Source organism: Thalassovita mediterranea (assembly GCA_019448215.1).
Taxonomy (GTDB): Bacteria; Pseudomonadota; Alphaproteobacteria; order Caulobacterales; family Hyphomonadaceae; genus Henriciella.
Genome location: CP080408.1, coordinates 849,437 through 906,666, shown reverse-complemented (window position 1 = coordinate 906,666; position 57,230 = coordinate 849,437). Strand labels below are relative to the sequence as shown.

At 61.4% G+C, this 57,230-nt stretch carries 53 protein-coding genes and 1 riboswitch (2 of these 54 running past the window's edge); of the genes, 31 read left to right on the top strand and 22 right to left on the bottom strand.

What is annotated here, in order from left to right:
- A protein-coding gene (locus KUV46_04340; protein ID QYJ01628.1) for an MATE family efflux transporter crosses the window boundary here: on the bottom strand, positions 1–1,157 show its 5' portion. The gene continues 172 nt to the left of window position 1, outside the view; 1,157 of the gene's 1,329 nt are visible here — the first part of the coding sequence; it begins with the start codon at positions 1,155–1,157; its stop codon lies off the left edge, out of view.
- On the opposite strand from KUV46_04340, the gene KUV46_04335 reads away from it, so the two are divergent.
- The 6 genes from KUV46_04335 (at position 1,156) to KUV46_04310 (ending at position 9,100) form a co-directional block, all read left to right on the top strand.
- Positions 1,156–2,151, top strand: a complete 996-nt coding sequence (locus KUV46_04335) for a histone deacetylase (protein ID QYJ01627.1) — start codon at positions 1,156–1,158, stop codon at positions 2,149–2,151. The genes KUV46_04340 and KUV46_04335 overlap by 2 nt on opposite strands.
- Positions 2,152–2,209: 58 nt before the next feature.
- Positions 2,210–3,598, top strand: a complete 1,389-nt coding sequence (locus KUV46_04330) for a hypothetical protein (protein ID QYJ01626.1) — start codon at positions 2,210–2,212, stop codon at positions 3,596–3,598.
- Positions 3,595–4,251, top strand: coding sequence for a hypothetical protein (locus KUV46_04325; GenBank protein ID QYJ01625.1), 657 nt, complete (start codon positions 3,595–3,597; stop codon positions 4,249–4,251). Before KUV46_04330 ends, KUV46_04325 begins: the two co-directional genes overlap by 4 nt.
- 69 nt (positions 4,252–4,320) lie before the next feature.
- Positions 4,321–6,162, top strand: coding sequence for a DNA helicase RecQ (gene recQ, locus KUV46_04320; GenBank protein ID QYJ01624.1), 1,842 nt, complete (start codon positions 4,321–4,323; stop codon positions 6,160–6,162).
- Between the two features lie 83 nt (positions 6,163–6,245).
- Positions 6,246–7,799 carry a GNAT family N-acetyltransferase gene (locus KUV46_04315; GenBank protein ID QYJ01623.1) on the top strand — a complete coding sequence of 518 codons (1,554 nt, stop codon included), beginning with the start codon at positions 6,246–6,248 and terminating at the stop codon, positions 7,797–7,799.
- Complete coding sequence (locus tag KUV46_04310; GenBank protein QYJ01622.1) at positions 7,796–9,100, top strand: MFS transporter; 1,305 nt, start codon at positions 7,796–7,798, stop codon at positions 9,098–9,100. Before KUV46_04315 ends, KUV46_04310 begins: the two co-directional genes overlap by 4 nt.
- On the opposite strand, the gene KUV46_04305 is transcribed toward KUV46_04310, so the two are convergent.
- Positions 9,065–9,484 carry a PaaI family thioesterase gene (locus KUV46_04305; protein ID QYJ01621.1) on the bottom strand — a complete coding sequence of 140 codons (420 nt, stop codon included), beginning with the start codon at positions 9,482–9,484 and terminating at the stop codon, positions 9,065–9,067. The genes KUV46_04310 and KUV46_04305 overlap by 36 nt on opposite strands.
- The gene (locus tag KUV46_04300) at positions 9,481–9,969 is read right to left on the bottom strand and encodes a PaaI family thioesterase (protein QYJ02345.1); all 489 of its coding nucleotides are present in this window, start codon (positions 9,967–9,969) and stop codon (positions 9,481–9,483) included. The genes KUV46_04305 and KUV46_04300 overlap by 4 nt, the downstream gene beginning before the upstream one ends.
- A 129-nt stretch (positions 9,970–10,098) precedes the next feature.
- Here KUV46_04300 and KUV46_04295 point away from each other — a divergent pair, with 129 nt between their 5' ends.
- From KUV46_04295 to KUV46_04275, 5 genes are read left to right on the top strand one after another with little or no spacing between them, the layout of a single operon-like run.
- Complete coding sequence (locus tag KUV46_04295) at positions 10,099–11,430, top strand: NAD(P)-binding domain-containing protein (GenBank protein ID QYJ01620.1); 1,332 nt, start codon at positions 10,099–10,101, stop codon at positions 11,428–11,430.
- A 30-nt stretch (positions 11,431–11,460) separates the two neighbouring features.
- Positions 11,461–12,147 carry a M23 family metallopeptidase gene (locus KUV46_04290; protein ID QYJ01619.1) on the top strand — a complete coding sequence of 229 codons (687 nt, stop codon included), beginning with the start codon at positions 11,461–11,463 and terminating at the stop codon, positions 12,145–12,147.
- A gap of 22 nt (positions 12,148–12,169) precedes the next feature.
- Positions 12,170–12,865 (top strand): hypothetical protein, encoded by a 696-nt coding sequence (locus KUV46_04285; protein QYJ01618.1) that lies wholly within the window; start codon positions 12,170–12,172, stop codon positions 12,863–12,865.
- 35 nt (positions 12,866–12,900) lie between these two features.
- Positions 12,901–13,533, top strand: a complete 633-nt coding sequence (locus tag KUV46_04280) for a TetR/AcrR family transcriptional regulator (GenBank protein ID QYJ01617.1) — start codon at positions 12,901–12,903, stop codon at positions 13,531–13,533.
- 12 nt (positions 13,534–13,545) lie between these two features.
- Entirely contained in the window at positions 13,546–14,595 is a 1,050-nt protein-coding gene (locus KUV46_04275; GenBank protein ID QYJ01616.1) for an alpha/beta hydrolase, read from the top strand.
- Positions 14,596–14,747: 152 nt separating this feature from the next.
- On the opposite strand, the gene KUV46_04270 is transcribed toward KUV46_04275, so the two are convergent.
- Positions 14,748–15,416 (bottom strand): SOS response-associated peptidase, encoded by a 669-nt coding sequence (locus tag KUV46_04270; GenBank protein ID QYJ01615.1) that lies wholly within the window; start codon positions 15,414–15,416, stop codon positions 14,748–14,750.
- A 129-nt stretch (positions 15,417–15,545) separates the two neighbouring features.
- Here KUV46_04270 and KUV46_04265 point away from each other — a divergent pair, with 129 nt between their 5' ends.
- A complete protein-coding gene (locus KUV46_04265; protein QYJ01614.1) occupies positions 15,546–16,190 on the top strand; it encodes an OmpA family protein in 645 nt (214 codons plus the stop codon).
- A 67-nt stretch (positions 16,191–16,257) separates the two neighbouring features.
- Here KUV46_04265 and KUV46_04260 read toward each other — a convergent pair whose 3' ends face one another.
- The 8 genes from KUV46_04260 to KUV46_04225 form a co-directional block, all read right to left on the bottom strand.
- Positions 16,258–16,893: a hypothetical protein gene (locus tag KUV46_04260; GenBank protein ID QYJ01613.1), complete on the bottom strand. Its 636-nt coding sequence runs from the start codon at positions 16,891–16,893 to the stop codon at positions 16,258–16,260.
- A gap of 175 nt (positions 16,894–17,068) precedes the next feature.
- The gene (locus KUV46_04255) at positions 17,069–19,300 is read right to left on the bottom strand and encodes an enoyl-CoA hydratase/isomerase family protein (GenBank protein ID QYJ01612.1); all 2,232 of its coding nucleotides are present in this window, start codon (positions 19,298–19,300) and stop codon (positions 17,069–17,071) included.
- Between the two features lie 20 nt (positions 19,301–19,320).
- Positions 19,321–19,530: a hypothetical protein gene (locus KUV46_04250; protein QYJ01611.1), complete on the bottom strand. Its 210-nt coding sequence runs from the start codon at positions 19,528–19,530 to the stop codon at positions 19,321–19,323.
- A complete protein-coding gene (locus KUV46_04245) occupies positions 19,531–20,736 on the bottom strand; it encodes an acetyl-CoA C-acetyltransferase (protein QYJ01610.1) in 1,206 nt (401 codons plus the stop codon).
- Between the two features lie 25 nt (positions 20,737–20,761).
- Positions 20,762–20,944: a hypothetical protein gene (locus tag KUV46_04240; GenBank protein ID QYJ01609.1), complete on the bottom strand. Its 183-nt coding sequence runs from the start codon at positions 20,942–20,944 to the stop codon at positions 20,762–20,764.
- A 5-nt stretch (positions 20,945–20,949) separates the two neighbouring features.
- Positions 20,950–22,113, bottom strand: coding sequence for an acyl-CoA dehydrogenase family protein (locus tag KUV46_04235; protein ID QYJ01608.1), 1,164 nt, complete (start codon positions 22,111–22,113; stop codon positions 20,950–20,952).
- 163 nt (positions 22,114–22,276) lie between these two features.
- A complete protein-coding gene (locus KUV46_04230) occupies positions 22,277–24,058 on the bottom strand; it encodes an acyl-CoA dehydrogenase C-terminal domain-containing protein (protein ID QYJ01607.1) in 1,782 nt (593 codons plus the stop codon).
- 95 nt (positions 24,059–24,153) lie between these two features.
- Positions 24,154–24,633, bottom strand: a complete 480-nt coding sequence (locus KUV46_04225) for a MerR family DNA-binding transcriptional regulator (protein ID QYJ01606.1) — start codon at positions 24,631–24,633, stop codon at positions 24,154–24,156.
- 226 nt (positions 24,634–24,859) lie between these two features.
- On the opposite strand from KUV46_04225, the gene KUV46_04220 reads away from it, so the two are divergent.
- Positions 24,860–28,621 (top strand): SEL1-like repeat protein, encoded by a 3,762-nt coding sequence (locus KUV46_04220; GenBank protein QYJ01605.1) that lies wholly within the window; start codon positions 24,860–24,862, stop codon positions 28,619–28,621.
- 3 nt (positions 28,622–28,624) lie between these two features.
- Here KUV46_04220 and KUV46_04215 read toward each other — a convergent pair whose 3' ends face one another.
- From KUV46_04215 to KUV46_04205, 3 genes are all read right to left on the bottom strand, one after another.
- Entirely contained in the window at positions 28,625–29,377 is a 753-nt protein-coding gene (locus KUV46_04215; protein QYJ01604.1) for a hypothetical protein, read from the bottom strand.
- A gap of 4 nt (positions 29,378–29,381) precedes the next feature.
- Positions 29,382–31,025, bottom strand: coding sequence for a cisplatin damage response ATP-dependent DNA ligase (locus tag KUV46_04210; GenBank protein ID QYJ01603.1), 1,644 nt, complete (start codon positions 31,023–31,025; stop codon positions 29,382–29,384).
- A gap of 182 nt (positions 31,026–31,207) precedes the next feature.
- On the bottom strand, positions 31,208–32,239 hold the full coding sequence (locus KUV46_04205) for a ligase-associated DNA damage response exonuclease (protein ID QYJ01602.1): 1,032 nt from the start codon (positions 32,237–32,239) through the stop codon (positions 31,208–31,210).
- Positions 32,240–32,351: 112 nt separating this feature from the next.
- Here KUV46_04205 and KUV46_04200 point away from each other — a divergent pair, with 112 nt between their 5' ends.
- Together KUV46_04200 and KUV46_04195 are read left to right on the top strand one after the other, a co-directional pair.
- A complete protein-coding gene (locus KUV46_04200) occupies positions 32,352–33,821 on the top strand; it encodes a beta-lactamase family protein (protein QYJ01601.1) in 1,470 nt (489 codons plus the stop codon).
- Between the two features lie 596 nt (positions 33,822–34,417).
- Positions 34,418–36,553: a DNA ligase-associated DEXH box helicase gene (locus KUV46_04195; protein QYJ02344.1), complete on the top strand. Its 2,136-nt coding sequence runs from the start codon at positions 34,418–34,420 to the stop codon at positions 36,551–36,553.
- 126 nt (positions 36,554–36,679) lie between these two features.
- Here the strand turns inward: KUV46_04195 and KUV46_04190 are convergent, their stop codons facing one another.
- Complete coding sequence (locus tag KUV46_04190) at positions 36,680–38,464, bottom strand: long-chain-acyl-CoA synthetase (protein QYJ01600.1); 1,785 nt, start codon at positions 38,462–38,464, stop codon at positions 36,680–36,682.
- 137 nt (positions 38,465–38,601) lie between these two features.
- Here KUV46_04190 and KUV46_04185 point away from each other — a divergent pair, with 137 nt between their 5' ends.
- From KUV46_04185 to KUV46_04170, 4 genes are all read left to right on the top strand, one after another.
- On the top strand, positions 38,602–39,483 hold the full coding sequence (locus KUV46_04185) for an acyl-CoA thioesterase II (protein ID QYJ01599.1): 882 nt from the start codon (positions 38,602–38,604) through the stop codon (positions 39,481–39,483).
- A gap of 32 nt (positions 39,484–39,515) precedes the next feature.
- Complete coding sequence (locus tag KUV46_04180; protein ID QYJ01598.1) at positions 39,516–41,396, top strand: ABC-F family ATP-binding cassette domain-containing protein; 1,881 nt, start codon at positions 39,516–39,518, stop codon at positions 41,394–41,396.
- 155 nt (positions 41,397–41,551) lie between these two features.
- Positions 41,552–42,298, top strand: coding sequence for a phosphodiester glycosidase family protein (locus tag KUV46_04175; GenBank protein ID QYJ01597.1), 747 nt, complete (start codon positions 41,552–41,554; stop codon positions 42,296–42,298).
- A complete protein-coding gene (locus KUV46_04170; protein QYJ01596.1) occupies positions 42,295–42,531 on the top strand; it encodes a DUF2164 domain-containing protein in 237 nt (78 codons plus the stop codon). Before KUV46_04175 ends, KUV46_04170 begins: the two co-directional genes overlap by 4 nt.
- Before the next feature lie 150 nt (positions 42,532–42,681).
- On the opposite strand, the gene KUV46_04165 is transcribed toward KUV46_04170, so the two are convergent.
- Positions 42,682–42,891 carry a hypothetical protein gene (locus KUV46_04165; GenBank protein ID QYJ01595.1) on the bottom strand — a complete coding sequence of 70 codons (210 nt, stop codon included), beginning with the start codon at positions 42,889–42,891 and terminating at the stop codon, positions 42,682–42,684.
- Between the two features lie 177 nt (positions 42,892–43,068).
- Here KUV46_04165 and KUV46_04160 point away from each other — a divergent pair, with 177 nt between their 5' ends.
- The gene (locus tag KUV46_04160; protein ID QYJ02343.1) at positions 43,069–43,404 is read left to right on the top strand and encodes an arsenate reductase; all 336 of its coding nucleotides are present in this window, start codon (positions 43,069–43,071) and stop codon (positions 43,402–43,404) included.
- A gap of 18 nt (positions 43,405–43,422) precedes the next feature.
- Here the strand turns inward: KUV46_04160 and KUV46_04155 are convergent, their stop codons facing one another.
- Positions 43,423–43,815 carry an MAPEG family protein gene (locus tag KUV46_04155; protein ID QYJ01594.1) on the bottom strand — a complete coding sequence of 131 codons (393 nt, stop codon included), beginning with the start codon at positions 43,813–43,815 and terminating at the stop codon, positions 43,423–43,425.
- Positions 43,816–43,994: 179 nt separating this feature from the next.
- Between KUV46_04155 and KUV46_04150 the strand changes: the two genes are divergently transcribed.
- The 3 genes from KUV46_04150 to KUV46_04140 all read left to right on the top strand — a co-directional run bounded on the left by KUV46_04150 (position 43,995) and on the right by KUV46_04140 (position 45,890).
- Positions 43,995–44,678: a hypothetical protein gene (locus KUV46_04150; GenBank protein QYJ01593.1), complete on the top strand. Its 684-nt coding sequence runs from the start codon at positions 43,995–43,997 to the stop codon at positions 44,676–44,678.
- Positions 44,679–44,777: 99 nt separating this feature from the next.
- Positions 44,778–45,326 (top strand): pseudouridine synthase, encoded by a 549-nt coding sequence (locus KUV46_04145; protein QYJ01592.1) that lies wholly within the window; start codon positions 44,778–44,780, stop codon positions 45,324–45,326.
- Positions 45,327–45,452: 126 nt separating this feature from the next.
- Positions 45,453–45,890: a hypothetical protein gene (locus KUV46_04140; GenBank protein ID QYJ01591.1), complete on the top strand. Its 438-nt coding sequence runs from the start codon at positions 45,453–45,455 to the stop codon at positions 45,888–45,890.
- Here KUV46_04140 and KUV46_04135 read toward each other — a convergent pair.
- A complete protein-coding gene (locus tag KUV46_04135; GenBank protein ID QYJ01590.1) occupies positions 45,887–47,611 on the bottom strand; it encodes an alpha/beta fold hydrolase in 1,725 nt (574 codons plus the stop codon). The two genes, KUV46_04140 and KUV46_04135, sit on opposite strands and share 4 nt — an antisense overlap.
- Before the next feature lie 147 nt (positions 47,612–47,758).
- Between KUV46_04135 and KUV46_04130 the strand changes: the two genes are divergently transcribed.
- Entirely contained in the window at positions 47,759–48,511 is a 753-nt protein-coding gene (locus KUV46_04130; protein ID QYJ01589.1) for a dienelactone hydrolase family protein, read from the top strand.
- 82 nt (positions 48,512–48,593) lie between these two features.
- Here KUV46_04130 and KUV46_04125 read toward each other — a convergent pair whose 3' ends face one another.
- Positions 48,594–49,355: an SDR family oxidoreductase gene (locus tag KUV46_04125; protein QYJ01588.1), complete on the bottom strand. Its 762-nt coding sequence runs from the start codon at positions 49,353–49,355 to the stop codon at positions 48,594–48,596.
- Positions 49,356–49,406: 51 nt separating this feature from the next.
- Here KUV46_04125 and KUV46_04120 point away from each other — a divergent pair, with 51 nt between their 5' ends.
- From KUV46_04120 to KUV46_04105, 4 genes are all read left to right on the top strand, one after another.
- Positions 49,407–49,829, top strand: coding sequence for a DUF1801 domain-containing protein (locus KUV46_04120; GenBank protein QYJ01587.1), 423 nt, complete (start codon positions 49,407–49,409; stop codon positions 49,827–49,829).
- 137 nt (positions 49,830–49,966) lie between these two features.
- Positions 49,967–50,998 carry a hypothetical protein gene (locus KUV46_04115; protein QYJ01586.1) on the top strand — a complete coding sequence of 344 codons (1,032 nt, stop codon included), beginning with the start codon at positions 49,967–49,969 and terminating at the stop codon, positions 50,996–50,998.
- Positions 50,999–51,047: 49 nt separating this feature from the next.
- On the top strand, positions 51,048–51,746 hold the full coding sequence (locus tag KUV46_04110) for an amino acid racemase (GenBank protein QYJ01585.1): 699 nt from the start codon (positions 51,048–51,050) through the stop codon (positions 51,744–51,746).
- A 99-nt stretch (positions 51,747–51,845) separates the two neighbouring features.
- The gene (locus KUV46_04105; protein QYJ01584.1) at positions 51,846–52,745 is read left to right on the top strand and encodes a hypothetical protein; all 900 of its coding nucleotides are present in this window, start codon (positions 51,846–51,848) and stop codon (positions 52,743–52,745) included.
- A 9-nt stretch (positions 52,746–52,754) separates the two neighbouring features.
- Here the strand turns inward: KUV46_04105 and KUV46_04100 are convergent, their stop codons facing one another.
- Positions 52,755–53,735, bottom strand: a complete 981-nt coding sequence (locus tag KUV46_04100) for a prolyl oligopeptidase family serine peptidase (GenBank protein QYJ01583.1) — start codon at positions 53,733–53,735, stop codon at positions 52,755–52,757.
- Positions 53,736–53,857: 122 nt separating this feature from the next.
- On the opposite strand from KUV46_04100, the gene KUV46_04095 reads away from it, so the two are divergent.
- Both KUV46_04095 and KUV46_04090 read left to right on the top strand, forming a co-directional pair.
- Complete coding sequence (locus tag KUV46_04095; GenBank protein ID QYJ01582.1) at positions 53,858–54,580, top strand: hypothetical protein; 723 nt, start codon at positions 53,858–53,860, stop codon at positions 54,578–54,580.
- Positions 54,581–54,664: 84 nt separating this feature from the next.
- The gene (locus KUV46_04090; protein QYJ01581.1) at positions 54,665–55,615 is read left to right on the top strand and encodes a hypothetical protein; all 951 of its coding nucleotides are present in this window, start codon (positions 54,665–54,667) and stop codon (positions 55,613–55,615) included.
- Between the two features lie 37 nt (positions 55,616–55,652).
- Here KUV46_04090 and KUV46_04085 read toward each other — a convergent pair whose 3' ends face one another.
- A complete protein-coding gene (locus KUV46_04085; GenBank protein QYJ01580.1) occupies positions 55,653–56,477 on the bottom strand; it encodes an arylamine N-acetyltransferase in 825 nt (274 codons plus the stop codon).
- A gap of 88 nt (positions 56,478–56,565) precedes the next feature.
- Positions 56,566–56,694, top strand: a riboswitch (TPP riboswitch).
- Positions 56,695–56,725: 31 nt separating this feature from the next.
- On the opposite strand from KUV46_04085, the gene thiC reads away from it, so the two are divergent.
- On the top strand, positions 56,726–57,230 hold the start of the coding sequence (gene thiC / locus KUV46_04080) for a phosphomethylpyrimidine synthase ThiC (GenBank protein QYJ01579.1). It continues 1,376 nt past the right edge of the window; only the first 505 of its 1,881 coding nucleotides appear in the window; the start codon lies at positions 56,726–56,728; its stop codon lies off the right edge, out of view.

Here is a 57,230-nt window from a genome sequence, read left to right as displayed (position 1 = left end):
ATGGCGGCGACGACGCCCGCGTTTCGCAGCGCCTTGCCCTGCGTCGCGCCAAGGAAGAAGCCATCGAGTTGCCAACAGGCCAGACCGATAAGCGGCACCGCAGCGCAATAGGGCAGGTAGGCCAGCGCCACGGCGCGGGCGTCTGCATCCGCCACGAAATTTTCGATGATCCAGCCGCCGCCAATGAAATAGGCGAGCGTGATGACGATGGCGCAGGCGAGCGCGATTTCGGTCGTCAGGCGCATGGCGCGCATCAGGCGCGCACGGCTTCTCGCGCCATAGGCTTCGCCAATCTCCTTCTCGGCGACGAAGGCAAAGCCATCCAGAACAAAGGCCGATACCGACACGAACTGGAGAAGAACTTCATTGCCAGCCAGCGTCGCGGTGCCAAGGCTCGCGCCTGAATTCACGAACCAGGCAAAGCAGAACAGCAGCGCCAGTGTCCGGATGAGGATGTCGCGGTTCGCATTGATGAGGGCGGCCAGCCGCTCACGGTCAAACAGTTTGCCGGAACGCGAGAAGCCCTTGCGCACGAGGACCAGCCCGAAGGCGAGCGCGACCCATTCAGCGATGGCTGTGCCTGCACCAATCCCGGCTGGTCCCCAGCCAAGGCCTGCGACGAACCAGATATCGAGGGCGGCATTCGTGCCGTTCATGACAATCTGGAAGGCCAGCAACTGCCCGGTCTTCCCCGTGCCCAGCAGCCAGCCGGTAATCGCATACCCCATCAGGACGGCAGGTGCGCCCCAGACACGCGCGTCGAAATAGTCCCGGGCGAGCGACTTCACCTCAGGGCTCGCCTCAAAGGGCTGAAAGACGGCGAGCTTCAGGAGCGGTGACAGGATGAGAATTGTGAGACCAAGCGCCCCGCCGAGCAGAAGCGCACGCTGCAGCACGGTCTGCGCTTCCAGCCGGTCACCGCCGCCCGCTGCCTGCGCGGTCAGGCCTGTCGTCGACATGCGCAGGAATCCGAACGCCCAATAGAGGAAGTTCATCACCACAGCGGCAACGCCAACAGCGCCGAGGTCGAATTTGGTGCCGTAGAGACCCATGACTGCCGTGTCGACAATGCCGGTCGATGCGGTCGCCGCCTGTGCCAGCATCACCGGCACGGCAAGCGCAACGACCTTTGAGCGGGTGAGGACGGCATCTGACATGGCAAGCGGCTTATGGCGCTGGACCCTGCTTGACAATCAGCCGCCTGCCGACATCTCACCCGTCATGGCGCTGCCGATCGTTCATCACCCTGACTATGACGCTGAGAGCGTGCCGGACAGCCATCGCTTCCCCATGCGCAAATACTCGCTGCTTGCCGACCTCTTGCGCGCGAGAGGAGAGACATTTGCCGTGCCCGCACATGCCCCCGAACGCTGGCTGCATCTTGCGCACGACCCGTCCTATGTGACGGCGGTGCTGACCTCTTCTGTGGACGCGAAAACGGCGCGAAAGATCGGCTTCGAGATGACGCCAGCCATTGCCGCGAGGACGCGCGCCTCTGTGGGCGGCACATGTCTTGCCGCCCGGCTCGCCGTCCAGCATGGCGCGGCGGTCAGTCTTGCGGGCGGCAGCCATCATGCAAGCTATGAAAGCGGGGCAGGCTTCTGCGTCTTCAACGATGTCGCCGTCGCCGCGCGGGTCGCTCTGGAGGAGGGACTTTGCCGCAAGGTCGCGGTCATCGATTGCGACGTGCACCATGGCGATGGCACGGCCAGCATCTTCGTCGAGGACAACCGCGTCTTCACCGCGTCCATGCATTGCGAGGACAACTGGCCGCGCATCAAGCCGCCATCCGATCTCGACCTTGGCCTCCCACGCGGGGCAGGGGACAGCGACTATCTCGACGCGCTGGATGGCTTTTTGACCACTATCTTCAGCCGCGCAAAGCCGGACCTCGTTTTCTACAATGCTGGCGTCGACCCTCATCAGAATGACCGTCTGGGACTACTTTCGCTGAGCGATGATGGCCTTCGAGAGCGTGACCGCAGAGTTGCGGAAGCCTGCGCCAGACGCGGCATTCCACTCGTCGGTGTGCTCGGCGGCGGCTATGAAAAAGACGCCGCTGCCGTCGCGCGCAGGCACAGTTTCATGGTGGATGCACTTGCAGCTGCAACTGCGCCTGAAGGGCGAAGTGCCTTTTCTTCGCCTCAATAATCCTTAACGACTGTTAACCGGCAATACTGCTAAGCAATCAGACTGGAGCACCTGCGGGATGTTTGGGCTGGCATGGACTGACTGGCAACTGTGGCTGGTGGTGGCGGGTATTATCCTGCTCCTCTACGTCGGGCGACCTTATCTGCACGGGCTGTTTCGCGGGATCTTCTTCGGTCTCGCCTATGTCCTGCGGGATGTTGCAAGACGCCTCGAGAATGCCAGCAATAATATCTATCGCCAGTACATAGAGCTCGTCGCCTCGCACACCGCCGAAACGCTTGAGCAGCGGCTTGTCAGCCAGGAAATGAAGCTGGAAAAGCGCGCGCCGGAAATAGACCGGCGCATCAGCGGCATTGTCGACAAGCTGGACACCAACCAGTCCGACCTGTCCGAGACGCTTGAGGCTTTCCGCGCGGTAGACCTTGATGAGCGCACCCTGGAAACGGTGCGCAACCGCATCGAGGCAAACGGCAATGGGCAAAGCCGGGCCAAGCTCGCCAGCGCAGCCTCCGATGTGCGCCGCGCCGTAAAGGAAGAGCTTTCGCCGCTTCGTCCGCAGATCAATGCCCTGCGCTCTGAACTCAAACCGATGGCGGAGAACATCACCCGTCTTCGGTCAATCTCGAACGAGCTCAGCCGGTCTTCGAAGCAGATCAACAAGGATCTTGCGACGTTCGAAGAGTGCATCCATCCCGACTATGAGCACCGCCGCGAGGCGGCCCAGCGCCAGTCCATCCTGATCCCGTGGCTGCTTTCGCTGCTTGTCATGACGGTGGCGCTGACCGGCGTATTCCTGAACTTCTTCCTGATCCAGCGCCCGATGGCAGAGATTGTCGGCGACGACCTCCAGGTTCTGGGTGTCGGCCTGCCGACGGCGGCGGCTCTAGTTGTCATCTTCCTCGAGGCAGTTGCTGGTATCGTCCTCATGGATGCCGCTGGGATCACAAAGATCACGCTCATCTCGACCCTGCCGCGCATCCACAAACGCGTTCTGCTCTATGCAGCCTTCGCCTTTCTTGCGGCCTTCTCTTTCTTCGAGGCCATCCTCGCTATCCAGCGCGAAGTCCTGATCGGCATCGACCAAGAAACAACCCGCAGGGCGCTCGGTGAGCTACCTGCCGACGAGGCTGGTGAGACCGGCGGCATATCGCTCACCATGATCGGGCAGATGATACTGGCCATCCTGATCCCATGGTTGCTCGCTGTGGCAGCCATTCCGCTGGAGACGGTGGTGCAGAACTTTATCCTGATCCTGCGCCTTGTCATGCACCAGATCACCATGTTCCTCGCATTCATCTTTGCGATCCTCGCAACCGTGCTGAAGGCTCTCGGTCTGTTCGTGCTGAGGGTGTACGATCTCTTGATCTTCCTGCCGCTTACGGTGGAAAAGATGTTCAGGCGGATCCGCGCGCCTGCGCGCAAGAAACAAGCTTCTGGAGCGACATGATTACCAAGACCCTCAAGGCGCTGACGGCTGGGCTTATACTTGCAGGCATTTCGGCCTGCGGGGCTGTCACTTCCAACTCCAAGGCTGTCTTCATGCTGGTGGACGCGTCAGGCACCTATGTGCGTGAAGTGCCGGATGCGGTCGTAACAGCGAAGCTGCTGACCTCGAAGCTGAACTCGAATGACATGTTCGCCTTCGGCGAGATCGGCTCCTGCAGCTTCACGGACAATAGCCTCGTTGTGCGCCGGACCCTTCCCGGCACGCCGAGCGAGGCGGCCTATGCCAAACAGGATGTTTTCGAAAGCCTCGAATTCTATGCAGCGAACGTCCAGCCGACGGGCTGGACCGACATCAAGGGTGGTCTTCGCTATGCGGCGGCCGAACTGGAACAGTCTGAACAGGCAAGCCGCTACATCGTCGTCGTCTCTGACCTCGTCGAGGATGTTTCGCCCGAGTGTGATACGAGTGGTCTGGAGCTCGACCTCGAAGGCATCACGGTGATCGTCACGAACGTCACGCGCTCAGACCGCGACGCGTCCGACCCGAACGCCTATTTTGAGCGCCTCGAAGCCTGGGAAGCGCTGGTTGAGGATGCTGGCGGCACCTGGGTGCACGCGAACTCCCGCGACCGGCTGCTGGAATACATGTTCTAGGCGCGCATAGCGCCGCTGGCTGACGCTTCCATATTGATGAATGGCCCCGACTCCCGCGAAGGATAGGGTATGTCCGTCACAAACTCCGAAATCGCATCAGAGACGCCGCTTTCCCTGTTGAAGCGGGTCTATGGCTATGACGCTTTCCGGGGGCTGCAGGCTGACGTCATCGACGATGTGATGGCGGGCCGTGACACGCTGGCCGTGCTGCCAACAGGCGGCGGCAAGTCGCTCTGCTACCAAATACCCGCTATCCTGCGCGACGGCGTCGGTCTCGTCGTCTCGCCGCTCATCGCGCTGATGGCAGACCAGGTCGATGCGCTGAAGGCGCTCGGTGTGCGCGCTGAGCGGCTGGATTCTTCGATGGCGCCTGAAGACAAGCAGGCCGCGCTCGAAGCGGCGCGCCGCGGCGAGATGGATATGCTCTATGTCTCACCAGAGGCGCTTGGTACCGGCCTCGCTGGCGTTCTCGTACGGCTCGGCGTTTCGGTGATTGCCATTGATGAGGCGCACTGCGTCAGCCAGTGGGGCCACGACTTCCGCCCGGATTACCGCGCCCTGAGCCGCTTGAAGCAGCTTTTCCCGGGCGTGCCGCGTATCGCCGTGACGGCGACGGCCGATGAGCGCACGCGCGATGATATCCTGCATGAGCTCGACCTCACCTCCCCGCAGGTCCATGTCGCGAGCTTCGATCGGCCGAACCTGACGCTCGGCGCAGAACCGAAAGCCGGAAAGCGCGCCGACCGCGTGGCGTCTCTCGCAAAGGCCCATTCCGGCGAGAGCGGCATCGTCTATGCGGCCACGCGCGATGCGACCGAGATGCTGGCTGAAAGCCTGGAGCGGGCAGGTCTTTCTGCGCTGGCCTATCATGCCGGCCTCGACCCGGAAGTGCGAGCAGAGCGTCAGCGCCGCTTCCTGCTTGAGGACGGCATCGTCATGTGCGCCACTGTCGCCTTCGGCATGGGCGTCGACAAGCCAGACGTGCGATTTGTCATCCATGCTGACCCGCCAAAGACGCTGGAAGCTTATTGGCAGGAAGTTGGCCGCGCAGGCCGCGATGGAAAGCCTGCCGAGGCCTTTGCGCTGTTTGGCCCGGCTGATATGCGCCGCTCGATCAGCTGGACGGTCGAAAGCGATGCTGCCGAAGAGGTCAAGCGTGTCCAGCTTACGAAGACGCGGCAACTGTTCGCGTTCCTGAATGGAACGGAGTGTCGGCGCGGCGCTGTGCGACGCTATTTCGGCGAGGAAAATGTCGCCCCGTGCGGGGAGTGCGACAATTGCCAGCGCGAGCCGGGCGAGGGGTTCGACGCAACGCGCTTTGCCCAGATGGCAGTCTCCGCCGTCATCCGCTGCGGGCAGCGTATCGGACGTGGCCGACTCATCATCCACCTTACCGGATCTGCTCGCGACGGCTTCGATGAGGACCTCGCACAGCTGTCTACGTACGGAATTGGAACTGACTTGTCGAAACAGGGCTGGAGCGCCGTCTTCGACGAGCTTCTCTTCTCAGGCCTCCTTGCTGAGACGGGTGATGCGATGCGGCCGGTCCTTGCCGTGCCGGACCAGGAAGCGGCCCGCGCGCTCTTCAAGGGTGACCGCGAAGTCTGGCTGCGCACGGATCCCAGCCAGCGCAAGACCACACGCAAGCGCTCTGGGATGGCGGCTGCGGCAGTTCATGATCTTTCCGAGCGCGACCAGTCCCTCTTCGAGGCGCTGCGCAACTGGCGTCTAGAAACAGCCAAGGCCAAGGGCGTGCCCCCTTATGTGATCTTCCACGATCGGACCTTGGCCGCGATCGCGGCAGAGCGGCCTGCATCAGGCGATGAACTTCGCAATATCAGCGGCGTTGGGGAAAAGAAGGCTGGCCGCTACGCCGATGATATCGCTCGGATTGTGGCTGAAGCCGCCTAGCACCGGCGTTTGCCGCCATCCATCTCTTGCCGCTTCGCCTGCGCTGCTTAGGTTTGGAGCATCCAATTCTATCAGGGGGACGAATGCCCAGCGAAAGAACCAAGGCTTCTGTTGTCGTCAGGAATGCAACGCTCGACGATGTGCCGGCAATCGCCGCGCTCGTCCTGAAAGTGTATGGCCGACCGGCCGATGGCTACACGCCGGGCATGCTGCGCGGGCAGATATCTTCCTTTCCAGAAGGCCAGTTCCTCGTTGAGTATGACGGCGAGATCGTCGGCTATGCTGCGAGCTTTCTCGTCTCTGAAGACCTGGCGCTGAAGCCGCATGACTGGATCGAGATTACCGGCAATGGCTATGCCGCCCGGCACGACCCGGAAGGCGACTGGCTCTACGGTATGGAAGTCTGCGTCGATCCTGAAATCCGCCGGACCCGGATCGGCCAGCGCCTCTACAATGCACGCCAGCAACTCTGTGAGGACTGGGAACTGAAAGGCATCGTCTTTGGCGGTCGGATGCCGGGCTGGAAGCGCAAGCGCAAACAGTATCCGAATCCGGAAGACTATGTCGAAGCGGTCAAGGCGCAGAAGATCACCGACCCGGTCATCCGCTATCATCTACGCGCGGGTTTCGAGCCGATTGGCGTGCTTCACAACTATCTCGAGGAAGACACCGACAGCGGCGGCCACGCCACGCATATGGTCTGGCGCAACCCTTATGCGGTCGAAGTAAAGCCTGCCAACAAGGTCTCCTACGCCGTGAAGGAGCGCGTGCGCGTCGCGACCGTTCAGGTGCAGATGCGGGCGGTCAAAAGCTTTGAAGAGTTCATGAGCAATGTCGAATACTTCGTCGATGTCTGCTCTGACCGGCGCGCCGATTTCGTCGTGTTCCCGGAACTGTTCACCCTCCAGCTCCTTGCCTTCGAGAAACGCAAGCTCAGCCCGGCAGAATCCATCGAAGCGCTGACCCGCTACACGCCGCGCTTCATTGAGGAGATGCGGGAGCTCGCCATCTCCTACAACATCAACATCATCGGCGGATCGCACCCGACCCGGACCGATGATGGTGACATCCAGAACGTCGCCTACGTCTTCCTCCGCAATGGCTCTGTCCACGCGCAGGAGAAGATCCATCCGACGCCGGATGAGCGCCACTGGTGGAACATCAAGGGCGGCGACAGTGTCGATGTCATCCCGACCGATTGCGGCCCGATCGGCGTGCTCATCTGTTATGATTCAGAGTTTCCGGAGCTTGCCCGCCGCCTGACCGATGAAGGCGCGCGCATCCTGTTCACGCCGTTCTGCACCGACAGCCGCCAGGGCTATCTTCGCGTGCGCTACTGCTGCCACGCACGTTGCATCGAGAACCAGCTCTATGTCGTCACATCCGGCTGCACCGGCAACCTCCCGAACGTAGAGAATATGGACATCAACTATGCCCAGTCTGCGATCCTGACGCCGTGCGACTATCCTTTCGCGCGCGAAGGCATCGCAGCAGAGATTGCAGAAAATGTGGAAGCAGTCGTCATGGCTGATCTGGACCTTAATGACCTCAATTTCGCCCGGTCGGAAGGCACGGTCAGAAACCTTCGCGACCGCCGGTTCGATCTCTACCGCGTAGCCTGGAAGGATGGCGGTTGAAGCTTCCAGCGCTGAGCGAGAACAAACCGCTCAGGCTTGGCAGCCTTATGCTGCTCTATGCCGCTCAGGGCGCGCCTGAAGGGCTGCTCTACATCGCGATCCCCGCATGGTTCGCGGCGCAGGGCGTCGGGGCCGATGCCATTGCAGGCTATATCGCGATCATCCTGCTGCCTTGGAGCTTCAAGCTCTTCAACGGCATCCTGATGGACCGCTATACATGGGCGCCAATGGGCCGGAAGCGGCCCTGGCTGATCCTGGCTCAACTCATCCTGATCGGCAGTCTTGTCTGGTTTTCAGGTCTCGGTGAGCCGACCGAGGCGCTTCTCTGGTTTGCTATTGCTGGCTTTGCGGTGAACTTCGCAGGGGCCTTTCAGGACGTCGCCATCGACGGGATGGCTATCGACATACTGGGTGAGGAAGAGCGCGCCACGGCCAATGGCCTGATGTGGGGTGGCAAGACGCTCGGCACTGCGGGTTTTGCGTTTCTGACGGGGCGTCTCATCAGCGATGAAGGCCATGCACTCGCCGCGATCGTTACGGCGGCCTTCGTCGCGGTCGTCATGCTGCTTCCCCTGCTTCTGAGAGAGCGCGCCGGTGAAAAGCTGATGCCGTGGAGCGAGGGGCAGGCCTCCACACACACCCAGTCAGTGCAGGTTAAACGCTGGTGGCCACTCGTGACGGGCGTATTCAAGGCGATGAAGCGGCCCGCCAGTCTCGCCCTCGCAGCAGGTATTCTGGTCGCATTCCTGGCCTACGGCCTGAAGACGGCCTTCTCGCCAACGCTTGCCGTGCAGGAGCTCCAGTGGGACCGGGGTCTCTTCACCGACAGGGATGCGACTGCGGACCTTCTCGGCGGTCTGTTCGGCATCTTCGTGTCGGGCTGGCTGGCCGACAAGGTTGGGCCACTTCGCGCGCTCGGCGGGGCGCTTATCGGCATGGCGGTGCTCAACGCGGCAGCGACCGCGATGTGGCAGGCCGAAGGCTTCTATTTTGCCTATTTGCTTCTCTACAGTGTGCTGTTCGTGCTGATGTCGGTCTGCACTTACGCCATCGCGATGGGCCAGTCGCGCGGCAGCGTGGCGGCGACGCAATTCTCGATCTTCATGGCGCTGCTAAACTTCGGCACCAGCATCGGCGCTGGGCAGCTTGGCTGGCTCCGCGGTGCAGGTGGCTATGAGGCAGCATTCGCCGCTTGCGCCGCCCTCAGCGCGATTGCGCTCGGCTTTTACGTACTCTCGGTCCGCCTCAATCGCGCGCTGGAAACCTCAACCGTCCTCAGCGACCAGGAAATGCGCCTGTAGGGCAGTGACGACCTTGTCCGGATCGTCGCCTTGCCAGGCCTCGGCCCGCACGCTCGCCATGCGCCGGCCAAGCTTGTGCACGATGGCTCGGGCATAGAGATCCTCACCCTTCGCGCTGCGCAGATAGTCGATTGTCAGATTGATCGGCTTTGGCGGGCGCTGCAAATCAGACTGAAGATAGACCTGCGCAACAGCAGTCAGTTCCAGAAAGGCACCCGTTGCGCCGCCATGCAGGGCATTGATGGCGCGGTTGCCAATAAACTTTTCCTGAAACGGCAGTCTGGCGATCAGCGTATCGCCGTCCGCCTCGAACTCCATGCCGATGAAGCGGGCAAATGGTGTGCGATCCAGAAAGGCCTGCAGCTGGTCAGCGCGTGAACTCATTTCTCGCCTCCCAGCACCTTGTTCGCGATGTCCATTGCCTCATTGCCGCTTGCCCAGCGGCTAATGTCGTTCAGCGCGAATGTGCCGGCGGCCGTTGCGATCACCTTGTCGCGGCTCTCATGATACGCCCAGGCATGGGTGAAGGCGACATTGCGGGTAACGTGATAGCACTCGGCCTCAGCCAGGATATCGCGGCCCTTGTCGGCTGGGCGCATATAGTCGATCCGAAGGTCCAGCGTCGCCATGGACATCGGCTTCGTGAGCGCCGTGTTGATGCAGACGCCGCTGAGATTATCGAGCAGCGCGGTCAGCACGCCGCCATAGATGACGCCCGTATCGGGGTCGCCGACAAGGTCTTCGCGCCAACCTACCTTTGCGAAGGCGCGGCCCTTTTCGATGCCGGTCAGCTCAAAGCCGAGCGCCTGCGCCCAAGGGACCGTCGACATGATCCGCCGGGCATTCTGCTGCATCAGCTTGAGCATCATGTCCTGACGCTCGTTCTCTTCGCTCATACCGGCCCCTCGCTGTTGCCGCGACGTGAAATTGACGCTGCATCCTAGGTCGATACCATCACGAAAAGCGAACACAATGAGTGACGCTGCGGGAGGAAAAACATGGCATTCGACGGACGTTCAAGCGGCAAGGCCTGTATCATCGGAGCGGGCTGCTCAGGCTTCACCATGGCAAAGCGCCTGAAAGACTATGGCATTGCCTATGACTGTTTCGAGATGTCGGACAATATCGGTGGCAACTGGTATTACCGTAATCCGAACGGACTTTCGTCCTGCTATCAGAGCCTCCACATCGACACGTCCAAATGGCGTCTCGCTTTTGAGGACTATTCCGTACCGGAAGACTGGCCGGATTTCCCGCATCACGCCCAGCTGCTCCAGTATTTCCACGACTATGTCGACCATTTCGGCCTGCGCGAGACGATCACTTTCAATACCGCAGTCGAGAAGGCAGAGCGGCGCTCTGACGGCGACTGGGACGTTACGCTCTCGACCGGTGAGACGCGGACATATCAGTGGCTCTTCGTAGCCAATGGTCACCATTGGGATGCTCGCACGCCGGAGTATCCGGGTGAGTTCAATGGCTATCAGGTTCACTCGCACCACTACCGCGACCCGTTCGAGCCTTACGACTTCCGCGGCAAGCGCGTCATGGTCGTTGGGGGCGGCAACTCCGCCATGGACATCTCTTCGGAGCTGTCCCAGCGCCCGATTTCAGAGAAGCTTTTCATCTCGATGCGCCGGGGCGTCTGGGTGCTGCCGAAATACATGAATGGCCAACCAGCCGATAAGGCGGTGTTGCCGTCCTGGATGCCGACCAAACTTGGGCGGAAGATGGCCCGCGCTGCGATCAAGAAACGTATCGGCAATATGGAAGACTATGGGCTGCCAAAGCCTGACCATGAGCCGCTCGACGGGCACCCGTCTGTCTCAGGTGAATTCCTGACGCGCGTTGGTTGCGGCGACATAACGCCCAAGGGAGCGATTGAAAAGCTCGACGGTGACGGTGTCGTCTTCAAGGACGGTACACGCGAAAAGGTCGACGCCATCGTCTGGGCGACGGGCTACAATGTGACCTTCCCATTCTTCGACGATGACCGCCTGAAGCCGGTTGAGAACAAGTTTCCGCTCTTCAAGCGCATGGTGAAGCCGGGCCTTGATAACCTCTTCTTCCTTGGGCTGGCGCAGCCTCTGCCGACCCTCGTGAACTTTGCTGAACAGCAGTCAAAGCTCTGCGCGGCGAAGATTGCCGGGGAGTATGAATACCCGCCAGAAGAAGAGATGAAGGAGATCATCAAGGAGGATGAGCAGTTCCATCTCGGCCATTTCTACGATGCGCCGCGGCACACCATGCAGGTCGATTTTAACGCTTACGTAAAGGATCTCATGAAAGAGATAGAGCGTGGGCGGAAGCGCGCAAAAGCCACCGCCTGATCTGGGTTACTGACCTCATGGATGGCTCTCATGCTGCGAACCGTGCTCGCATGCCTTACTGGACTGTTGCTGGCGACCGCCTGTAGTACGAAGCCTGCACCCGTCTCCTATCCGATGGATGGCCGGGTCGCGCCTCCAAGCGCGATCACGACCACTGCGAGCGTTAGCGCAGAGCAGGGGCCCTTCCAGCCAGATGCCGAGCTGTTCCTCTGCCCGAACAGCACCATCACGAATGCTTTCGAGTACGACGCCGACTTCCGGGTCCTGAACTTCAATCCGATCGTGCTGGTCGACGGGAAGGTCGTCATCGCCGCGGTGCCGACGAACAACGCTTGTATGACGTCGGGCTTCGGCCACCGGATGGGGCGCACGCATAAGGGGCTGGATGTGCGCTCGCGGCCCGCCGGCATGGTCTACTCAGCAGCGCCCGGCACGATCCGCGAAGCCAAGCGCAGCCCCAGCTTCGGCAATACGATCCTGATCGATCACGGGCAGGGCATCTTCACCCGCTACGCTCACCTTGCGAACATCGAGTCCGGCGTTGAAGCCGGTCAGGTTATCGGCTTTGGCCAGCCACTCGGCATTATGGGCACAACCGGCCGCAGCACTGGCGTCCACCTTCATTTCGAAGTGTTGACCGGTAGCTATCCAAGCGGCCTGACGGCGCACAATCCGCTTTCCTTCCCGGCCTATTTGGCGCAAAGCGCGTCATACTGATAAAGGGACGGGGACCCCGAACATGCCAAGACTGACACCGGCCGCGCTCGCGCAGGCTTACCGCGACCCTGTTTCCTGGCTGGTCCTCGCCGTCGACCTCTTTCCCATCATCGCCATTTTCCAATTCGGCTGGGGCGCAGCGGCCCTGGTGATGCTCTACTGGCTCGAAAACCTCGTCATCGGTTTCATCACCCTGCTTCGCATGGTTGCCGCGGCTGCTGGTACAGGGTTCGCAGCAATTATAGGAGCGCTCGTCTTCGGGGCCTTCTTCACTTTCCACTATGGCATGTTCTGCTTTGTGCACGGAATCTTCCTGATGGCCTTCGCAGAGATACAGGGCGGCTCTGGTGGTGATTTTGAAATTAGCCCGTTTGGCCTGATGCGCTATGCGCTATCGACCGGAGACGGGATGGTCTGGTTCCTTGGCGCGATCCTCGCGCTGCAGCTTTTCCTGTTTGTGCGCGACTTCCTCCTTCGCGGCGAATACCGCGAAACAGACCTTATCTCGGAAATGGGCAAGCCCTATGGACGTATCATTGTCTTGCACGTCGCTCTCTTTGCGGGCTTTGGCCTGCTTGTTTGGCTGGGTGAGCCATTGATCGGTGTCCTCGCCCTCATTCTGCTCAGAGCGGCATGGGGCGCGCTGCAATCGGTCCGCCGCCAGCAGGAAATCGCAGCCCATCATGGACCTAAAGTTGACGAAGTGTCACCAATCTGATCACTGCTAAAACTGTTACAGATCAGGGGCTTTTCATGGTGGCAGCGGCGCAACCGGCACAGGGGCAGGGCAAGCGGGCCAGGACCAAGGCGGCAAACCGCCAGGCCATACTTGAGGCAGCCCGGCAGGTCTTCGCTCGGCTTGGTGCTGAGGCGACCACAGTCCGTGACATCATCCGTGAAACGGACCTCGCTGCGGGTACTTTCTACAATTATTTCCGGTCCAAGGAAGAAGTCTTCGAAGCGCTCGCCGATGAAGGCGTGCGCCGCTTCCGCCCACGGCTCGCCTCAATCCGCGAAAATGCGTCTTCGCTTCAGGACTACCTGCTCGAAGCTTACAGCGCCTATTTCGAATTCCTGAACGAAGAGAATGAAGAGGCGATCCGGCAAGGCGCGCCCCATGCGGCCATGATCGGCGTGCGGGTCGACACGCCTGAGATGCAGGCCGTCTTCGAAGAAATCCGCACCGACCTTGAGCAGGTTGCCAAGTCGACGGGTCTGTCGCTGGCCGACTCAGGATTTCTGACAGCGGCTGCAATTGGTATTGCGCGTGAAGTGGGTGACCATATGCTGATGCGCCGCCCGGTCGATACAAGAGGGGCAACCGAGTTCGCGACGCAGCTCTTCCTGCATGGGGCAGGTGCGCTGGCGTCCAAAAGCAATAGCTGAGGGTGTACGCCAATGAGCCTGCAAGCCACGATCGCAAAACTGCTTCTGAAACTTCCCGATAGCCTTCTCGTCAGGCTGTCCGGTGGCAAGCCGCTGGAGCTTGGCGGACGCACGCTCGACCCGCGCTTCCAGTTCATGATGACCGGCGCAAAAGCCCAGCCAGCCATGTCGAGCCTGTCACCACAGGAGGCGCGCGCCGCTTCCGCTGCTGGGCTCGCCATGTTCGCTGACAAGCCAGAACCCGGCGTCACCTGGGAAGACGCGGCGATCAAGTCGTCCGACGGCCACCAGATCCCGGTGCGCATTTATCGCCCGGACGATCAGGATGCTGCCGCGCCGATGATGGTCTATTACCACTTCGGCGGCGGCGTGATCGGCGATCTGGAGACCTGCCATGTCTTCTGCACGATGATTGCGAAGGCGGCCAAATGCCCTGTCCTGTCCGTCGATTATCGCCTTGCACCAGAGCATCAATTCCCCGCTGGCCTCGACGACTGTATCGATGCGTATGACTGGGCGTTGCGCAACGCACGCAAGTATGGGGCACCTGCGGGTGTCGCAACGATTGGCGGCGATAGTATGGGCGGAAATTTCTCCGCGGTCGTCGCGCAGGAAATGGTGCGTGAGCGCAAGCCCGTGCCGCTACTGCAGCTTCTGATCTATCCCGCGACCGATATCGACCGCGAGTTTCCATCCTATCAGACCTATGGCGAGACTTATCCGCTGAATGCCGACACAATGCGCTGGTTCATGGAGCAGTATATTCCTGAGGGACAGGACCGCGCCGATGTGCGCCTGTCACCTGCCCGTGAGGCCTACCTCGAGAAGCTGCCACAAGCGATCATCGCAACAGCCGGCTTCGACCCACTCGTCGACGACGGTGCAGCGTACGCCCAGCTTCTCCGCAAGGCCGGGGTGAAAGCCAGCTATAAATGCTATGACAGCCTCGCCCACGGCTTCACCGCCTTTACAGGCGTCGTTCCCGCCGCCCGCCGGGCATGCGAAGAGATCGCTTCGCTGGTCGCCGAAGCTTACAAATCGTTCGAGATCGATGAGGACTGAGCGAGGTTTCCGCTTAGTCCGATCAGGCGCTCAACTCAGGCTGCAATAGCAGCGATGGTGAGCAGGCTGACGAAGATAAAATAAATGGTGCGCATCGTTACACTAGTGTCCGAAAAGCTTTAATAAACTGTCACACTGACGGTTCTAGCGGCTCATCGTTCCAAGAGCAAATCCGGATGATTGTTGCGCACATTCCCGACATCCGGGTGCACCGGCCAGACAGTCATGTCTTCCGATGGGAAGGGCACCATCAGGTCATCCACCTTCTCACTGACGTCCAGCCAGCGCGCGAAGTCCGATTGGTGCAGGATGACAGGCATACGGTGGTGCACGCCTGATGTCGCCTCATTCGCTTCAGTCGTCAGGACGGTGAAGCTATGCAGCTCTGACCCTTCAATGAGCGCCACATCGTAAAGGCCGGCGAGACAGAAATGCCGCCGGTTCTGAAGCCCGATCGCGAAGGGCGTTTTCGCGCCCTTCCGTCCGGTCCACTCATAGTAGCCGCTGACGGGGATCAGGCAGCGATGATGGCGGTAGGCGCCGCGAAAGACTGGCTTCTCCGCCACCGTTTCGGACTTGGCATTGAAAGTAGTGAAGGTTTTCTCCTTCAGCGGTTTTTTCCACCAGGAGGGGACCAGTCCCCATAGCGCGGGCGCAAGTTCGACGTGTCCCCCATGTGCCTTGCGCAGGATGGGTTGGTATGAGCCCGGTGCCGCATTGTAGGTGGCTTCAGGCGGGTCGACCTCATCTGGCGGAATAAGGTTCAGCCAGGCATGAAAGTCGGACCAAGTAACGCCGTGTCTAAAAAATCGTCCGCACATGTTGCCCTGTATTCATCCTGAAACGCTAATGTCGTCAAAGCGTATTGGAACGAAGTCAGAAAGTGAACGTTTCCGATCAAACACCTCCTCCAAAAGGGTAGGGGGCAAAGCTTTATGAGGAGATATCATATGAATAAGATGATGATTGGCGCAGCCGCAGCTGCATTCGTTCTCACCGCATGCGAAGGCACCGGCCTGTCTCAGAACCAGGCTTATGGTGCTGGTGGTGGCGCACTTGCAGGTGCAGCCCTCGGTACGCTCGCGGGCGGCGATGACGGCCGTAACGCAGCCATTGGCGCAGCAGTTGGCGCTCTCGCGGGCGGCGCTGTCGGCACGTATATGGACCGTCAGGAACGCGCCCTCCGTGAGCGCACCGCGAACTCCCAGATCCAGGTTGAGCGTCAGGGCGACCAGATCGCTCTTACCATGCCATCGAACTCCAGCGTGAACTTTGCCGTCAATAGCGCAGAGCTTCAGTCGAGCGCCTATGGCCCGCTGAACGAAATCGCTGGTGTGCTTCAGGAATACCCATCCACCCGCGTTGACGTTGTCGGCCACGCCAGTGCTGACGGCCCGGACGATTACAATATGCGTCTGTCCGAGCAGCGCGCCAACACGGTTGCCAACTACTTCGTGAGCCGCGGTGTCGATGCGGTTCGCATCTCTGCCTATGGCCGCGGTGAGACGCAGCCGATCGCCAGCAACGACACGCAGGCAGGTCGCGCAGCGAACCGCCGCGTTGAAGTCCTGCTGACGCCGGTCACGACCAGCTAGGCTATTCGGCTAGACGAAATAGGGAAGGCCGCAGCAGCAATGTTGCGGCCTTTTTTGTGCGCACCGCTCAGGCAGCGGCAACCTTGATTTCGGCTTCAAGGCCGGCAGCCATCCAGCGACCAAAGCGTTCAAGCTTCGCTCTGAATTCCTTGGCATCAATGTCCGACGGATCCATCGCTTTCTGCATGGCGAGAAACATCGAGTTGAACACAATGTGCGTCCCGGCCTGATGCGCGGCTTCCGGCGTCATGGCTCCGTTGCTTGATGCAACGAGTCTCTCGGACATGGCTTCAGCTGCAGGCTCAAGAATCTCGACAATGTAGTGACTATAGACTTCGCTGTCGGCGATCGCTTCGCGCAATGCAAATACGTGCCGCCGGATATAGGGCGCATCGGTACCTGCCTGGCTCGCGAGCCGGACATAGTCTTCGATGGCTTCGCTGACCGTCTGAAAGGGGCTGCGCATCGCGGCCCGCACCTGCCTTGTTGTGTCACGCATATGCTTGAAAAGCGCGATCACCACACCGCGGCGATCTCCGAAATAGTGTTTGAGATTGATATCAGACACACCAGCGGCAATGGCGAGCTGGCGCAGAGACGGTTGGACGACGTCCTCACGCTCGACATGGCCGATCATCGCATCGAGGAGCGCGGCGCGCTTTTCTTCATAGTCCTGATTCTTGACGCCGGCTGGTCTGGCCATGAGATTCCCCTGTCACGCGCCTCTCATGTGGAACACACATCCATAAGGGGTAATAGGGAATAGTACCGATTAAAAATTTATACTTCAGTTGTATTCATTGTAAGTTATTGTAATTAAAAAAGAAAAGGCCGAGGCAACTGCCCCGGCCTTCTGCTTTTATTTTGTGAGCCGCTGCTTATGCGGCGACTTTTGCCTTCACGCCGCCCGGTGGGAAGCGGTCATAGAAGCTTTCACCCTTGGCAGCCATGTCTTTCAGAAGTTCAGGCACCTTGAAGCGCTCACCATACTTCTCTTCCATTTTCGTGGCTTCCTCGACAAAGGCTTTGATGCCCCAGACGAGATCCACATAGGAACAGCAGCCGCCCGTATAAGGCGCAAAGCCCCAGGCGAGGATAGAGCCGATGTCGGCATCGCGTGCATCGGTAATGACGCCTTCCTCGAAGCAGCGGGCAACCTCAATCGCCTGCCGGATCAGGAGGCGGTTGATGTAGTGCTTCTTCAGCTCTGGCGGGCATTCATCGACTTTCACATCGATGCGGGTGTTGAGGTCCGGCCAGAGGCGCTCTGGCTTGCCCTTCTCATTATAGTCGTAGAAGCCCTTGCCAGCCTTACGTCCAACGCGGCCACTGTCTTCAACGAGCCATGCAAGGAACTGGGTGCGGTCATCCTTCTGGATGTCGACGCCCATCGCCTCTGCGGTTGCACGCGTCACTTTCAGGGCCGTGTCGAGACCGACGGAGTCGGACACTTCCAGCGGGCCCATCGGCATGCCGGACTGGCGCCCGACATTCTCGATGATCGCCGGCTTGATGCCTTCGGCCAGCATTTCCATGCCTTCGCGCGTATAGGTGCCGAAGCAGCGCGAGGTGTAGAAGCCGCGGCTGTCATTGACCGCGATCGGCGTCTTGCGGATGGCGAGGACATAGTCGACCGCCTTGGCCAGCGTCGCTTCGGACGTTTTCTCACCAGAGATGATCTCAACCAGACCCATCCGCTCCACAGGAGAGAAGAAGTGGATGCCGATGAAGTTCTCAGGGCGTTTCGATGCCTTGGCGAGACCGGTGATCGGCAGGGTCGAGGTGTTGGACCCGAAGACAGCATCTTCGCCCAGCACAGCCTCGGCCTGCTCGGTGATCTTCGCTTTCAGTTCCTGGTTCTCGAAGACCGCCTCGATGACCAGGTCTGCGCCCTTCACATCGTCATAATTGTCGGTCGTGGTGATCAGGTCGAGCAGCTTGTCGCCCTTTTCCTTGGTCGACTTGCCGCGTGAGACGTCCTTCTCGACGAGACGGCGGGAATAATCCTTGCCCTTCTCGGCGTTTTCCTTGGACACATCGACGAGCACGGTCGGGATGCCGGCTTTTGCCTGAACATAGGCAACGCCTGCACCCATCAGGCCAGCACCGATGACCGCGATCTTCTTGAACTCGGTCTTCGGATAGCCTTCCGGACGGTTGCCGCCCTTGGACAGGGCCTGCGTCGACAGGAAGAGCGAGCGGATCATCGCCTTGGCTTCAGGGCGCGACTGGGTGTTGATGAAGTAGCGCGTCTCGATCCGGAGGCCTGCATCGATCGGCACCTGAATGCCTTCATAGACGCAGGACAGGATGTTCTTCTGAGCCGGGAAGTTGCCATAGGTCTTGGCGTGAAGCATGGCGTTCGCCATCGTCATGACCTGACCGGCGCCCGGGCTCTTGTGCGGCACGCCGCCTGGAACCTTGAAGCCTTTTTCGTCCCATGGCGCCTTGGCGGTCGGGTTCGCTTTCACCCAGGCCTTTGCTTTCTCCACGACCTCTGCACCCGGTGCGAGCTCCTGGATGACGCCCATCGCCTTGCCTTTTTCAGCATCGAAGCTCTCGCCCTGAAGGATCAGTGGCAGGGCTGCCTGAACACCGACGAGGCGTGGCAGGCGCTGCGTGCCACCCGCACCCGGCAGGAGGCCGATCTTGGCCTCCGGCAGGCCGAATTGCTGCTTCGGATTGTCATTGGCTGCAACGCGGTAGTGACAGGCCAGCGCCACTTCGAGACCGCCGCCGAGCGCGAGGCCATTCAGGGCGCAGGCCACAGGCTTGCCGCAGGTCTCAAGCTCACGAAGCGTCTTGTTGAGGGCGAAGCCCTGATTGAAGCGCTCTTTCAGCTTCTCGTCTTCGCTTTTGCTGGAGCTGTCTGCCGCCCCTGCACGGTTGCCCATTTCGCCAAGGTCTGCACCGGCGCAGAAGCCGGAAGGCTTGCCCGATGAAAGGACGAGGCCCTTGATCTTGTCGTTGCTGGCAACCTCTTTGGCGATTGCGATGATGTCCTGAACGGCCTGACCGGTCAGCGTGTTCATACTGCGGCCCGGCACGTCGAATGCGGCGTGCGCAATGCCATCGCCGTCAATGTCGAATTTGAATGTTTCGAGTTCCATCTTGTGTTTCCTCTTGAAGCTCAGCCCTGTGGGCCGTCTTCGTCCGTCTTCTCTTCAGGGTCTTTTTGATCGAGCTGCCCCTTGCCGAAAGCAGGGGCAAGCGCGATGCCGATGGCAATGCCGGCGCCCATGAAGGCCATATTGCCGAGCGCAGCCCCGAACGCGGCACCGATCGCCACGCCAACGGCTATGCCAACAGGCAGGCCTTTCTGGAACGCCTCATTGCTCATCTAGACACGCTCAATGATCGTAGCCGTACCCATGCCGGCGCCCACACAGAGCGTGACGAGTGCGGTTTCCTTGTCGGAACGCTCAAGCTCGTCGACCATGGTGCCAAGCAGCATGCCGCCGGTCGCGCCAAGCGGGTGACCGAATGCAATGGCGCCGCCATTTACATTCATCTTCTCATGCGGAATGCCAAGCAGGTGCATCATCAGCATCGGAACCGAGGCGAAAGCTTCGTTAAGCTCGTAGATGTCGATGTCGCCGACTTCCATGCCCGCCTTCTTGAGCGCCTTCTTGGACACAGCCGTCGGGCCGGTCAGCATGATGGCTGGCTCAGAACCGATCGAAGCCATGGATTTGATGCGGGCACGTGGTTTGAGGCCAAGACGTTCACCCATTTCCTTGGAGCCGAAAAGCACCGCGGATGCACCGTCAACGATACCCGAGGAGTTGCCGGCGTGGTGGACGTGGTCGATCTTTTCCAGCTCTGGATAGCGCTGCTTGATGACCTCGTCGAAGCCCATGCCGCCCATGCCTGCGAAGGATGGGTTGAGTCCTGCGAGCGACTGCATGTCTGCGTCAGGACGCATATGCTCGTCATGATCGAGGATGATCGCGCCCATCTGGTCCTTCACAGGAACGATGGACTTGGAGAAGCGGCCTTCTTTCCAGGCAGCTGCCGCGCGCTTCTGCGACTCGACGGCATAAGCGTCGACATCATCGCGTGAGAAGCCCCACTTGGTCGCAATCGTGTCTGCGCCGACGCCCTGCGGGGCGAAGTAGGACTTGATCGCGATGGACGGGTCGGACGACCAGGCACCACCAGCTGCGCCCATTGGAACGCGCGACATTGCTTCGACGCCGCCGCCAATTGCCATGTCGGCTTCGCCGGTCATGACCTTGGCTGCTGCCATGTTACAGGCCTCAAGGCCCGAGGCGCAGAAACGGTCGACCTGAACACCAGCGGTCGTTTCGGCATACTCGGCATTCAGCACGGCGATACGGGCAATGTCGCCGCCCTGTTCGCCGACAGGCGACACACAGCCGAGGACCACGTCATCGACATAGTTGGTGTCGAGCTCGTTGCGGTCACGGATCGCCTGGAGCGCCTGCGTGGCCAGCGAGAGCGAGGTGATTTCGTGCAGCGAACCGCTCTGCTTGCCTTTGCCGCGCGGCGTGCGCACAGCGTCGTAGATATAGGCTTCAGTCATTTGGATTAAGCTCCTTTCAGGACATTCATTTATTCAGGTGTTTGGACTGGCGGTAGACGATGAGGCCGATCACGAGCGAGCCGAGGCCGAGCGCGATCGGCGCAAATCCGCTGACACCCGCGTCTGGTCGGCCAAACTCGACATACGCCCCCATCAGGACCGAGATGATCCCGAGGATAATGGACGCTATGCCGAGCCAGCGTATCATCTGCGCTACATCGTCCGCGCGATGAGCATTTTCATGACTTCGTTCGCGCCGCCATAGATGCGCTGGACGCGTGCATCGGCATACATCTGGCCGATCGGGTACTCGTCCATGTAGCCATAGCCGCCGTGAAGCTGCAGGCACTCGTCGATGATCTTGCACTGCAGATCAGAGATCCAGTATTTCGACATCGACGCCGTCGCCGCATCGAGCTTGTTCTCGATCAGCAGCTGCGTGCAGTGGTCTGCGAAGACCTTGGCAACTGTCGCTTCGGTCTTGCACTCTGCCAGCTTGAACTGCGTGTTCTGGAAATCCCAGATCGTGCCGCCAAAGGCTTTGCGCTGCTTCACATAAGCGGTGGTTTCGGCAATCGCGCGCTCGATCATGCCAACGCCCTGCAGGCCGATGACATGACGCTCCTGCGGCAGCTTCGTCATCAGCTGGACGAAACCCTGGCCCTCTTCTGGGCCGAGCAGGTTTGAGGTCGGCACGCGCACATCATTGAAGAAAAGTTCTGACGTGTCGGACGCCTTCTGGCCGATCTTCTCAAGATTGCGGCCGCGCTCGAAGCCTTCGACCTCGTCGGTTTCGACAACGACGAGAGAGATACCCTTGGCGCCCTTGCTTGGGTCGGTCTTGGCGACGGTGACAATCAGGTTCGCCGTCTGGCCGTTCGAGATGAAGGTCTTCGAGCCATTGATGACATAGTGATTGCCGTCCTTCGTCGCCGTCGTCTTCACCGCCTGAAGGTCAGAGCCGGTGCCCGGCTCTGTCATGGCGATGGCAGCGATGAGGTCACCGGAAGCAAGGCGTGGCAGCCACTTCTTCTTCTGCTCTTCAGAGCCGAACGTCTCGATGTAAGGGGCGATGATCGCGTTGTGCAGGGTGATGCCGAAGCCGTCGATACCCTTCCACTGCTGCTGTTCAATGATCACCGCTTCATGGCGGAAATCGCCGCCTGCGCCACCATGTTCCTCAGAAATAGACGCGCAGAGGAGACCGGCTTCGCCTGCCTTCTTCCACATCTCGCGGGGCACGTAACCCTGCTTGCGCCACTCTTCGACGTGCGGCTTGCACTCGCGCTCAAAGAACTGGCCGACGGCGTCGGAGAAGATCGAAATCTCCTCATCATCACGCCATTTTGCTGGTGGTACGTTCAGCACGTCCTGCATCGATATCTCCCTCTTATCGCGTCTGCATCGACAAGTTGTCGTTTACGTTCACGTCAATCTTATAAGGCCCGTCCTCTTGCGGGACGAGTCCTCACGCCGCGTCAGGCCGCGCTAGTTTTAGCAGCCCCGAAACCCGTTTGGTGACGGGCTTCGGGGCTGAAAATCAGAACCGGTCAGCCGCGAGCGCCATAAGGGGCTCTGCGCCGGTTTTCAGCTTGGCCAGGTGGGCCGACGTCTCTGGGAGGATACGGCTGATATAATACCGTCCTGTGACGAGCTTGTCGTCATAGAACGGGTCGCTGCCGCGCTTTGCGATTGCGGTCTTCGCCATCTTGGCCCACATATAGCCAAGCGCCGTCAGGCCGAACAGCTCCAGATAATCCATGGAGGCGGCACCGGCATTGTTGAAGTCGCTCATGCCGTTCTGCATCAGCCAGCTGGTCGCTTCCTGAAGCTCACCCTTGGCAGCGCTGAGGGCGTCGATGAACGGCTTCAGCTCCCCATCGCCCTCATTTTCGGCAATGAAGTCGTCGAGCTCTGCGAAGAAAGTAAAGACAGCGCGTCCGCCATTGGCCGCCAGCTTCCGGCCGACGAGATCGAGCGCCTGAATACCGTTCGTGCCCTCATAGATGAGGGCGATGCGCACATCGCGAACATACTGCTCGACGCCCTGGTCCTTGGTGAAGCCGGTGCCGCCATGTAGCTGCAGCGCGTCATTGCAGGCCTTGAGGCCGCGATCGGTCAGGAAGGCTTTCACCACTGGCGTCATCAGCGCCATATAGTCGCCTGCCTTCTCGCGCACTTTCTCGTCAGGTGATTTGTGCAGAAGGTCGCCGTGCAACGCCGTCCAGTAGCTGAACATGCGGGCGCCTTCGATAAAGGCGCGCGTGTCCATCAGCATCCGGCGCACATCCGGGTGCACGATGATCGGGTCGGCAGGCTTCTCCGGCGCTTTCGGGCCGGAGAGCGCACGGCTCTGCAGGCGCTCGCGGGCAAAGTCAGCGGCGTTCTGATAGGCGACCTCTGCCTGGGCGAGGCCCTGCATACCGACGCCAAGGCGTGCTTCGTTCATCATGATGAACATGGTGCGCATGCCTTTATGCTCGTCGCCGACCAGCCAGCCGGTCGCCTCGTCATAGTTCATCACGCAGGTGGCATTGCCGTGAATGCCCATCTTCTCTTCAAGGCCGCCGCAGGAGACCTTGTTGCGCTCACCCAGCGATCCGTCCTCATTGACGAAGTATTTCGGCACGACGAAGAGCGAGATACCCTTGATGCCCTCTGGCGCGCCTTCGATGCGGGCGAGCACGAGGTGGACGATGTTCTCGGTGAGGTCCTGCTCACCGCCTGAAATCCAGATTTTCTGGCCAGACAGCTTGTAGGAGCCGTCGCCCTGCGGCACGGCTTTCGTCTTGATGAGGCCAAGATCGGTGCCGCATTGCGGCTCCGTCAGGTTCATGGTGCCGGCCCACTCGCCGGTCGCCATTTTTGGGCCATAGGTCTGCTTCTGCTCGTCAGAGCCGCCAGCCATAAGCGCCTCATAGGCGCCAGAGGTCAGGCCCGGATACATGGCAAACGCCATATTGGCGGCAGACATCATCTCGCTGACGGCGATGGACAGCGCATGAGGAAGGCCCTGTCCGCCCATCTCCGGCGTCTTCGACAGGAGCGGCCAGCCATTTTCGACGAATTGCTTATAGGCGTCCGGAAAGCCGTCTGGCGTCTTCACGGAAGCGTCTTCGGCGCGCTTGCAGCCTTGCTTGTCGCCAACGCTGTTCAGCGGGAAGAGGACTTCACTTGCGAACTTGCCGCTCGTTTCCAGGATCTGATCGACAATGTCCGGGGTCGCATCAGCAAAGCCATCGAGGTTGGAATAGTTCTGCAGGGCCAGCACATCGTGGAAGATGAATTTCATGTCCCGGATCGGCGCGTCATAGCGTGGCATTCGTGAAAGCTCTCTTCAGTCTGAAATTGCAATGCAACCGGCCCATCGCGAAGACGGGCCGGTTACCTTGGTTCTACGCGGATTTTACGCGTGGCTTACGCGTCGTCCAGCTGTTTGCGGGCGACGGCATCATATGCCGCAACATTGCGGGCCTGGTCATTGGCCGGGCCGATCTTGGCAAGATCGTTCTCGAGCCAGTCGATACCCTTCTGGAGTTCGCCGAGAGCGATCTCGATGTCTTCGCGCTGGTTTTCGAATTCCTTGACCTGGTTGCGGAACTTCTCGAGCGTCTTGCGCTTCTGGGCGCGCTCATTGTCGCCAAGGCCGTACAGGTCGAGGATTTCGCGGATGTCAGCTAGCGGCAGGCCGAGGCGCTTCATCCGAACGATGATCGTGACGCGGGCGCGGTCGCGGTGGGAGTAGACGCGGGTCATGCCGTCCCGGGCAGGGTGCAGCATGTCCTTGTCCTCATAGAAGCGCAGCGCGCGCGGCGTGATGCCGAACTCGCGTGCGAGCTCAGAAATCGAGTAGGTCCGGCTTTCGGAGATCGAAAGGGATGTAGCTGTGTCTGGCATGACTTCCTCCTGATTTTGTTATTTACGTATACGTCAACGTTAGCCTTACCTTTGCGTCAGAGTAAAGCCCCTCCGCAGCGTCAGCTGCTGATGTCTGAATCGATCTGGCCATTCTGTTTACCATTTTAACGACCTTTTAAGACGAACCTCGGCATCGGTGGATCAATGCGGTGATCCGGCATGCGCTTTCTGCAGAAGTGCTGCCCCGGAATTGAGGAGTTCGCGTATGTCAAACTACGGGCCCTGGAGCGTGAAGGGGAGCGACGAGCGCGCGCGCGAAGCCGCACGGGAAGCGGCCCGTGAAGAGGGCCTGACCATCGGCGAATACATTAACCGTATGCTCAAGATGGAGACCGACGGCCCCGGTGGCACCGTTGGCGGTTCGGGCGCGAGCACACGCTCGGGCGATGCGCCGCGCCTCGCAGCAGGCGGCGGCGATGGCGGCGGCGACTATCCGGGGGCGGGCTCTGCAGGCCTCGTCCGCGATCTGCTCGGCCGGCTTGAAGCCGTCGAAGCGCGCTCCGCCGTAGCGCTCAGCGGCATCGACCGCTCGATCATGAGCCTCACCGAACGCCTCGAAGATGCGCAACGCCGCACCGATGGCCTTTCGAACAATTACGAGACAGTGATCGAGGATATCCGCTCGACCCATGACGCCCTGCGCTCGAAACTGGAATCGCTCGAGCATGGCGGCGATGGCCGCCGTGATGTGAAAGCGCTGAAGTCGCTTGAGCGCGCGCTCGGCAAACTCGCTTCTCATATCCATGAGGAAAGCTCCCGCCAGAAAGATAATTCGGCGGATATGCGCAGGCGCGTGGAAACCGGCCTTGAAGAGCTTGGCGGACGCGTATCAAACGTTGAAGGCCGTATCGACAAGACACTGGACGAAGCTGCGAACCGCCTCGCAAAAAAGATCGAGCAGGCTGAGCTTCGCACCGAAGGCGCAACGAAGCACCTGTCCGGACGCTTCAGCGACCTTGAAACCAATGTTGCCCAGCGTCTTGCACGCCTTGATGACGTCACCACCCGTCTCGACACAGTCGAGACCACGACCAGTAAATCGCTGACGTCGATGGAAAGCCTGGTGGAGGCGCTGCAGGCCCGTCTCGACAGGGCCGAAGCCCAGACCAATGAAGCTCTCGACAAGGTCGACAAGACGTTCGGTGCTCTGAGTGAGCGCGTCAGCGCGCTCGCTGATACGGCGCTACCAGATACCGCAATGGCGCTTCGCAGACAGTTCGAAAGCCGCTTCGAAGGCCTTTCCGAAGAACTTCGCGCGTCCATTGAAAGCACACGCCAGAAGCTCGCCAGCGAAATCGACGCCGCCGCCACACGTTCGGCGCGCCCGGAACAGATCGATGCGCTGAAGGACTCGCTCTCCAACCTCGCCGACGCCGTCGACCGCAAGGATTCCAACGCGCTCGCTGCCATCGCGACGCTCCGCCAGGACATGGAGTCTTCAGGCCGCACGTCGCGGACGTCTGTTGATGACCTCGCCAAGCGTGTCGAGACCAACTGGAACGCATCGCAAGCCGCCCTCGAAACGCTGCGCCAGCGCTTCGAGGCCAAAGATGCCGTATCCCCGAAAGCGTTTGCGGACCTGCGTGAGCGTATGGAAGCCAATCACGACAAGGCTCTCAGCGAACTTGCCGCGCTGCGCGGTCAGGTCGACACTGCCGCGCGTAACGCAGTAGCGCCCGAAAAGATTGCTGCGGTCCAGAAAGCTGTGCGCCAGATTTCCGACCATCTCGGCAAACGTATCCAGCAGGTCGAGGACCGAGACTACGCCGCCCAGATCGAAGCAGTCCGTGCGGACATGCACGCGCTTTCGCATGAGGTGACGCTCCAGCTCGGCAACGCCGGCGGGCAGGGCGATGCCATGCTTGAGAAGTTCAGCGCCGAATTGAAGCAGATGGCCGAACAGTTCGAAGCGCGCGTCGACGAAAGCGAGAAGCGCAGCGCAAAGGCGATCGAGCAGGTTGGCGAACAGGTTTCCAGCGTTTCCCAACGCCTTCAGGCCCGCCAGGAACGCTCGCTGCGTGACCTCGAGCAGAGCATCGAAACGGAGCGTAACGAGCAGCAGAAGCGCCTCTCCGACGCGCTCAGCGGTGTCTCCGACCGGATGGAAGAGATCCAGGAGCGGTCGACCAGTTCGCTGTCACCTGTTCAGAAGGCAATCGCTTCGCTTGCTGCCCGGCTTGAAGCCTTTGAGGATGCAGCGGCACCGCGTTCGAAAGCTGCACGCAAGGCTGATGCGCCGCGCAAAACCGCAGACGATGACTACTTCGCGACCTTCATGTCCAATGAGGATGAAGAGCAGGAAGAAGCTGTCGCTCCGCCGCCAGCCGCCCGTCGCCAGCCAGCGAAAGAGCCATCTTTCGATGAGCGTTTCGACTTCGACGAAGATGATCGCGCAGCCCCGCCACCTGTCGCGAGCCACGATAGCTTCGACTATGAAACCGATCTTCATGACGAGCCGGCATCAAGCGACCCCTTCGCTGAGTTCGACGACTTCGACACTGCAGACGATGAGCCCTTCACGGGCGATGACGCTGTCTATGAGGACACGTCCAGCGATCTCGACTGGGGCGCGCCGCAGACAGCGACGCGCAGCCGCGGCGGCAATGATTATCTCAGCCGTGCGCGTCAGGCCGCACTCGACGCCAATGAGGCGCCCCCTCAGAAAGCTTCTGCTTCGAAGCGTGGACGCAAGAAAGCCGAACCGCGTGAAGAGAAGTCCGGCAAGTTCCCGCTCATTCCTGCTGTCGCGGCTGCCGCACTCGTAGCCGTTGCCGCTGGGTTCTACTTCGGCAAGGACATGCTGTCCGCCAACGATCGTCCGCAGATCGCCACCCGCTCGGATGTTGCGGTTCCGGTAAATGCCGGTCAGCCATCTGAAGTTGCTGAAGCAGACACGCCAGTCCAACCCGATACGGTCGAGAACAGCACAGAGGCCTCAGAGACTGCCGCCAGCGACACACCTTCCGAAACCGTCAATTCAATGCAACCGGCCGCATCGTCCGCTGAACTTCAGGACACGCTACCCGTAGAAGACGCGGCGCCTGAAGAAGCTGAAGTGAGCCTCGCAGGTGTTCGCGATCCAGATGAAACGCCGACCGCTACGCCCGCTGTAGAAAACCCCCGGCCAACTCTGGCAGAGGTCGACCTAATCCCGGCTGGCCAGTCGCTTGAACAGGCCGCCGCGGGCGGTGATGCGATTGCGCAATATCAGCTTGGTGAGCGCCAGCTCGAAGCAGGTGACTATACCTCAGGACCATCGATGATCCGCCGCGCGGCAGAGCAGGGCCTTGCCGTCGCTCAATATCGTCTGGCAAAGCTCCACGAGTCCGGCCTCGGCGTCCCGCGCGACCTCGAAAAGGCCCGCGAATGGACCGAGCGCGGCGCAGCTGGCGGCAATGTCAAAGCCATGTACGACCTCGCCGTCTATTACGCCGAAGGCGAAGGCGGTCCGCAGACCTATGCAGGCGCCGCGGAGTGGTTCCGCAAGGCAGCCGAGTTCGGCGTAACCGACGGCCAGTACAATCTCGCCGTCCTTCACGAGCTTGGCCTCGGTGTCAGCGAAAACCCGGCTGAAGCGCTCTACTGGTATGCTGTTGCGGCCAATCAGGGTGACAGCGAAGCTCCGCCAAAAGTCGCCGAACTGACAAATGCTGTTGGTCAGGAGCAGGCCGCACAGATCCGCGCGCGAGCCGCTGGATGGACGCCGACCCGTCCGAACCGCGCCGCAAACGGCATCTTCCCGCAGCAGGGCTCACAAGACGCCGCGACGCCGCAACAGATTGCCGCCGTCCAGAACGCGCTCGCCGCGCTCGGGCATGAGCCGGGCCCGGCTGACGGTCTCCTCGGTGGAGGCACGCAGGCCGCGATCCGAAACTATGAGCGTGAGAATGGTCTGAACGAGACGGGCAATGTCTCACCCCAGCTCATCGAAAGCCTGAACGCTCGCATCGCTGAGGCGAAAAGCTAGGCCTTATTCGAAGGCTGGCCGCGCACCGTAGCGCAGCCGCCGCCAAAGGATGTAGAGACCGAACAGCGCTGCTGCCGCGCTCAGCCAGTGCAGGTCTGTCAGGTACCAGTTGTTTACCGCGATACCGGCAATCCCCCAGCCAAGGGCTGCGAAATAGAAGAGGCTCGCGCTGATCCGGCTGGCAAAGACCCAGGCGAGAAGGCCAGCACTCAGCAGGGCGATCCAGAGCGAAACCCACACATGGTCACTGGGTGCCATGCCTGCTGCTTCCCTCCAGGTTGCGGCGAGTGAGATCGACAGCGCCGCCGTAGTCCAGCCAGAGAAAAGCCCTGTCAGCACGCAGGCATTGAAACGCGCCAGCGTCCCATCGAAGCCGCCCATCCGGTGCAGCCGCCGCGCTGAGAGCCAGCTAAAACCAAGGATCGGGACCAGTAGCAAAAGGTCGACATACTGATTGGCAAGCGACTGGGCGCTTATCATCCACACGACATTGCCGATGCCTGCGAACAGCAAGGGCATGGCGATCCGGTGCTCCAGATAGCCTGGCTTCCAGAGGCTCGAGAGGGCAAAGACCAGATAGCCCAGAAAGATGACGCCCCAGATCGAGAAGAAGGGGCCGGGCGGCAGCTCCGGCGGCCTCACAGCTACATCGCCGCGCGTGCCGATCGGTTCACCTATGCCAATGGTCGGCAACATCGGCGCCAGAAACTGCGCGATGGCGACGACCAGGAGTGCGATGCCAACTTTCCGGCTCATGCCTCTAGCCTTTATCCAAAAGCGGGTCTGCCGGAAGCATTTTTTCAAGCGTTTCAAGCCGGTCGGCTTCGGCGCTCGGCTTGTCCCAGCGGATACGATTGATGCGGGGAAAGCGCATGGCAAGGCCCGACTTGTGGCGGGGGCTTCGCTGCAGGCCTTCAAAGGCGACCTCCAGCACGAGGCCCTTCTCCTTGTTCGCCGTCACGGACCGCACAGGCCCGAACCTGTCGATCGTGTTCTCGCGAACGAACTTGTCGAGCTGTTTCAGCTCTTCATCGGTAAAGCCGAAATAGGCCTTGCCGACCGGCGTGATTTCATCGCCGTCCTCGCCTTCGCGCCAGACGCCGAAGGTGAAGTCGGAATAGAAACTGGACCGCCTGCCGTGCCCGCGCTGGGCATACATCATCACCGCATCGATCAGGAACGGGTCGCGCTTCCACTTGTACCATGGGCCCGTCGGACGCCCGGCTTCATAGACGCTGTCCCAGCGCTTCAGCATCAGCCCTTCAATCTCTGGCGCGGGCGGCTCGTTGCGGGCCGCTTCAAGCGCCTCGAGGTTCGTCACGGGCACCAGCGGCGAGATATCGATACGCTCGCTGGCGGACTTCTCGACAAAGGCTTCCAGCCGTTTGCGGCGCTCAGAGAAAGGCAGCGACCTTAGATCCTCATCGCCCTCGACCAGTATGTCATAGGCGCGGATCATGGCCGGGCGCGCCTCCATCTGTTTCTTCGTCACCGTCTTCCGGTTGAGGCGCTGCTGCAGCTCATTGAAGGGGGCAACCTCGCCATTTGGGGCGCGGATAAGAAGTTCGCCATCAATGGCCGCCTCGAAATCCATCGCTGCGAGTACGTCCGGAAAGGTGTGGGAGATGTCGTCGCCGGTCCGCGTATACATGCGCCGTACACCGCGCTCGGACACCGCCTGAACGCGGATGCCGTCATACTTCCATTCGGCGGCAAAGATGTCGGGGTCGATCATCGCCGGGTCGATGGCGTCCGGGTCATCCCGCTTGTTCTTGGTCACCAGCGGATGGGCCAGCATGACCGGCCTGAACGGGGCCTTGATGTCCGGTGACGGTTTCTCGGCATTGCCGTCCAACCAGTCGAACAGGCTTTCATAGGGCGGGGCGAGGCCATGCCAGATCTCTTCGATCTCGGCCGGTTCAACATCGCCCATCTCGGCCAGCGCCACCTTGGCAAGCCGCGCCGACACGCCAATCCGCAGCCCGCCGGTTACCATCTTGATGAGGGCCCATCGCTGCGGCGGCTCCAGCATGTCCAGCCAGCCAGCGACCAGCCGCTCGCCTTCGGCACGCGTCGCGCCGAGCAGCGCCTCGATAACATCATCGATGGGCGGAATGCGGTTCGCGCCGCGCGTGCCCGGCCACATCAGGCTGACGGTTTCGGCTAGGTCGCCGACATAGTCATACGACATGCGAAACAGCTCGGGATCGACCCGGTCTTCGATCAGCCTGCGGATCGACCCGCCTTTGACGCCGGGAATGTCGAGCTCCCCCGTCAGCACCGCCAGCGTCCAGCCGCGCGCCGGGTTCGGCGTCTGGCGAAAATAATTCACCATCAGCTCGATCTTCGTATTGCGCGAAGCGGTCAGGATCAGACGTTCAAGAAGGTCGGAAAAGGCCTGCATCGGAATGACATAGGAGGGGGCGACAACAATGACAGAGAGCGATGTGCGTCCCTCGCCCCACCCCGACCCTCCCCATGAATGGGGAGGGGGATGGCGTCATACCTGACTTGAGGTGAGCCGACACATCCAGGACCATCGCCCCCTCCCCGCCTGCGGGGAGGGTCGGGGTGGGGCCTCCTGCATCAATCGATGCTCTCATCCTCATAGCCGACAAGCCGCAGCGGCCGTGCCTTGCGCCCTTCCAGTTCGGCCCATCGCACCAGCGCATCTTCGCGCCCATGCGTGATCCATAGCTCTTCGGGATCGACCTCGCGGACGGTGTCGGTCAACTCATCCCAATCGGCATGGTCGGAAATGATGAGTGGCAACTCGACGCCCGATTGCTTGGCGCGTTGACGAACGCTCATCCAGCCAGAGGCAAAACAGGGCAGGGGGTCGGGGAAGCGACGTCCCCATTTGTCATGAAAGGAGGAAGGCGGGCCCAGCACGATCTTGCCGCGAAACCGCTCCTGCGCGCCGCGTTCTTTCGTGTCCAGCGTCGCGGTGTCCAGCGGGCCGAGCGCCACGCCGTGATCCTCATATAGCTTGCAGAGCTTTTCCAGCGCGCCGTGAATATAGAGCGTCTCATTATAGCCTGCCTCGCGCAGCAGCTTGATTACACGCTGCGCCTTGCCGAGCGCGTAGACGCCGACGAGGTGCGTACGCTCCGGGAACATGGCGACGCTGTCCAGCAGCTTCCTGATCTCTCCATCGGTGTCCGGGTGCCTGAAGACCGGCAGGCCAAACGTCGCCTCAGAGATGAAGACATGCGTGCCGGGGACAGGCTCAAACTGGCGGCAGGTTGGGTCGCGGCGGCGCTTATAGTCGCCGGTACAGACCATGCGCAGGCCCTTCCATTCGACGACGACCTGTGCAGAACCGAGCACATGCCCGGCCGGCGACATCCAGACGGTGACGCTGTTGATCTCGACTGTCTCGCCATATTCGATGGGCTGGCGGCTCTTGGTGAATTCCTCGCCATAGCGCGCTTCCATGATGGCAAGCGTTTCAGGCGTGGCGAGAACGGCGCCATGCCCCGCGCGTGCGTGGTCGGCATGGCCATGCGTCACCACGGCGCGGTCGACGGCGCCACGCACCGGGTCGATATAGAAATCGCCGGGCGGGCAATAGAGCCCCTTCGGCGTGGGATGGAGAAGCAGGTCGGGTCTGATCATCGCTGATTTATATAGGTCGCGGCGTCAGGTGTTTCCCGCCATGTTTCTGCCTTTTCCGCATGGGAGACACAGCAAATTCTGTCCCCTTGCCCGGCAAATGGAGTGACCCTGAATGCGACGTCTTTTTCTTTCAGCCTTGATCGTTACCGCGCTGGCCGCAGGTCCTGCCCAGTCCCAGGAGGGCGGCGAAACAGAGATCATGCAGAAAGCGCTCGCGGCAGGCTACAAGGCGCTCTTCACCTGCTCGGCAACGTTCACAGCCGACAAGAGCCGCGCCGAGATTGAGTATAATGAGCTCGACGGCATCTATACAGATTATCGCGGGCCGATGCGCTCCACGTCTGAAGCCAACATCTCGGATCGCTCGCGCACGGTTGCTGTGCGCTATGCGCCGGGAGAGCCGCCGCGCATCGCCGCCTGGCGCGAAGGTTTCGGCTGCTCCCTTCTGCCGATTGGCGCGGACCTCGATGATGTCGACGTGCTCCCGCGTTTTTCTGACGACTTTCCCATGCGCCAGCAGGATAGCTCCACTGCGCTGGGTCAGGCCGTGCAGCTGATCGACGCCTCGCCTTATGCCGCCCGCCTTGAAGAGCCGGTCCGCGCGGCGTTCGATGGCGCGACCTATGGCGACGACACCCGCACCAGCGCGGTCCTCGTCGTCATGGACGGTCAGATCATGGCAGAGCGCTATGCTCGCGGCCTCAACGCCACGACGCCGCAGCGCACCTGGTCGGTGGCCAAGTCACTGACCGCCAGCGTCGTTGGCGCGGCCGTGCAGCAGGGCCTCATCGACCTCGACCACGCGCCGCTGCTCGACGCCTGGTCGCGCAACGGTGACCCGCGCGGCGAGATCACGCTCCGCAATGTCCTGCAGATGGCGAGCGGCCTTGATTCAGGTGTAGCGGGCAATCGCACCGACCGCACCTATTTCGGCGGCGCTCTCGTGACCGATACCGCTTTCGTGAACCCGCTGGAGATCACGCCAGGCGAGCGCTTCAAATACTCCAATTACGACACGTTGGCCGCCATGCGCGCGCTGCGTGAGACCATGGATGATGACGGCGCCTTCTGGGGCTTTCCTTATGAGAGCGTCCTCTGGAAGATCGGCGCAATGAACACCGTCCTCGAAACCGACTGGGCAGGCGATTTCATCTCGTCCAGCCAGGTCTGGATGACTGCCCGCGACATGGCGCGCCTAGGCCAGCTCTACCTGCAAGATGGCATGTGGGGCGACGAGCGCATCCTCGCCGAAGGCTGGACAGATTTCGTCTCTTCACCGGGTGAGGCCCAGCCAGACCGCTCATCCAGCGATTTCGGCTATGGCGGCAGCTTCTGGCTCATGGACCGCTCTGAGGGCGTCCCGGCCGACACCTATGCCGGGTTCGGCAATCGCGGGCAGTATCTCGTTATCATCCCGTCGCTCGACATGGTCATCGTGCGCCGCGGCTTCGATACCGCTGATGGCGGGCGTTTCGACGTCGCTGCATTCACGCGCGATGTCATCGCCGCGATCAATCAGGCCCATACTGACAGGCTCGACGCGCAGGCAGAAGCAACCGCGGCTGAGGCTGGCTACAACTAATCCAGCGACCGGGTTCGCAGGACCGGCCTGTTCGCGCTATGTCCTTGCCCATGCCGGACGCTGCGCGACCAGATTTCAGCCTGCCTGACCGCTTTTCTGACTGGTTTGCCAGCCGGAACTGGGTGCCGCGCAAGCATCAACTGGACCTCACTGAAACCGCGCTTGCAGGCGATAGCGCGCTGCTGATCGCGCCAACCGGGGGCGGCAAGACGCTGGCAGGGTTCATGGCCAGCCTGATCGAGCTGTCAGAACGCCCGAAATCCAATTCAGGAAGGCCCGCGCTTCACACGCTTTACATCTCGCCGCTCAAGGCCCTCGCGACCGACGTTGAGCGCAATCTCAACACGCCCGTCGCTGAAATGGGTCTCAATATCCGAATCGAAACGCGCACCGGCGACACACCCCAATCAAAACGCCAGCGCCAACGCTCCAATCCGCCAGACATTCTGCTGACGACACCCGAACAGCTCGCGCTCTTCCTTGCGTCAGACCACGCCGATGAGTTTTTCTCGGACCTCAAATGCGTGATCATTGATGAGGTCCACGCCATCGCGGCCTCCAAGCGCGGCGATCTTCTCTCGCTCGGTCTCGCCACGCTGGCTGAATGGGCACCCGCCTGCCGCTTCATCGGCCTGTCGGCCACGGTCCGCGACCCGGCCCAGCTCGCAAGCTGGCTGGATGTCCGCAAATCTCCGCAGGAACATCCTCCCCCGTTCACGGGGGAGGTGCCCGAAGGGCGGAGGGGGCATGCGGCAAACGCTACGCACGAGATATCCCCCCTCCGAGCCGCTTCGCGGCCCACCTCCCCCGCAGGCGGGGGAGGAGTAGGTGCAACTTCGGCAAAAAAAGGCGTCCACCTCGTCCACGCAGAAGGCGGCACAAGCGCTAATATCGATATCCTCGTCTCGCGAGAGCGCATCCCGTGGTCTGGCCATTCGGGGCGCTTTGCCGTGCCGGAGGTCTATGAGGCCATAAAGGAAGCGGAGATGGCGCTGGTCTTCGTCAATACGCGCAGCCAGGCCGAAATGCTGTTTCAGGAGCTCTGGCGCGCCAATGAAGACGCGCTCCCCATCGCGCTCCATCATGGCTCTCTCGCCCGAGAGCAACGCCGCAAGGTCGAGGCCGCCATGGCCGCAGGCGTCCTGAAAGGCGTGGTCTGTACCTCGACGCTCGACCTCGGCATCGACTGGGGCGGGGTGGACCTCGTCATCCAGATGGGCGCTCCAAAAGGCGCCGCCCGTCTCATCCAGCGTATTGGCCGCGCCAATCACCGGATGGATGAGGCAAGCCGCGCACTGCTCGTGCCAACCAACCGGTTCGAAATCCTCGAATGCCGCGCGGCAGAAGCCGCTGTCGAGGCCGGAGAGATCGACGGCGAGCCCATGCGCCTCGGCGCGCTCGATGTCCTTGCCCAGCACATTATGGGCCGGGCGTGCGGCGTCGGGTTTGAGCTGGAGCCGCTCTTCAATGAGATCCGCCGCGCCGCGCCCTATGAAGGCCTCGACTGGGAGACCTATGAGCGCGTCGTCGATCTCGTCGCCACGGGCGGCTATGCCCTCAAGACCTATGACCGCTTCAAACGCATCGTGCGCGGGCGCGACGGCGTCTGGCGTGTCCGCACGGCCCGCGACGCCCAGCAGCACCGCATGAATGTCGGCGCCATCGTCGAAGCGCAGCTGATGAATGTGCGCCTCGCAAGCTTTGTCGGAAAGGTCGGCGAAGCGTCTGGCGGCGAGGAGCTCAAGAAAGTGCGCGGCGATCAGCGCACCATGCGGGCAGGGCGCAAACTCGGTGAAATCGAGGAATATTTCATCTCGACCCTGACTCCGGGAGACACTTTTCTCTTCGCGGGGGAAATCCTTCGCTTCCTTGGTGTGTCGGAGCTTGATGTACTCGTCACACGCGCGAAAACCGACAAGCCGGCCATTCCAACCTATAATGGCGGCAAGTTTCCGCTCACCACATTCCTGGCTGACCGCGTCCGCCACATGATCCACGATCCAGACCAGTGGTCGGGCCTGCCAGACCAGGTTCGTGAATGGTTCGAAATCCAGCGAGAGAAATCCGAAATCCCGCCGCCAGACCATTTGCTGGTCGAGACCTTCCCGCGGGCAGGGCGCCACTATCTCGTGACCTATCCCTTCGAAGGGCGCCTCGCCCACCAGACGCTCGGCATGCTGCTGACGCGGCGGCTGGAGCGGGCAGGGGCCAATCCTCTCGGCTTCGTCGCCTCGGAATATGCCATGGCGATCTGGGCGATGGAGGATATGGGCAGCATCGACATGGACGGGCTTTTCCATCCGGACATGCTAGGCGACGATCTTGAGGAATGGCTGGATGAAAGCCCGCTCATGAAGCGCACCTTTGCCCAGTGCGCGCAGATTTCAGGCGTCATCGCGCGCCGCCTGCCGGGTAAGGAGAAAACCGGCCGTCAGGTCACCTTCTCGACCGACCTTATCTATGATGTGCTGCGCAGCCATGAGCCCGATCACATCCTGCTACAGGCCGCCCGTCAGGACGCCGCGACAGGGCTCCTCGACATTCGCCGCCTGTCAGACATGCTGACCCGTATCCGAGGCAAGATCGATCACCGTCCGCTGAAGAAGATCAGCCCCTTCGCCGTCCCCGTCATGCTCGAAGTGGGCCGCGAGCGCGTGAATGCCGAAGGCGTCACCGACGCCATCCTGCGCGAAGCTGAAATGGACATCATCCAGGAAGCGATGGGGCGTTAAGCCCCCTCCGCCCTGCCGGGCACCTCCCCCGTGAACGGGGGAGGATGGCGGTACACTAGCATTGGTTCTTCTTCCCCCGCGTGCGGGGGAAGTGGCCCGCGAATGCGGGTCGAAGGGGGCGGCCAGCTAGAACTTCACCCCACCCGACGCGATCTTCTTATAGGTCTCTGGCGTCACCAGTTCGTACGTCCCGGTCTCGGAGTCGAAGTACCAGACTTTCTCACCGGCGCGCTCAGGATCGAAACCGTCCTTCACAAGGTCGCTCTTGCGATACTTGAAGGTCGTCGTCGTCGAGGCTTCCTGCTGTTCGCGGATGAAAACGGGCACCGCATATTTCGGCAGGCGAGACGACAGCTTGTCCAGCACGTCCTTGTAATCGAGATAGCCGCTGGTGGTGATAGACGCCATGCCGGCTTTGCCGTCCGTCCCCGGGATCGGCACGCCATAGACATTCGCCGTCTCAACGCCCGGCACACCGGCCAGCGCGTCGGCGACCTCATTGGTGGAGACGTTCTCGCCTTTCCAGCGATACGTGTCCCCAAGTCGGTCGACGAAGTAGATATAGCCATGATCACCCTGGCGCAGCAGGTCGCCGGTCCGGAACCAGGCATCGCCCTCTTCGAAGACATTGCGAAGTATCTTGGCTTCGGACGCGCGCTTGTCGTGATAGCCCTCGAAACGGGTCGTCATGTCCTCGCCAATACGGCCGAGGGCTTCGCCCGTCTCGCCGCGTCCGGCGCGGATGCAACGGCCATCTTCATCGCGAAGCGGCGTTTCGGTTTCCGGATCGACTTTCACAAAGGCGATATGGTCGAAGTATTTCGCGGCGTAAGGCGGGATGCGACCGCAGGCGCCGGTCTCGCCGTCAAAATTCATCAGCTTCACATTGCCTTCGGTCGAGCCATAGAACTCGATCATGGTCGGGATCTTGAAGCGGGACTTGAACTTGCCCCAGATCTCCGGGCGCAGGCCATTGCCAAAGCCCTTGCGGACCTTGTGCTTGCGCTCCTTGGCATGGGCAGGCTGGTTCAGAAGATAGCGGCAGAGCTCACCGATATAGACAATCGTGGTCACGCCGAAATCGGCGCAATCATTCCAGAAGCGGCTGGCAGAGAATTTCTCCCGCAGCAGGACCGAGGCACCTGTATAGAGCGCGATACCCACGGCGCAGAGACCGCCGGTGCCGTGATAGAGCGGCAGGGTGATATAGACCCGGTCCTTCTCGCCCATCTCAAGCGGCGAGATGAAGCTGCGCATCATGTTGCGCACGCGCGCGATCGACATCTTCGCAGCCTTGGGCAGGCCGGTTGTGCCGGATGTGTAGAAATAGAAGCCGATATCGGCATTGGTGAGATGTGCGCGGTGACTGCGGTCCGGGCGCTCAGAAGACTGACCTGCCAGCTCACTATCGAGCGGTGTGCCCACCTCCCCGCCAAGCGTCCAGACCGGCTGGCGGACCTGCACCATTTCCAGCGAGCGCATCGCGCGGTCCTGTTCGGCGCCCGTAATGATCAGTTTCGGCTCAACCGTCTTCAGCGAATGAACCAGTGCCTCGCCGGTCAGGTTTGAATTCACCAGCGCGCTCACGACGCCAATCTTGGACAGGCCATACCAGGCCGCGACATAGTCAGGCCGGTTTTCCATGAAGAGCGCGACCGTGTCGCCCGCCTTCAGGCCTTGCTCAAGGCCCCAATGGGCGAAGCGGTTGGCCTGCTCGTCCAGCTCGCCGTAGCTGGTTGTCCGTCCTTCGAAGATGAAGGCAAGGTTTTCGCGGTAGGAATCAACAGCGGCCTCGAGATCATCGGCCAGAAGTTCGGTCGATTCATTCGTGATCGGGTCGAGCCATTTCTTCGCGCGCAGGAGGATGCGCACAGTTTTGGCCTCACGCACGGCAGATTTGAGCAGTCTCATCACCATCAACACCCTTGCCTCTGGCGCGCGGGGGTGCAGTCTGTTCTCGCTGCTTCTCTCCGGCGCGCCTGTTTTCAGTCACCGCCGGGAGTGATAAGCGCGCCTTGGTTAAGGTCTGATGGGAAAGACGATCGAATATGACAGATGCCGTTTCCGGTTTGTTAGAACTTCTCGATGTCGAGCGTCTCGAGGTTGACCTCTTTCGGGGTATCACTCCTGACGAAGAGGCCGGACGTGAGCGTGTCTATGGCGGGCAGGTGATCGCGCAGGCGCTCGCTTCGGCCTATCGCACGGTTGGTGAAGACCGCCTCTGCCACTCCCTGCACGCCTATTTCATCCGGCCGGGCGATCCGAAAATCCCGATCATCTACGAGGTCGACCGCTCCCGCGATGGCGGCAGCTTCACCACCCGCCGCGTCGTTGCCATCCAGCACGGCCAGCAGATCCTCAACATGTCGGCCTCCTTCCATGTTCACGAGGATGGCTGGGACCACCAGCATGAGATGCCAGAGGTCAAACAGCCTGAAGAGCTCATGTCCCGCCAGCAGCTTGCCGAGCAGTTCAAGGACAAGATCTCGGACGAACAGCTGAAACACTGGATGCGCCCACAGCCCTTCGAGATGAAGGAAATCAGCGGTCTCAACCCGTTCAATCCAAAGCCGAAGTCAGACGTGAACTATGTCTGGTTCCGCACCGACGGAAAGGTCGAGGCGTCGCCTGCGATGCAGCACTGCCTCGTGGCCTGGGCTAGCGACATGAACCTCCTTGGCTCCAGCCTGCGCCCGCATGGCTTGCACTGGATTAACAAGGAACTGATGACCGCCAGCCTCGATCACGCCATCTGGTTCCACGCGCCGGTGCGCGCAGATGAGTGGCTGCTCTACGCGATGGATAGCCCCAAGGCGGGTAATGGCCGCTCCTATAATCGCGGCCTCATCTATACGCGCGACGGCAAACTCGTTGCCTCGACTGTGCAGGAAGGCCTCATGCGCAAGCTCAAGCCGCGCAAGAAGGATTGATGTCGCTGGCCTGACGGCCTAGCAGGCCATCCATGCTTACGATCGACAGTCTCACCTACCGGATTCAGGGCCGCACGCTGATGGAGGACGCTTCGGCAACCCTCGCGGCTGGCTGGAAAGTCGGCCTCATCGGCCGCAACGGCACCGGCAAGTCGACGCTGCTGCGCCTCATCCGTGAGTCCGGCGACGAAGCCGACAGCGCGATCCGTATCGGCAAGGCGGCCCGCCTTGGCTGGGTCGCACAAGAGGTCGAAGCGTCTGACCGCACCCTGCTGGACGAAACCCTCGCCGCGCACACAGAACGCGCCCGCCTCATGGAGGAGGCTGAGACCGTCACCGATCCGCAAGAGCTTGCCGATGTGCATGAGCGTCTCACCGCCATCGACGCTTGGTCGGGCGAAGCGCGCGCATCGACCATCCTTACTGGCCTCGGCTTCGCCCAGTCAGACCTTTCGCGCGCCTGTAAGGAATTCTCCGGCGGCTGGCGCATGCGCGCCGCGCTCGCAGGTGTTCTTTTCGCAGAACCTGACCTGCTGCTGCTCGATGAGCCGACCAACTATCTCGATCTTGAAGGCGCCGCCTGGCTTGAGACCTATCTGAAGCAATACCCGCACACCGTGCTGCTCGTCAGCCACGACCGGGAGCTGTTGAATAACTCCGTGACGCACATCCTGGCGCTGGAGAACCTCAAGCTCTTTGTCCATCCCGGCAATTATGACAGCTGGCAGAAAAAGCGCGCCGAACAGCTCGCCCAGCTCGAAGCCCAGAAGGCCAAGCAGGACAAGGAACGCGCCCACCTGCAGAGCTTTGTCGACCGCTTCCGCGCCAAGGCCTCCAAGGCGACGCAGGCCCAGTCCCGCATCAAGATGCTGGAGCGGATGCAGGATATCGTCATCCCGCTCGAAGCCCGCACGCATGCATTTGATTTCCCGACGCCGGAAGAGCTTGCCTCACCGCTTTTCGTGCTGGATGACGCCGCGCTCGGCTATGCAGAGGGCCACCCGGTCCTGCGCGGTGTGCATCTGCGCGTCGATAATGATGACCGGATCGCGATCGTCGGCGCAAACGGGCAGGGCAAATCGACCCTCGTCAAATCCATAGCCGGGCGCCTCAAACTGCTCGAGGGCAACCGCGTCGCGGCGCCCAAGGTCAATGTCGGTTATTTCAGCCAGGACCAGCTCGATGAGCTTTCCGCAGGCGACAATGCACTCGACCATGTCCGCCGCCTGCGCCCGACCGCGACCGATGGGCAGGTCCGCTCCATCGTCGCCAATATCGGCTTCAACCGGGACAAGGCCGAGACCAAGGTCGAGAAGCTTTCGGGCGGCGAGAAAGTGCGGCTACTGCTCGGTCTGATGGCGCTGCAGAAGCCGAACATTATGATCCTCGACGAGCCGACCAGTCACCTCGACATCGACAGCCGCGAAGCGCTCATCCACGCGCTCAACGATTATGAAGGCGCTGTCCTTCTCATCACGCACGATGTCTACCTCGCTGAGGCGACGGCGGACCGGCTCTGGCTGGTCAATGAAGGCCGCGCTGCGCCTTATGATGGCGACCTGTCCGACTATCGTGCGCTTGTGCTTGCAGCAGACAAGACGCGCACCGACACGCCGCACGCGAAATTCGAGCCCGCGCCGCCGCCCGCGCCGAAGCGTTCAGAATCTGAAATCCGCCGCGCCACCGCCGACATCCGCAAGCGTATCTCAGCGGCCGAGCGCGAGATGGAAAAGATCCGCAAGGAGCTTGCCGGCATCGATACAGAGCTTGCCGACCCGACCCTCTACGACACCGACCCGAAGAAGGCGGTGGCCCTCGGCAAGTCGCGCGATCGGCTCAATGCCGCCCTCGATACGGCAGAAGAAACATGGCTCGCGGCCAGCGAAGAGTTTGAAGCAGCCGCCAGCGCCTGAAGGCCATAATTCGGCCACGGCTTGCTCGCCAATCTGAGTTTGGAGCCTTTCGCCAGCCAGCGATGCTCCATACCCTGTCCACGATAGCGGCCCCGGCCGCGCCCAAACCGGCAGAAGGGCCATATCAATTGCGCACACGAGCAAAAGCGCCGGCCATGATCATCGCCCTGCTCGCCGCAGCGGTGGCGCTTTCTGCCTGCGATGTCGCCCTGCCAGAAGAAAGCGGCGACTACTGCCGCTCCGTTACCTTCCGCTCACTGCCCTACACTGTCTGCACCTTCCGCGCTGACCGCGACGATATCCGCCTCTTCTATGCCGATGGAGAGGCTGGCCAGTACCTCCAGTTCAACACGCTTGCTGACACGCTGGAAGCGCGCGGCGAAACGCTCGTCTTCGCGATGAATGGCGGCATGTACCACGAAGACCGCCAGCCCGTCGGCTATCTGCGCGCCGAGGATGGCGACCGTGCCAGCGTCAACACGAATGAAGGGCCCGGCAACTTCCATATGAAGCCGAACGGCGTCTTCTGGCTGGAGGATGGGCGCGCCGGGATTTCCGTGTCCGAAGCCTATCTGGAAGAAGATCGCGACCCCGAATACGCCACCCAGTCCGGCCCGATGCTGGTCATCGATGGCGAGATACACCCGGCGCTCAACCCCGACGGCACCTCCCGCAAGCGCCGCAACGGTGTCGGCGTCAGCGCCGATGGACGTACGGTCCACTTTGCCATTTCGGACACGCTCGTCACCTTCCACGACTTTGCGAGCCTCTTCCGTGAGCGGCTCGAAGTCCCGGACGCGCTTTTCCTCGATGGGCAGGTCTCCCGCATCTATGCCCCGGCCATGAGCCGTGATGAGCAGGGCGCCGATATGGGGCCAATCGTCGGTGTGGTGGAAAGATGAAAAAGATAGAGCTTTCTGACGAACGACGCGGCGCCCTTGTCGCGCATCTCCAGTCGCTCTTTGCTTCCAGCTTCGATGAAAATCTGAGTGACTTTCGCGCGGGTGAGATCCTCGACCTCATGCTGCGTACGCTCGGCCCCACTGTCTACAATCAGGCCGTGGAGGATGTCCGTGTACACCTTCAGGTCAAGCTCGATGACCTCGACGGAGAGGTCCATATCGAGGAAGACTGATCAGGTCCCCCAATGCATCAAGGGCGGCCACCGCGAATGCAGCGCCGCCCTGAAACCAATACATACTGTCAGCAAGCGATGCCGAAGCCTGGCGCTGCAGGCTTCGGCGATGCGCTGAATTGCAGGGCCGGACATCAGCCCTGAATAAACCTAGTACTCGTTGTCGCCTTCAAGCGCTTCATCGGCCTCATTGACGATGTTGCGCGTGGCTTCCCCGGTTTCTTCAGCAGCTGCGCCAAGGAACTGGTCCATGCGCTCACCAGCACCTTCGAAGGAGCCTTCTGCAATGCGGAAGTACAGCAGGATGATCAGAAAGATTGCGGCGATCAGAACGATCAGGCCGGAAAGAAATTTACCCATCAGCTTAGCCCTCTTGGATCGGGAACGCCCACAGCCACCCGCTACGGGCTTCATTCAAAATCCTAACACATTATTAAGGTATTAGTTCCGACGCGCAAGCTTGGACTTTGCCCGGCATATCCCCCATCTCCTGTCAGGCGAATAAACCTCAACCGGAAGGATAGATTGATGGCAGCCCTGACGCTTTATGGCCTGAAGAACTGTGACACCTGCAAGAAAGCGATGTCGGCGCTCGACGCCGACGGCCATGACGTCACGCTGGTCGACATTCGCGAGGACGCCGATCTGCAGGAAAAAGTCCCGCTCTGGCTGGAGGCTGTCGGCCCGGACAAGCTCGTCAACAAGCGCTCGACGACATGGCGCGGCCTCTCCACCGAAGAGAAGTCCGAGGTCGAACAGGGCAAGGCAAAGGCCCTGCTCATCCAGAACCCGACACTGATCAAGCGTCCGGTGATCGAGACCGGCGCCGATATCTATGTCGGCTGGACGAGCGACGTTCAGGCCGTCTTCTAGGCTGGCGCCGTCAGCCCTCTAGAATAGCGCGAACCAGAGACAGCTCACGCCGGTGACTAGCATCACGATGGCGGTCAGCAGCGTGCCGAACATGCGGCCCGGGCTGCCCCCACTGGAGCCGCCAAGACCGACTGCGTGCAGGATACGGCCGATCAGGAATAGCGCGCCAAGCCCGTGGATCAGCAAAACCGGCGCTGACAGGACCCCGAGCCCCATAATACCGATCAGCGTGACCGGCACATCCTCGACGGCATTGCCCTGCACGCGCTGGGCGCGCTGCAGGCGCTCATTCGCGCCGTCGCCGAAAATGATCTTCTCGGCTGAACGCACCCTGCCGACATTCACCTTGAGCAGGATGAACAGGATGATGAACAGGCCAGCATAAAGAATGGCGGCTTCGATAGATGTCATGGCGTTTCCCCTTCGCTGTGCGCGTCTGCCGCGCGCATGCCGATATCTCCGCCGAACCGCGCAAGCTGGTCAAGCGTTTCTCTTGAGACCCCTTGCCGGAGGTGGCTCGAAATTGATTCGGAACGCCAATGGCGCGCGGTCCGTTAATCAAGCGACCCTACAGAAATTAGGAGAAACAAATGAAGAAGTTCATCACCGCACTCGCGACGACCACTATCCTGGCGGCAAGTCCCGCTTTCGCTGACAATCATATGGAAGGTTCAGACGACAATTCCGAAACGATGAAAACCGATGTCGATAATGAGACCTCGACCGAGGCCACTTCTGAAGTCGACACCGCACCAGCCCCTACAGCGTTCCCGGCCGAGACGATCGTGGATCCCGAAACTGAAGCTGAAACCAGCGCCGATGTCGAGATGACGACGGAAAGCGACATGGAGCAGACCGAAAGCCCAACGCCGCCAACCACCACGTCTACGACACGTACAACGACGCGCACCTATACGTCTGACGACACGGCCGAGATGGACACCGAAACCATGAACGACACCAATACGTCGGACATGACGCAACCGGACACCACGACGACCACGACCGAGAACGTCGAGACAACTGAAGCGGAAACCGAAGACTTCGTCCGCACGAGTTCCACGTCCGTGCCAAGCAATGAGCTAGGCTCTTCAATGGCCGTCCAGCTTTTCCTCAGCATCGATGGTGACGGCAACGGCATGATTTCGCAGTCCGAGTGGAGCGACTGGCAGAACCGCTCGAATGTCGGCGACGATCTCTTCGGCAAGTATGACGCCGACCGCGATGGTGACATTGAGCTCAGTGAGTACCTGATGACCTACGACGCTTCGTAATCATTTGGATATCTACCTCGTTAAAGCCCGCCTCATTGGCGGGCTTTTTCATGTCTTATCCCATTGAAACGCGCGCAGTCAGGCGCGATAGCCAAGCTCATGCTCATCGCCTTCAACAAGCCTTTTGGCGTCCTGTCCCAGTTTACCGACAAGGGAACAGAGGGAAGCCCCCGCCAGACCCTGTCGGATTTTATAGATTTGCCGGGCGTCTATCCTGCGGGTCGGCTCGACCGGGACAGCGAGGGCCTGCTCCTGCTCACTGATGATGGGCGTCTCCAGTCCCGGATTGCCGATCCGCGTCACAAGACCGAGAAAACCTACCTGGCCCAGGTCGAAGGCCTGCCTGAGCCGGAGGCGCTAGAAGCCTTTCGCCGCGGCCTGGATCTCAAGGACGGCCGCACCCGTCCTGCGAAAGTAAAGCAGGTTGATGCCCCTGAAGGACTGTGGGAGCGGGATCCACCCGTACGCTACCGCAAGACGGTGCCCGATTGCTGGCTTGAGATTGGTCTGCGGGAAGGAAAGAACCGGCAGGTCCGGCGCATGACGGCAGCAATCGGTCACCCGACCCTGCGCCTCATCCGTATTCGCATCGGCGACCGGTCCCTGGACGGTCTCGCACCCGGTACATGGCGCGAAGTGTCCCGCTAGCACGCAAGCACCGGGCCTCTTCCAGCAAATTTCTCGATAATTTTCGCTCATATAACCCGGCAGGGTGATGCGGGCCAAAAAATCCCCTGATCTATTGCATTCACTTCAGTTTCAGGGGGAAGCAAAATGCTCAGGAAAATCATTCTCGTTTCGATTGCCGGACTTGCTGCAACGGCCTGTTCGACCACCACGTCGCTTGGCGGCTCTCAGGAGCTGACGCCGCGCCTTGTCGCGAGCCAGCCGGGCGACGCCGACATGAGCTGTGAGGCGCTCAGCACCGAGATCGCCAGCATGGACACCTATATGGCGCAAGCCGACCAGAGTGCCCGCAACGCCGAGACATCCGGCGCAGCGGCCAGCACGGCAGCCGGTCTTGCAACGAATGCCGCGCTTTATAGCGGCGCCCTCGGCCGCGTGCCGGGACTGGGCTTTGCAGCAAATGCTGCAGGGGGGCTTGCGCAGCAAACCGCGCAGGCAGAGGCCGAGCGTCAGGCCGAAAATGCACGCACGGCAGAACTGCGCCGCACAGCGCTAATGGGGATATATGCTGGCAAGGGCTGCTAGGGGCTGTCTGCCCGGCCCGTGTCGGACGTGTTGCTGATTGCATCCAGTATGAAGTGAGCGACCCGTTCAGGCCTTTGATACAGCATAATGGCGCCGGCGCCCGGCTCGGTTTCAAACCGGGCGCCGCGCAACTTCCCAACGAATTCGCGGACCGCTTCCGGGTCCAGGATCGAGCAGTCTTCCGGCTGCAACCAGTATTGCGGGCAGGCCAGGTTTTCAGTGTCGCCCGACCAGTCCGAATGTTTTGATTTCTCATCCAGAAAGAACGGGATGCCTTCCTGCTCGCAGGCGTGGAATGTCCCGTTGGCGTGGAGCTCCATGACGCCGGGCATCAGAAGCGCCCGCATATCGACCTCGGAGCGCGTATACCGGTCGATCAGGAAGGCGCGCACCCCCTTTTTCCTGAAACTCCGTATGCCAAGAGAATTGCTCATCTTGAGGATAGACGGCGCATGGCGCGTCGCCATGGCGGCGAACCGCACACGCCTGTCCATGCTGGCATAATGCTTCTCCTGAAGCGGGATCCCTCCGTTGATCAGGACCAGCGACCGGACGCGGGGGCCAAGTGCGCGCGCGATCCGAAACGCATGGCTGGTGCCGAGTTGATGGCCCACCACATGGACCTCGTTCACGCCTTCAGCCTCCAGCATCGCCAGTGCATCGGCGACCGTATACGCCTCGAAGTCCTCGGCTGTTTCTGGCGGGTCCGTATAGCCATATCCCGGCCGGGACTGGGCAAGCAGACGCACACCGGCTTCGGCCAGCTTGTTGAGGAAGGCCGGCGCAAAGAACGGCCCCTGTATCAGGGCATGGGAAAACAGCACCGCCGTCTTCGCGTCGCTCGGCCCATGCCGGTAATAGGCAACCTTGCGCCCCTCACGCATGAGATGGTTCAGCGCCCGCATGGGTGTCGCCCAGCTATCGAGGCTCGACTGGCGCTCATCGGGCATCTTGCGCAGAAGGTAGGACATGCTGGCCGCCAGCCGCACCACATCGGTCATACGCGCGCAGCCCGTCTTCCGCAGGATGGTTTTGGCCTGCACCTTGATCGTCTCGGGTGAGCGTCCGCGATCCTCGGCAATCTCGCGCGGCGTCTTGTTATCGAGATGCCCTTGCAGGACTTCGGTCTCAGACTCCGTCAGACCCAGCGCATTGCCAAGCCGCTCGATCAGCCCGTCAGACCAGTGAATAAAGGATAGAGAAATGCGCGCTTCGGCACTCTCCGAGCGGCCCGGCTGGACAAGGGCGAGGCATGGGCGCGGATCGCTGCCCTCAACTGTCGCAAGCACGATGCGGTCTTCACGTGCAGGTTCAGAAAGCGCTTCGCGGACCTGAGCGAGGGCTTCATGATCGAAGGGCAACTCGTCCAGCGGCCGGGGCAGGGTGCAGCCCAGCAGGGCGACGGCGGCCTCATTCCCATCAACCTGCATCGTTCCCGGCGCGACCCGCAGCACGCTATGATAGCGCGCATCCGTTTCAGCTTCGTGGGCCTCTGCCTTCAGCGCCACATCGAAGATTCGTTCCAGACGGCTCGTATGGTCCTCGACGCCTTCGGGGGTGAATTTCGCCACATCCTCGGCGACCTTTCCCGTCTCCGGATCGGCGCAGAAGAAGTCATGGGCGGCATCGAGAAAATCTTCAAAACCCGCGCTCTCGAGCGGTATCTCATAGGCCCGGCCCAGGAGTTCAAAATATCTCGACTGCGTCGTCGTCTCGGCCATGAGAAGTCTCAAAGCTGCTGGCCCGCCTTAAGGTTGCAGCAAGCACGGGGCCGCTGGCAAGGGGGATTTCGGAACGCTTCATATTTGGCGGGAACGGGCTGCGCCCTAGCTCTCGGAGTGTTCACTCATTCAGAAAGGGAAACCGCCATGCGCCTTCTCACAGCTCTTGCCGCCTCCACAGCCTTCACCTTCGCCGCCCAGGCCGGCGAGACCGTCGACTACACCGTCGATGGCGCGACCTATGAAGGCTACCTTGCTGAGGCCACGCGCGAGTCCAAAGGCCTCGTCGTCATCATCCATGACTGGGGCGGCCTTGATGAGTATGAGATGACCCGCGTCGAAATGATCGCTGATGAGGGCTATGACGCCTTCGCGATCGACCTTTATGGCAAGGGCAATCGTCCGGCGACGACCGATGCCCGCAAGGAGCAGGTCGGTATGCTCTACAATGATCGCGAGATGATGCGTGCCCGCATCCTTGGCGGCATTGCTGAGGCGCGTGAAGCCTCCGGTGAGACCAATGTCATTCTCATGGGCTACTGCTTCGGCGGCGGCGCAACGCTGGAGCTTGCCCGCTCTGGTCAGGGTGAGAATATCGCAGGTTATGCCACTTTCCATGGCAGCCTGGATGCCCCTGAAGGTGCCAACTACTCGGCCACCTCAGCGCCCATCCTCGTCATGCATGGCGGCGCCGATAGCGGCATCCCGAACAGTCTTGCCGCAGACCTCGCCGACCAGCTGGAAACCGATGGCGTAACCTATGAGGTCCAGATCTATTCAGGCGCGCCGCATGCCTGGACCGTTTTCGGCTCGGACCGCTATCAGGAGCTTGCTGACAAGAAGAGCTGGGACGCGTTCATGGACTTCACGGAACGCTATCTTGAAGGCGACGACGACTAGTCGCCCCCAACCCGTCTGCCAAAATCAAAGGCCCGGTGCCGAGGGGAAAGTCCTCTAGGCGCCGGGCCTTTTCTGCTTCTGGCTATGCCGCGAAATTCGGCTGACCGTTGGACGCTGAAAGCCCGCCATCGACCGGCAGGATAACCCCGCTCACGAAGGCAGCATCCGGTCCGGCCAGGAAGGCGATAACGCTCGCCACTTCCTCTGGCTCTGCGGCCCGGCCAAGCGGCAGGCGCGCGCGCACCTTCTCCATCTTGTCCTCGTCCGAATGGATGCCTTCGGCCATTTCGGTCTTCGTCACGCTCGGTGCGACGGCATTCACGCGCACGTCGTACTTCCCAAGGTCGAGCGCCACGGCGCGCGTCATGTTCGAGACCGCGCCCTTGGACGTGTTGTAGCCAAACATCCTCCAGTCGCCGCCAATGCCGGACACGGACGAGGTGTTCACGATAGAGCCCTTTGCCGTCTTCAGATGAGGAAGGGCGGCGGTCACCGTGTGGAAGATGCCGGTGACATTGATCGACATGATCTTCTCGAAATCTTCCAGCGACAGGTCGCCCGGCTCGCCCATTTCCGCGACGCCCGCATTGTTGATGAGGCAATCAATGCCGCCAAATTTCTCTACGGTCTGAGAGATCAGATGCGAGACGTCATTGGCGTTCGAAACGTCGCCAGACACAACCAGCGTGCGCTCAGCAGGCAGATCGCCTGCCACCTTGTCCAGCTTCTCTTTCGTGCGTCCGTTCAGAACGACATTCCATCCATCGCCCGAAAACCGCTTCGCCGTCGCCTCACCGATGCCGGACCCGGCGCCTGTGATAATGACTGTCTTGGTATCGCTCATTCGTCTTCCTTTCGCGTGTCTGGTATGAAGGCAGGCAGGGAGGGACCATGCATGCCGCCATCGACGCCCGCAGAGGCAAAGCCCGCCGCGCCGCTTCGCCAGGAGCTACGCAGCGCCTTCGACGCAGTTCCGGATGACGTGCGTCGTCGCTGGATTGAGCTGCGCGAGCTTGTGCTTGAAACGGCCGCTCGCACCGACGGGGTCGGCGCAGTATCCGAAAGTCTGAAATGGGGCGAGCCGAGCTTTGCGGCGCGCAGCGGTACCCCTGTCCGCCTGGGGTGGAAGCCATCGAGCCCGGGCATCGTCCGCCTGCTTGTCCATTGCCAGACGGACCTCGTCGCGCGCTGGCGTGAGCGCTATGGCGACACCCTAACCTTCGAAGGCACGCGCGCCATCGCCCTGCCGCTCGACCAGAAACTGCCTCGGGACGAGCTCGCTCACTGCATTGCCATGGCGCTGACCTACAAGCTTTAGGAGACTAAGCCTCCGGGCCCTGAGCGCGCGCCCCGCACTGCGCATAGAAAAACAAGCTTGCCATAGATTACATCTGTAATTATCACGAAAGACTACATATGTAGTCAAAGGGTTTCGTGATGGTTGCAAAATGCTGGATGGCAGCCCCAGTGATTGGGCTGGTACTGTGTGTGGGGGCGGCGCACGCGCAGGCGGGCGTCGATCAGGCCTGCGCCGCGCTACCGGACCCATGCCTTGCAAGCGGCAACATCGTGGTTCTCGCGCCTGAAGACGTGGCACCTGCCATGCTCGCGTCGGCGCACGAAGCGTCGCGTCAGTTCGAAACCTTTTTCGGTGTCGCACCTCGCCCGGCCGCTATTGTCAGCGGCGGTGAGGTTTCGACAGACCTGAAAGCGCGTCTCGAGGGCGAAGGCATCAACACGGTTCTGCCCTGGCTGTCGGCAAGCGACCGCGCCCGCATGAAAGAGCAGAGCATCCGCCGCCAGCTTGCGGACCTGCCGGACAGCGTGCGCGACGCTGCGATCAGGCAGGCCCTGGCTCAGATCTCTACGCCAGACCCTCAGGATAGCGGGCTCGCCGATCAGGAGAGCGGCGCCCTTCGCCATGAGCTTGGCCATTTGTGGTTCATGGCGGCATTCACGCCCGAAGACGCGGCCAGACAGACCGGTCACGGCTATGGTGGATGGGCCCCGGACTGGCTTGATGAGACCGCTGCGGTCCTCCTCGAAACGCCGTCCCTCGCTGACAAGCGCCGCCAGTCCTTTCACGAGACTCACAAGCATGAACACCTGAAGGACCTGACGACATATCTGAGCATGGTGCACCCGTCTGCGGGCGCGGCCAGGCAGTTGCAGCAGTCGGCCAATACCGCCGATCAGGATGCGCCCGGCACTGCGGGCCGCGTAATGTTCTTGAGCGGCGAGGAAGCCGAAGCCTTTCTGCGCGCGTCTGGCGGCGCGGCCGCTCCCGCTTTTTACGGGCAGGCCCGCCTCTTCGCCGATTTCCTTATGGAGAAAACCGGCGACGAGCAGGTCTTTGCTTCGATAACGAGACATCATGCCGCCGGCGGCAATTTCGAAAGCTGGCTTGTCTCAGGCGAAGCAGGCGGCCTGCCGCAAACTCTGGACGCTTTTGAGGCCGCCTGGCTGGACTGGCTGAACGCAAACTGACGGTTGCTCCCCGCTTTTCATGGCGCCGGGTCCATCCTAGACCCTCCTCATGTTTCTCATCGGTCTCATTGGCGGGGTCAGCCCCGAAGCCACGAAAATCTATTACGAGCTGCTCAATGCTCATGCGCGCACGCGCCATGGCGGTCAGCATTCGGCGCGCTGCATCTTTTTCATGCTCGATTACGGCGTGATGATTGGCCACTATCATGACGAGAACTGGGACGCTTTCCGCGCCGAAGTCGTCAAAAGCGCAAACGCCCTCAAAGCCGCTGGAGCAGAGGCTATCGCTATCACATCCGGCACGACACATGTCGCCGCTGATGCCGTGGCGGAGGCGACCGGGCTGCCTGTCATCCACATGCTCGATAGCCTGTCGGATGCGATGATGGCGAAAGGGATCGCCAGTCCGCTCCTGCTCGGCACGCCATGGGTAATGAGCGGCGATTTCTTCGCCCCGGCGCTCGCCCAGCGCTTCCCCGGCACGCCGGTGATCCCGTCCGAAGACGACCGGAACCTCATCGGCCGCGTGATCTTCGATGAGCTCGTGAACGGCGTAGTGAAGCCCACCTCCCGCGATGAGCTGACGGCCATGATTACCCGCTATGCAGACGAAGGCGCAGACGGCGTCATCCTTGGCTGCACAGAGCTTTGCATGATCCTGTCAGAGGGCGATGGGCCGCTACCCATTTTCTCCACCACCCATATTCACGCCGACGCCATAAATGACTGGATGGCAAAGGACGAGTGATCCGCCCAAAGCCCCGCCGCGCTTGGTGAGAGCGTCTGTGGCGGGCGCTTGCGAATTCGCTTAGGCTCCCGTCACTCGGATACGAACCGGATGTCCCATATGCGCGCTACGCTTACTGTCCTCTTCCTTGCTTTCACCAGCTTCTCTGCGGCCACCGCGCAGGAAAGCCTCTGCGGCGAAGACCCGGTGGCAACAGGCGAGGCATTGCTCGCCCGCGCCGAGGCGCTTGAGGAAAGCGGCAATGAGTGGGAGCCGCTTTTTGAAGAGGTGGTCGGCTTCGAAAATGAATGCTCGCAGTCTTTCGAAACCGACCTGATCGCCGCCGAAACGGCCTGGGAAATGTCTGACCATGCCGCGCGTGAGGACAGCTATCGCGCGGCCTCCTTCGTGCTTTACGCGGTCCAGTCGATAGAGGCGCGCTGGATGGACGAAGACGCCATCTGGGGCGCTGCCGGTCCTGACGAAGCTGCCGTAGAACAACGCCTTGCAGAGACAGAGCGCCTCGCACCCGTCATCGAGGGCTTCATCGCGCCGACCATCCTGCGCGCGATCGGAAGCGGGCGCTACTATCAGGGCTTCGATGGGCCGGATGAGACCTGCCCCTACCAGTATGGTCATATCGCGCAGATCGAGGCACGCGCCCAGCTGGAAGGCATCATGGGCGTGCTGGATGGCAACCCGGCAGATAGCGTGACGCTGCCCATCATTCCGGGCGACTACCGGCTTCTCGTCCTGCGTGACCGTTGCCAGATTGTCGCCGACGATGTGCGCCTCGTGCGCGCATTTCTCCTGACGCAGCTTGCAGAACGGGCGCTCGCCAATCCCGGCGTGCCGATGCCGGATGGCTCAGCCCCACCGGAAACGCTCGCGGCCACCCTGATCGAGCAAGCGCAGGCTGAAATCGCCGCCATGGACACGGCGCTCGTCGCCGACAATGCCTTCATCAAGGAAGAGGCCGACGCCCTCGCCGCGCAGATTGCCGGCGAAGAGGGCGGCTGACGGGGCGCGCTATAGCGCCTCTTTCAGGAAGGTGACCGTCTTCGGCCAGTTATCCTGCTGCGCGGCCCGGTTAGAGGCTGGCGTCCCGCCCCAGTCGAGCGCCTCATCCGCTGTCTCAGGATCGAGCGTCTCGGCGGGCAGGCCGCCTGCGCCATGTCCAGCCTCTGGATAGGCAAGCACCGTCACCTCTGGTCCGTCCATCGCTTCGGCGTGCGCATCGATAGCTTCCGCCATGGGGCAGCTTGGCCACAGCGCATCTGACCCGCCGCAGATGAGCAGCATCGGCGCATCGCTCTCTTCTACAGCGATCACCGCGTCTTCATGCTCGGAGACGGCTTTCAGCCCATTGGCATAGAGCGAATAGAGCCCGGTCTGGTAATCGAATTCGCCATAGGGCAGGGCAGGATAGGGCGCGCCATTAAGGGACCAGGAGGCTTCTGGTTCGCGCCCGTCAAAGTCCCAATTGATGCCTGTCCAGGAGACACTGGACGGCACGATGGCGACAACGCCGTCAATCTCGCGTCTCCGGCTCGCCATGATCAGTGCTGCTTCGGCGCCTTTTGACGTGCCGAATATGCCGACCCGGCCTTCGTCGACCTCATCGCGTGCAAGCAGCCAGTCCAGCGCCCGGTCAAACCGCTCCAGCGGCACCATTTCAAGGTTCTGCTCCTGCCCTTCATACCGGTAGAAAGACAGGTGCAGCACGTGAAAGCCCTCGGCCCGCAGCGCTTCGGCATCGCGAACGACACCCTCGCTCAATCCCCCTTCAGACCCGCCAAACATTAAGATTGCAGGCCCGGGCGCATCGGCGCGCATGGCCGGGTAATAATTGGCGATCAGCCCGTCTTCCCGGATTTCGATGACCTCGTCCAAGGCGCCTTGCGAGACAACTGTCTCTGGGGCGGCCTCCGGCACGGACTGACAGGCGGGCAGGATCAGCGCCGCCGAAAGGCACACGGCAAGGCCCAGCGGGCGAATGGAAAAGGACATGAGGTGCTTCCTCGTACTCGGGCTTCAATAGACGTCCGGCCTCGCACAGGGCGCCCCTGCGGTCCACTTGCAAGCTCAACCATTTGTGGATAGCGCGGGCGGGCTGCCACACGGAGACCGCCATGACCGCCCCCGCCACCATCACCATCCCGAAACAGTTCAATGGTCCGCCCGGCAGCGGCAATGGCGGCTATTCAGCGGGCCTGATGGCGCAGCTTCTCAACGGCCCCTACACGATCCGCATCAATGCGCCCATTCCGTTGGAAACGCCGCTCAGCCTGACGCGCGATGGCGAAACCGCAACGCTTCACGCAGGCGACACGCTCATCATGACGGCGCGGCCTGAAGCGGCCTCCATCGTGCCCCGCCCGGCCCCGTCTTTCGAAGCGGCAAAGGCAGCAAGCGAACGTCCCCGTCCCTTCGGCGCGGGTGAGCTATCGGTCTGCTTCGTCTGCGGGCGCGGCCGTGAGCCGGGCGAGGGCCTCCGCATCTTCTGCGGCCAGCTCGAAGACCCTGAAACCGCCGCCACCATCTGGACCCCGCATGAGACCTTTGCAGGCGATAACGGCCTCGTTCGCGATGAGATCATCTGGAGCGCGCTCGACTGCCCCGGAGGCTTCTCCCTGCCAGATGTGGACCGTGCGCTTCTGGGCGAGATGAACGCCAACATCCTCACCCGCCCGCCCGTCGGCGAGCCGCTCATCATCGCCTCATGGCGCACGGGCGGAAAAGGCCGCAAGCACTTCGCAGGCACAGCGCTCTACACGGCCAAAGGCGAGCTCCTCGCCCATGCCGATACGCTCTGGTTCGCTGTCGACACGGCGCAGTTTGAAGCCAATGCCTAGACCCCGGGCTGTCCTACGCCGGGCGGCGACTTGAGACCATGCGGGCATCGCCCTACCGTTTCGGAATGCAGAGAGGGGACGCTCATGATCAGATCAATTGCTACCGCGCTGGGACTTGTCAGCCTGCCTTTTGCCGCCAGCGCGCAGGCAAGCGAACCGACGTGCCCCGAAGATGCTTTTCAGCAGATAACGGATGTGCTGGACAGGATCGAAAGTCTGCCGACCGATAGCGGCCGGCCGGAGACGCTGCATGGCGAGATTCAGTCACTGCATTCGGCGTGTCCCGGCGAAATTGAGGTCCAGCTGCGCCTCGCTATGGCGGCCTGGCTGCTCATCGATTTTGAAACAGACTCGGACGGCGTTGCGCGGCAAGCTGTCTTTGCGTCGAATGCCCTGCGAAATGTTGAACGCCGCTGGATGGCTGACGATACGGCTGAAAGCTGGCCTTACGCCAAGGGCACACCGCCGGAAGAACGGGCTGAAGCACAAAGCAGAGCGCGCGCGTCCCAGATCGACCTCGCCAAGCAGATCCTGCAGGGATTCGTGGTTAAGACCATGTTTGAGCGAATGCTTGAGAGCATTTACGATACCGGTTTTGACGGTCCGGATGAGCAGGCCTGTCCTTATGCGTCATCGGTGTTGTTGGCCGCCGAGCTGGAGACCCAGTACGACTATTTTCGTCAGTTGGCGCAGCAGCTCGATCAGCAGGGCAGGATCGTACCCGGCTTGCCGAATGCTTACCGGCTGAATCTGCTGCGTGACAGGTGTGAGGGCGCGGGTCAGCCAATCGCAAAGGCGCTCGCGCAATACTATTTACAACTAGCCGAATTCGCAAAGACCTATCCAAACCGTCCCCTGCCAGACGGATCGCCCGCCCCGGACGGCCTCGCCGGAGAATTGGCCGAGGCTGCCCTTAGCCAGCTCGACGCCTACGACAGGCTTCCGGCGGGTTCTGAGGCGGGTGGGGCGCAGTCTGGCACCAGCATTGCCGACATAAGGCGGCGCGCCCATGCAATTCGGAGCGAGGCCGGCTGATTACCCATCTCCACACAACGAAGTTTGAGGCGAACGCCTAAAGCCGGCCGCTCGCATGCGGGAAGAGCTGCTTGTGACGTGCGCAGATTTTTGGCCAGAGCGCCTCAAGCTCCGGCTCCTCAAGGCCGAACACCTCGTCCAGCACGGCTGACAGCTCTTGCGGCGTGTCCATGACCTGCTGCGTGCTGCGCCCCGGCATCTGCGTTTCCAGCATGCGCCCGCGCAGCATGTAATAGGTCGTCCCGCGCCGGATTTTGGCGCTCAGCGTCTTGCAAAAAATGCTGTTCGGGTCGGTGATCTGCCATTCGTGACGCGCCGCCAGCAGGGCTTCATCGGCAGGCTCTGCCCTGAAGTCATAGCTGAAAGTCGCACCTGGCCCGCCTTCATGCAGGCGCCAATAGCCGTCATCGGTCCGCGCGAGCGCCATGCGCACCGGGGCATGGTCGCTCACGCCTTCTTCCAGCGCGATGGCGTGCACCTGAGAGCTGCCAAACCCGACATCGGCGAGATAGTCGCGCTCCAGCCGCACCAGCAGCGCCAGATGGTTGCCCATCGCCTCATCGCCCAGCGCCTCCCGCCGCACCCCTGCGCTGAGGCGCAATACCTCGAACCCGATCTCCGACAGCGCCCAGCCAAAGACGGCATTCATCTCATAGCACCAGCCGCCTTTGCCGCGGGTGACGATCTCCTCATAAGCGGCTTCCAGCGACAGCGGCACAGGGCGCCCGGCATGCACATCAAGGTTCTCGAACGGCACCGCATTCACATGCGCCGCGTGCAGCGCATTCAGCGTCTCAAGGTCGGCCCGCACCGGGCCATTAAAGCCAATGCGATTGAGATAGGCGGCAAGATCCAGCGTCATCGCCCGGTAGATGCCGGACCATACTCAGCCAGGCAAGCCATGCTTGCCGCCGCCCCCTTTCCGAACGCGCCGCTTTCCTCTACGGTCCACTCAATCCGAGGGGCGCGTATTGCTAGCGCTGAGATGGGCCAGACGCAGGTCCAGCACCCTTAGAACCTGATCCGGGGAATCTCCGATTGTGGAGGTGGCCGGCGTAGGAACGGAAAACCACGCGCCCCCGGGTCTCAAACCTTTTGGAGAGACCCCACATGAACAAGCCCACCAACCAGTCTGACTTCCAGACCCCGCAAGTCACCACCGGCCCGCTGCCAGCCAGCCGCAAGGTCTACACCCACCCGAAGGCCGACCCCACCCTCAGCGTTCCGCGCCGCCTGATCGACCTGCACCCGTCGGCCAATGAAGAGCCGGTGCCCGTCTATGACACGTCCGGCCCATACTCCGACCCGTCGGTCACTATCGATGTCGAGAAGGGCCTCGCCCGCCACCGCACTGACTGGGTGCTGGAGCGCGGCGGCGTCGAGGAATATGAAGGCCGTGAGGTCAAGCCAGAGGACAATGGCGGTGTCAGCGGCAAGCATCTCGCCCGCCAGTTCCCGACCTATCACAAGCCCCTTCGCGGCCTGCCCGGAAAACCCGTCACCCAATACGAATTCGCCCGCGCTGGCATCATCACGAAAGAGATGATCTACGTCGCAGAGCGTGAGAATCTCGGCCGTCAGGAACAGCTTGCAAACGCGCAGGACCAGATCGACC

Coding starts and splice junctions, on each gene's coding strand:
- KUV46_04105 (QYJ01584.1), top strand. CDS start 51,846: ATGCGCGCTACGCTTACTGTCCTCTTCCTTGCTTTCACCAGCTTCTCT.
- KUV46_04125 (QYJ01588.1), bottom strand. CDS start 49,355: ATGAGCGATACCAAGACAGTCATTATCACAGGCGCCGGGTCCGGCATC.
- KUV46_04140 (QYJ01591.1), top strand. CDS start 45,453: ATGCTCAGGAAAATCATTCTCGTTTCGATTGCCGGACTTGCTGCAACG.
- KUV46_04250 (QYJ01611.1), bottom strand. CDS start 19,530: ATGAGCAATGAGGCGTTCCAGAAAGGCCTGCCTGTTGGCATAGCCGTT.
- KUV46_04085 (QYJ01580.1), bottom strand. CDS start 56,477: ATGACGCTGGATCTTGCCGCCTATCTCAATCGCATTGGCTTTAATGGC.
- KUV46_04295 (QYJ01620.1), top strand. CDS start 10,099: ATGGCATTCGACGGACGTTCAAGCGGCAAGGCCTGTATCATCGGAGCG.
- KUV46_04115 (QYJ01586.1), top strand. CDS start 49,967: ATGGCAGCCCCAGTGATTGGGCTGGTACTGTGTGTGGGGGCGGCGCAC.
- KUV46_04300 (QYJ02345.1), bottom strand. CDS start 9,969: ATGATGCTCAAGCTGATGCAGCAGAATGCCCGGCGGATCATGTCGACG.
- KUV46_04330 (QYJ01626.1), top strand. CDS start 2,210: ATGTTTGGGCTGGCATGGACTGACTGGCAACTGTGGCTGGTGGTGGCG.
- KUV46_04280 (QYJ01617.1), top strand. CDS start 12,901: ATGGTGGCAGCGGCGCAACCGGCACAGGGGCAGGGCAAGCGGGCCAGG.
- KUV46_04110 (QYJ01585.1), top strand. CDS start 51,048: ATGTTTCTCATCGGTCTCATTGGCGGGGTCAGCCCCGAAGCCACGAAA.
- KUV46_04225 (QYJ01606.1), bottom strand. CDS start 24,633: ATGCCAGACACAGCTACATCCCTTTCGATCTCCGAAAGCCGGACCTAC.
- KUV46_04095 (QYJ01582.1), top strand. CDS start 53,858: ATGACCGCCCCCGCCACCATCACCATCCCGAAACAGTTCAATGGTCCG.
- KUV46_04230 (QYJ01607.1), bottom strand. CDS start 24,058: ATGCCACGCTATGACGCGCCGATCCGGGACATGAAATTCATCTTCCAC.
- recQ (QYJ01624.1), top strand. CDS start 4,321: ATGTCCGTCACAAACTCCGAAATCGCATCAGAGACGCCGCTTTCCCTG.
- KUV46_04180 (QYJ01598.1), top strand. CDS start 39,516: ATGCTTACGATCGACAGTCTCACCTACCGGATTCAGGGCCGCACGCTG.
- KUV46_04150 (QYJ01593.1), top strand. CDS start 43,995: ATGAAGAAGTTCATCACCGCACTCGCGACGACCACTATCCTGGCGGCA.
- KUV46_04305 (QYJ01621.1), bottom strand. CDS start 9,484: ATGAGTTCACGCGCTGACCAGCTGCAGGCCTTTCTGGATCGCACACCA.
- KUV46_04215 (QYJ01604.1), bottom strand. CDS start 29,377: ATGAGCCGGAAAGTTGGCATCGCACTCCTGGTCGTCGCCATCGCGCAG.
- KUV46_04175 (QYJ01597.1), top strand. CDS start 41,552: ATGATCATCGCCCTGCTCGCCGCAGCGGTGGCGCTTTCTGCCTGCGAT.
- KUV46_04245 (QYJ01610.1), bottom strand. CDS start 20,736: ATGACTGAAGCCTATATCTACGACGCTGTGCGCACGCCGCGCGGCAAA.
- KUV46_04275 (QYJ01616.1), top strand. CDS start 13,546: ATGAGCCTGCAAGCCACGATCGCAAAACTGCTTCTGAAACTTCCCGAT.
- KUV46_04155 (QYJ01594.1), bottom strand. CDS start 43,815: ATGACATCTATCGAAGCCGCCATTCTTTATGCTGGCCTGTTCATCATC.
- KUV46_04235 (QYJ01608.1), bottom strand. CDS start 22,113: ATGCAGGACGTGCTGAACGTACCACCAGCAAAATGGCGTGATGATGAG.
- KUV46_04170 (QYJ01596.1), top strand. CDS start 42,295: ATGAAAAAGATAGAGCTTTCTGACGAACGACGCGGCGCCCTTGTCGCG.
- KUV46_04315 (QYJ01623.1), top strand. CDS start 6,246: ATGCCCAGCGAAAGAACCAAGGCTTCTGTTGTCGTCAGGAATGCAACG.
- KUV46_04285 (QYJ01618.1), top strand. CDS start 12,170: ATGCCAAGACTGACACCGGCCGCGCTCGCGCAGGCTTACCGCGACCCT.
- KUV46_04130 (QYJ01589.1), top strand. CDS start 47,759: ATGCGCCTTCTCACAGCTCTTGCCGCCTCCACAGCCTTCACCTTCGCC.
- KUV46_04135 (QYJ01590.1), bottom strand. CDS start 47,611: ATGGCCGAGACGACGACGCAGTCGAGATATTTTGAACTCCTGGGCCGG.
- KUV46_04290 (QYJ01619.1), top strand. CDS start 11,461: ATGCTGCGAACCGTGCTCGCATGCCTTACTGGACTGTTGCTGGCGACC.
- KUV46_04335 (QYJ01627.1), top strand. CDS start 1,156: ATGGCAAGCGGCTTATGGCGCTGGACCCTGCTTGACAATCAGCCGCCT.
- KUV46_04165 (QYJ01595.1), bottom strand. CDS start 42,891: ATGGGTAAATTTCTTTCCGGCCTGATCGTTCTGATCGCCGCAATCTTT.
- KUV46_04210 (QYJ01603.1), bottom strand. CDS start 31,025: ATGCAGGCCTTTTCCGACCTTCTTGAACGTCTGATCCTGACCGCTTCG.
- KUV46_04270 (QYJ01615.1), bottom strand. CDS start 15,416: ATGTGCGGACGATTTTTTAGACACGGCGTTACTTGGTCCGACTTTCAT.
- KUV46_04120 (QYJ01587.1), top strand. CDS start 49,407: ATGCCGCCATCGACGCCCGCAGAGGCAAAGCCCGCCGCGCCGCTTCGC.
- KUV46_04185 (QYJ01599.1), top strand. CDS start 38,602: ATGACAGATGCCGTTTCCGGTTTGTTAGAACTTCTCGATGTCGAGCGT.
- KUV46_04205 (QYJ01602.1), bottom strand. CDS start 32,239: ATGATCAGACCCGACCTGCTTCTCCATCCCACGCCGAAGGGGCTCTAT.
- KUV46_04190 (QYJ01600.1), bottom strand. CDS start 38,464: ATGAGACTGCTCAAATCTGCCGTGCGTGAGGCCAAAACTGTGCGCATC.
- KUV46_04265 (QYJ01614.1), top strand. CDS start 15,546: ATGAATAAGATGATGATTGGCGCAGCCGCAGCTGCATTCGTTCTCACC.
- KUV46_04325 (QYJ01625.1), top strand. CDS start 3,595: ATGATTACCAAGACCCTCAAGGCGCTGACGGCTGGGCTTATACTTGCA.
- KUV46_04090 (QYJ01581.1), top strand. CDS start 54,665: ATGATCAGATCAATTGCTACCGCGCTGGGACTTGTCAGCCTGCCTTTT.
- KUV46_04255 (QYJ01612.1), bottom strand. CDS start 19,300: ATGGAACTCGAAACATTCAAATTCGACATTGACGGCGATGGCATTGCG.
- KUV46_04145 (QYJ01592.1), top strand. CDS start 44,778: ATGCTCATCGCCTTCAACAAGCCTTTTGGCGTCCTGTCCCAGTTTACC.
- KUV46_04260 (QYJ01613.1), bottom strand. CDS start 16,893: ATGGCCAGACCAGCCGGCGTCAAGAATCAGGACTATGAAGAAAAGCGC.
- KUV46_04220 (QYJ01605.1), top strand. CDS start 24,860: ATGTCAAACTACGGGCCCTGGAGCGTGAAGGGGAGCGACGAGCGCGCG.
- KUV46_04100 (QYJ01583.1), bottom strand. CDS start 53,735: ATGTCCTTTTCCATTCGCCCGCTGGGCCTTGCCGTGTGCCTTTCGGCG.
- KUV46_04240 (QYJ01609.1), bottom strand. CDS start 20,944: ATGATACGCTGGCTCGGCATAGCGTCCATTATCCTCGGGATCATCTCG.
- KUV46_04200 (QYJ01601.1), top strand. CDS start 32,352: ATGCGACGTCTTTTTCTTTCAGCCTTGATCGTTACCGCGCTGGCCGCA.